Genomic DNA, 51,095 nt, shown 5'->3' on the forward strand with positions numbered 1-51,095 from the left:
GAGCGCGGCATGGAACCATCAACCCGAGTCATCCGGGCCACGATCCGCCAGCCCACACTCGCCGAAGCCGAAGTCCTGGGAATCGACACCTCCCAGCCGGTGTTCGACCTGCGCCGGGTCAGATTCCTGGACGGGTCACCACTCAGCGTCGACCACTCCTGCCTCGACACCACACGAGTCCCCGGCATCGAAACCATCAACTTCACCGGCCAATCGCTCTACGACGTCCTACGCGACCGGTACGACATCGCCGCCAGCCGGTGCGACTACGAACTCGCAGCGGAAGCAGTCGAGGCGAGAGAAGCCAAACTCCTCGGACTCGCCCCCGGCGACCCAGTCCTCGTCGGCTACCAGAAGACCTTCGACCAGCACGACCAATGCTTCGACGTCGGCCGCCAACTCTATCGCGGAGACGCCTACCGATTCCAAGCATCACTGTTCCGGTTCTAAGACGGCGCCGTCGACCGTCAGCCCTTCATCGCACCCGATGCCATTCCCTGCATCAGCCTCTTTTGCACGAGGAGGAAGAAGATCACCACGGGGATAGTGAAGATCACGCTCGCTGCCATCACTCCTCCCCAGTCCGTGTAGTAGCTGGAGAAGTACTGCTGCAGGGCGACGGGGAGCGTTTCGATCTCGGGCCGCTGCATATACGTCGCCGAGAACATGAGTTCGTTCCACGATGTGATGAATGCGTAGACGGAGCTCGCGGCCAACCCCGGCCAGGCCAGCGGAAACACGATCGACCATACGGCCCGCAGCCGACTCGCCCCGTCAACCAGGGCGGCCTCTTCGAGTTCGAACGGGATCTCAACGACAAACGATCGCAGCATGAACGTGCACAGGCCCACGGTCAGGGCCAGGTGGCTCAAGGTCAGCCCTTGATATGTGTTGAGCAGGCCGGCGTTGCGGAACAGCGTGAACAACGGGATGACCAGGATGGTCTGCGGGAGCAACTGCGTGACGAGGATGACGACCGTGAGGATGTGCCGGGTCCGCAGCCGGTAGCGGGCCAAGGCATAGCCCGCCAACAGGGCAATGAAGCCGGTCAGGACCGTAGTCGCCACGGCAACGATGAGGGAGTTCCGGAACTGGGTGGGGATGTTGCCGTCGAGCAGGTGCGTGTATCGCTCCACGGTCGGTGACGTGACGATGAAACGAGGGGTGCGGGTGAACAGCTCACTGTCGGGCTTGACCGACGTGACCAGCATCCAGAAGAACGGAAATAGGCTGCTCAGCACGATCACGACGACAAGAAGGTACAGCGCACCACGGCGCAACAGTGACGTCATCGAACGTCCTCCCGGTTCAGCCGGACGTACAGCACGCTCACCGCGGACAGCATGAGGAACAGGACCACGGCCATGGCCGCGGCGGAGCCCTGGTCGAGCTGTGCGAAGGCCTCGAGCCAGGTCAGCAGGGACAGCACCTCAGTCGAGTGGCTCGGGCCGCCAGGCGGTGTGGTCATCACAAGGAAATGGTCGAAGGACTGATACGCCCAAATGGTCGAGATGGTGGTCATCACGACGAGCAGGGGACGGATCATGGGCAGCCGGATGCGTCGCAGGATCTGCCAGCCGTTGGCGCCGTCGACCCGTGCCGCCTCCACCACTTCACCGTGGGTGCCGCGTAGCCCGGCGAACAAAGAAACCGCCACGAAGGGAACCGAGTGCCAGACGACGGCGACCGTGATGGCCACCATGGCCGGTGTACCCGTGCGGAACCAGGAGTAGCCGTTGAAGGAGTCGATTCCGAACCAGTGGACCAGCAGCCAGTTGACCACGCCGTACTGGTCGTCGAACATCCACTTCCAAACGATGCCCGACGCGACCCGCGGCATGGCCCATGGGAGCAGAACGATGACGCTGAGCACCTTGGCCGCGCGGGGTGCGGCATCGAGGACCAGGGCGATCGCCAGGCTCAACAGGATCGTGGTGGCGACCACCGCGGCCGCGAACACTGTCGTGCGCAGGAGGGCGGCGGTGTAGTACGGGTTGGCAAAGATGTCGCGGTAGTTCTGCAGCCCGACGAACGGTCCGTTCTGCAGGTACTCACCGTCGTGGAACGACAGCCAGATCGTACGCACCACCGGATATCCGACAACACCGACGACCACGAGGAGCAGCGGCGTCAGAAAGGCCCACGGCAGGAGTCTCTTCTCGAAGCCGTTTTGCCCGCGCAGCAAATGCCGCCGGCGGAGTGCCCCCGGGGTGGCCGAGGACACTGCGCGACGGATAGTGGTCTTCACGATCTCAACCAATGGCTTGGTTCACCTGGTCCGAGAGTTCCTTCATGGCAGCATCTGCAGTCTTCTGGCCGCTCATGATCGACTGCATGGCGTTCACGATGGCGTTGGCTCCCTCCACCTTCCCCCAACTGGCCACCGGGGGAATGGAACGGGTGTGATCAGCCTGCTCGGCGTAGGCCTTGAGCAGCGGGGTGGAGAAGGAGCCGGTGGACTTCTCCTGTGCCAGCGCGTCGTTCGTCGCCGGGAGCAGACCCAGGTTTGAGGTGACCGGCACGAGGTTTTCCTTGCTCATCATGAACTTCACGAAGTCGTTCGCCACCGCCTTGTTCTTGCACTCGCGGAACACGGCGAGGTTGCTGCCGCCGGCGAACGTGTCGTTGTTCCCACCCGGGCCCTTGGGAAGGACGGCCGTGGCCAGTTTGCCCTCCAGATCAGGACTCTGCTTGAGGATGGTCCGCAGATCCCACGACCCGCCGACCATCATCGCCGTCTGGCCCAAGCCGACCGACTTGTCGACGTCGGCTGCGGTCCAGGCGGAGGCGCCCGCGGGTGACAGGTGATCCTTCGTCAGCAGATCGGCGTAGAACTGGAACGCCTGGACGGACTGCGGTGACCCGGCCTCGGAAACCCACTTGTCACCACTCTGCTTGGCGATCTCCCCGCCCCAGTTCCAGATCAGCGGCAGGTAGTACCAGTGGGCGCCACCGATGATTCCGAACCCGTTGACACCTTTGTTCTGCGCCTGAATGGCCAGGGCATCCGTGCGCAGTTCCTCCCAGGTGGTGGGGGCCGTGGACTTGCCGATCGACTCGAGCAGGTCCTTGCGGTAGATCAGGGCGCGGACACCGGTGTCGTAGGGAACTGCGTACGACTTGCCCTTGAAGATGGTCGAGTCGATCATGCCGGGCACATAGGTGCCCTGGAGCGTCTTGGGGTCGTCGGCGTACACGTTGAGGGCGTTGAGTGCCGCGAATTCGGGGGTCCAGGTGTTGCCGATGAGTGCGACACAGGGAACGCTGCCGCCGGCGATCGAGGTCAGGTACGTCTGGTGTGCGTCCTTTCCGAGGAATCGGAGGTTCACCGTGGTCCCTGGGTGTGCTGCGGCGTAGTCGTTCGCCAGCTTCTGCATGATCGGCTGCTGGGCGTCCCCAATGGGGTCGCCCATCCAGAAGTCGATCGTTCCCTTGATCTCGCCCGAGTCGGTTCCGCTCGAGTCATTCGCCCCACCGCAGGCCGCGAGGGCGAGGGCCCCCGTCAGCCCAATGGCAACGGCGACCCGGCCGCGCCAATTGTTCCTTGCACGCATCCCTGCTCTCCTCTGCTGGGGACCGAAGACCTGCTAAGCGCGGGGTACGCGGTGCCTCCGGACGACTTGTCAACCTGCCCGGCTGTCAGACAGCCCGATAGGTTGCCCCTTAGGGTGCACCGTGGTGGGGTGGATCGCAAGAGCCTCCGCTCTGTTCGTTACGAAGTTCCTTGCTCCCGAGTTCCGCAGTTGGTAGACACACGGGAGCGGTCGGGTGTGGATTGCTGCCGCCCAGGGGGTCCTCAGCGGGTCGTGGAGCGGCCCGCCGGACTGAAAGTGTAGTAACACGACCGAGTATCTTGTCCTTGTGCTAGCAGGTCAAGGATGGTTGAGTCGTAGTCATGTTCCTGCGGTTCACGTCGCGGACCAACGCCGACGGCACGATGGTGCGCTACGTAGCACTGGCGCACAACCGGCGGCTAGACGGGCGGATCAAGCCGGATGTGCTGATGAACCTGGGCCGGGTCGACCAGGTCGACGTGGCCGGACTGCGCCGGCTGGCCGCGTCGATCAACAAGCACTTCGGCGACAGTGACGGGCTGACCGACGCCGTGGAGGCGGGTGCGGTCGCCGGTGCCGCGCCGCTGGAGGTCGTCGACGCTCGCACGATCGGGGCCACCTGGCTGCTGGACGGGTTGTGGCACCGCCTCGACGTGGGCACGGCAGTACGAGCGGCAACCGACGCGCGGCGGTTCACCACCAACATGGAACGGGTGCTGTTCGCGCTGGTCGCCAACCGGGCGGTCGCGCCGATGAGCAAGCTGTCCGCAGCCGAATGGGTGCGTGAGGACGCCGCCGTCCCGGGACTGTCCACGATGGACGAAGACCACGCCTACCGGGCGATGGACCTCCTCGTCGACACCGACACCCAGGACCGGGTGCAGGAGTCGGTGTTCTTCGCCGTGGCCAACCTGCTCAACCTGGAAGTCGACCTGCTGTTCTTCGACATCACCTACTTCGAACGCGACGATGAAGGCGGGGCCGACGACGCCTTCCGCCGGTTCGGCCACGCCAACGATCACCGCGGCGACCTACCGCAGACCGTCATAGGCCTGGCCGTGACCAAGGAAGGCATCCCGGTGCGCTGCTGGTGCTGGCCGGGCAACGCCGGTGACCAGTCCGTCCTGGCCGAGGTCCGCCACGACCTGCGGGACTGGAAGCTGGGCCGGGTCGTCACCGTGGCCGACCGCGGCTTCTCCTCCGCGGACAACCTGGCCTACCTGCGCCGCGCCGGCGGGCACTACATCGCCGGGATGCGCATGCGCGACGGCAACCCCCTCGTCGAGGCCGTGCTGTCCCGCCAGGGCCGCTACCAGCACGTCCGCGACAACCTGCGGGTCAGGGAAGTCCGCCTCGATGGTCAGGACGCCCGGTTCGTCATCTGCCACAACCCCGACCAGGCGCAGCGCGACCAGCAGCACCGCGACGAGGCGATCGCCCGCATCCAGGCCGAACTGGCCCGTATCGGCGAGCAGCGCGCCCGCGACGCCAGCCGTCCCCGCGGCGACAGGACCCGGGCCCGCAACGAGGCCGCCCACGTGCGAGCCGAGTGCGCGCTGCGCGACCATCCCACGCTAGGACGCTGGCTGGTCCAGCAGCCCAACGGACGCTTGAAGGTCAACACGGCGAAGGCCAAGGCCGAGGCCCGATTGGACGGCAAGTACCTCATCGCCACCTCCGACCCGAACATCAGCGCCGAAGACGTCGCCCTGGGCTACAAGAACCTCCTGGAAGCCGAACGCGGCTTCCGTGACCTCACGACACAGCTGCCGCTCCGCCCGGTCTTCCACCGCCTTGAACACCGCATCCGCGCGCACGTGCTGATCTGCTGGCTGGCCCTGCTGCTGACCCGCGTCGCCGAACGCTCCAGCGGTCAAACCTGGCGAAACATCAACCGGCAACTCGGGCGAGTCACCCAGCTCACCCTCGCCGGCCCGGCCGGCACGGTCACCCAGACCACCCCGCTCACGCCCGAGCAGATGGCCATCTACCAGACGCTTTCCATCCAGCCGCCAGCCCGGGTCACGGCCTTCGACCCCGCCTGATCAAGATCAAGAAGGGCCGGGGCGGCGTAGACACACGCCACCTCCTGCCCCCGGCCCATGTGTGACTACGAACTGCGGAACCCGGGTTGCCGCACCGCGTTCAAACGATCGTCAGTCGACGGTCCTGCGGCCACCGAGGAGTTCCCGGGCGTTCGCGCTGAGCACTGCGGAACGGTGCGTGTCGCCGAGGAATTCGCGCAAGAGGGCGAAACGCTCAGCCACCTCGTCGGCCGATGAGAACGGGAAATCCGTGCCGAGAACCACCCGCGAGTCGTCGATGAAGGACAGCAGTGCGCCGAGGTCAGCAGCGGTGTGGGACAGGGCTGTGTCATAGCTGAACGCGGCCAGAGCGCGCAGGACACCTTGCGGAGCGACGGTCGCGAGCTCCGGCATACCTTCGGCCAGAACCATTCGTGGAGCGACGGCAGGCATCGCGCCGCCGCAGTGCGAGAAGATCCACCGGACGCGCGGAAATCTCCGCGGCACCTCAGTGAGGAGAAGATTCGTAATGAGGCGCGTCGAGTCGAAGAGGTACTCCAGTACCGACGGCCGAATGGGGATCTCGCCCTCGGGCCACCATGCGGGCAGCACCGGGTGCACATGGACAAGAGCACCGCGGTCGTTCAGAGCCTCCAGAAGGCCGTCAAATCGGGGGTGGCCGACGTATGACCCGGCATAGCTGGTGAGCAAGCCGACGCCGACGAACTCCGGTCGGTCGAACACCCGCTCGACCTCGGCGAGCGCGGCGTCGACCGAGGGTAGGGGCAGGCATGCGACTGCTGCGAACCGCCCATTGCCGTCGCGCACCACTTCGGTCAACTCGTCATTGGTGTCTTGGCACAGGGATGTGGTGAAAGCCTGATCGCCGAAGTAGAACCCAGGCGAAGCGACGGACAGGACGGCCAGGTCGATGCCTAACCGGTCCATCACCCGGACTGAGTCCGCAGGTTCCCACGTCGGAAATGGGGCGCCGGGTTGCGCTTGGATTCCCAGGGCGGTCAACCGGCTGACATAGGACGCCAGTGGTGCGTGGTGGTGAAAGTCGACGATGGTCATTGCACCAACTCTCGGACGGCTCGAATGGTTCGCAAGATGTCTTCGGGCCCTCCCGCCTCGTGGCCGTTGAACTGCCACACGGTCATCTCTTTGGGCCCGGCGTAAGCATTGTATGCAGCAAAAACGGTGGAGGGTGGGCTCACGACGTCGTGCAGGGCGACGCAGAACCCGCCGCGGCAGGTGGCTCGCCGGGCGAAGGATACGGCGTCGAAATAGGCAAGAGTCTCGAAGGCGCGCTCTGCAGAACCGCGGTGGGCGGCCAGCCATTTGACAATCTCCCCGTGGGGACTGTGGTCCGTCACCTCCACTGCGCGCCGGAAGGCAGACAGGAACGGCACATGCGGCATCGCCAGCCGCACATCGTCGCGCAAGCCGGCTGCCACGAGCGCCAAGGCGCCGCCCTGGCTGCGTCCCGTCACCGTGATCCGGTCGCGCGCCACGGCCTCGTGGGTTGCCACCGCATCGACGAATCGGTACGCGTCGGTGAACAGGCGGCGGTAGTAGTAGCGCTCGGGGTCGAGGATGTCTCGGGTCATGAACCCCGGCGCGGAGGGTCCCGCCCCATGCGGGTCAGCGGTGTGGCCGGCACGCAGAGCACTGCCCTGTCCGCGGGAGTCCATGATGGCGTGGGCGAACCCGGCACTGGCGTAGGCGAGGGACTCGACCGGGTGCCCGCGTCCGCTGCCGTATCCCAGGTACTCCACCACGAGCGGCAGGGGACCGGTGCGTTCGTGCGGAAGGAGCAGCCACCCCCTGACCTCGTCCCCGGCGTACCCGCCGAAGGTGACGTCGTACACGTCAACGGTCCGCACCAGTGCGTCCACCGGGTCGAAACGCGGATCCAGGGGATGGGCGCGCTGTTCGTGCAGTGTCCGGCTCCAGAAGGAGTCGAAGTCGTCCGGCTCGGGGTACGGGTACTCGTACTGCACGAGCCGATCGAGGGGAAGGTCCACCCGCATCAAGCAACTCCTGTCTGACAGCCAGACAAGAGTGTAGCAACGATGGCGTTGCCGACAAGGACAACCTGTCATACAACCTGATAGCCTGCTAGGCAGGCGGAACTAGGAGCTACAGTGGAGGTGCGGGAATGGCGCGGACAGTCGCCTCCGGGTACGACATCGTGACCGTCACGGGCGACCCGGAAGAGCGCGGATACCAGTACGGGCTCGCCGCGAGGACCCGGATAGAGCTCGCGTTGCGGACCTATGCCGACGTGTTCATGCACTACGCGTCGTGGGACTGGCCAACCGTGCGACGACACGCACTCCGGTTCGCCGATCCCATCGAGGACTTCTCACCGGCGTCCGCGCGCGAGATCCGGGCGATCGCCCGCGGGGCCGGCGTCGAGGTGGCCGACATCCTGGCCCTGAACACCCGCAGCGAGATCATGTTCGCAGCTCCGGGACGTGCCAGGGCCGTAGCCGCCACCGAGTGCACGTCGTTCGCGCTGACACCCGAACGCACAGCTTCCGGTACCACGCTGATGGGTCAGAACTGGGACTGGATCGAGGGGGCCCGGGAAAGCGCGATCGTGCTCCAAGTGCTCCGTGACGACGGCCCAGACTTCGTCACGGTGGTCGAGGCCGGGATGCTGGCGAAGGTCGGGATCAACTCCAGCGGTGTCGGCCTGTGCACCAACACCCTCATCTCGGACGGGGACGAGGGCCGGTTCGGCGTTCCCTACCACGTGCTGCTGCGATCAGTTCTCGACAGTGACAGCGGTGCGGAGGCCGCACAGCGGATCAAGTCGACATCACGAGCCAACTCCGCAAACTATCTCATCGCCGACGCGGGCGGGTTCTGTGTGGACGTGGAGACCGGACCAGGCGATGGTGCGTGTGGCGCCATCACGCCCGTCGACGGTGCGGTCACGCACGCCAACCACTTCCTGGTCGACGGTCTCACCGGGGTGGACCGCTACCTCGAGCGAAAGGCGCACACGCGCAACCGACTGCAGCACCTGACAGCGCGCATTCAGCAACACCGCACGCACACGATCGAGAGCTTGCAGGAGGCGCTCACCGACCACGCAGACGCGCCGTACAGCGTGTGCCAACACCCAGACGCAACCCAACCCGCTGCCGAGCGCACCTGCACAGTCGCGGGGATAGTGATGGATCTGTCGGCTCGCTCGCTGGTGTACACCTCAGGCAGCCCGTGCGAGTCGACCTGGTCAGTGCCGGTGCGGATCAATGCCTCGTTCTGACCGGTCGTCAGCTGCCCGGCAGCCTGTTAACCTGGCAGCCGTGAAGGTGGTCCCCGTCGCGCAACGAACAGCCGCGGAACACGTGCGATCGCAACTCGTTGAACTGATCGAGTCCGGTGAGTTCGCAGTGGGCCAGCGGCTGCCCTCCGAAGCCGAGCTGGCCAAGTCATTTGCGGTCAGCCGTTCAGTGATCCGTGAAGCGCTCCACAGTGTGAGCGCGCTTGGTCTCACCCGCTCGTATGCTGGCAAGGGCACCTTCGTCGACGCACAGTTCGCGCCGTCCCAACTACTGACCGGCAAGTACCTTCCCCGCGACCTGCACGAGGTGCGCAGGACGCTGGAGGTGCCATCGGCCGCCCTCGCGGCGGAGCGCCGTTCCCGGGCGGACCTCAAGGCGATGACCGCGCTGCTCGCAAGGTTCCGTGAGGAGGAGGATCCCTCCATACGGGTCGGCATCGATGCCGACTTCCACGTAGCCATCGCCACGGCGACCGCCAACCCTCTGTTCCCCCGGCTGGTCTCAGAACTCCGCACGGTTCTGCAGGAGCAAGCTATAGCCGCGGCAATCGTTCCGGGCCGGGCGGCTCAGGCGGCCGACGAGCACGACGCAATCCTTGCGGCCATCTCGCAGCGCGACGCTCATGCGGCGGCTGAAGCGATGAAGCTTCACCTGGCTGCTGTGGAGGACACCGTGACCCCGCTTGGACGCCGGAAATAGTCGACCGCGAAAGCCGATGCCCACTTCCACATAGTTTTCCGGCTCTGCCTCACATCCCGTGGTGACGGACGGTGCTGGTTAGCCGAGCGTGCAAGGCCAACAGGCGGTTGAGCTGCGAAACGCAGATCAACCGCCTGTTGCTCTCTGTCCACAGTGGACCTGATGTGTTCCAATGATCCACCACGCGGACAGCCCTTGACGAAGGGCCGAGGCCTAGCGACTACCCCTTCATCGCGCCTGATGTGATCCCGTGGGCGAACGACCGCTGCAGCACGAGGTACACGGCAATGACGGGGATGGCGGTCAGGATGGCGGCGGCGGACAGGTAGGTGTAGTCCGTCGTGTACTGGCCCTGGAAGGTGGCCAATGTCATCGGTGCCGTCAGCTCGCGGCCGCCGGAGAGCATGACGAGCGGCACCAGAAGATCGTTCCAGGTCCAGACGAATGACAGGACGGTCAGCGCCAACAGTTGCGGTACTGCCATCGGCAGCAGCAGGCGTACCAGGATGACGAAGCTGTTGGCCCCGTCGACCCGTCCGGCGTCGGTGATTTCGTATGGTGCGTCCTGGAAGAACGTCCGCATCCAGAAGCATCCGAAGGGGAGGCCGAGCGCCGTCTCCACCAGGATGACGCCGAGCAGGTTGTCGGCCAGCCCCACCTCGCGGAAGTCGAAGAAGAGCGGGATGATCAGCGACTCGTTCGGCAGCATCAGTCCGGCCAGGAGGATGAGGAACAGCATGTTCCGCATCGGGAGCCGGAACCGGGCGAGGGCGTAGCCGGCGGGCACCGAGAGCAGCAGCGTCAGCAGCGTCGCGGTGATGCTCACCTTGAGGCTTGTCGCCAGGGCTGTTCCCATGTCGGCGAGGTCCCAGACGGCCTTGAAGTTGCCGATGTGGAAGGAGCTGCTCAGCCTGATGGTGCTGTCCTGGGTGTCGGGCTCCCCCAACGCCATGATCACGACGCCGATGAGGGGGACCACCGCGATCGCGGCCGCGCAGGTGACGATCACCTGGCCGGTGAGGGCGTGTGCCCGGGTCGTTCTCATCCTTTTCTCCAGGGGCGGAGGATCAGCATGGTCAGCATGAGGATCACCAGGGTCAGCAGCACACCCATGGCTGAGGCGACGCCGAGGTCTCCGACGAAGAACGCCTTCTGATAGACGAGGAAGGATGGCACCTCGGTGGAACTTCCCGGTCCGCCCTGGGTGGTCACGTAGATCAGGTCGAAGTTGCGCAGCGCGGCGGTGACCGCGAGCACCATGACGACCGTGATCTCGTTGCGAATGCTGGGCAGCGTCACCGCGAAGAACTCGCGGACGGGGCCCGCACCGTCCATCCGGGCCGCCTCGTACAGTTCCACGGGTATGCGCTGCACACCGGAGATGAGCAGCACGAGGGCCAGGCCGAGGAGCATCCAGGTGCCGATCAGCCCGACCGAGGGCAGCGCCCAGGTGAAGTCACCCAGCCAGCCGCGGGTCCAGCTGCCGAGGCCGACCGCCCGCAGCAGCGAGTTGATCGGACCGTCCGGGGCCAGCAGCCAGCGCCAGGCGACACCGGTTACGACCGGGGCGATGACGTACGGCAGGAACAGCGCCGCCCGGAAAATGGTCAGCCCTCGGATCCGTGTGCTGCCGATGACGCCCACCAGCACCAGGGCCAAGGCCGTGGTGAGCAGCGCGTAGAAGCCGATCAGCACGAACGCGTGCCCGAACGCCACGCGGTTCTGCGAGCTCTCCAGGATGGCTCGGTAGTTGTCCAGACCGACCCAGCGCGACGGGCTGATGCCGTCCCATGCGCAGAACGACAGGTAGATGCTGTGCAGGAAAGGCAGGATCAGGAACAGGCCGTAGAAGATCAACGCGGGTGCGAGGTAGCCGAAGCCGACAAGGGCGTTGGACCTGTGCTGCTTGCGAGCGGCGACACCCGCCCCGTTCAGTTGAACGGGGCGGGACGCTACCGTCAAGACCCTGCCGCTTTCGCGAGCGGGTGGAACATGCCGGTCAGCCCTTCTCCAGCGATTCCACGAACGGGCCGTAGGACTTCTGCAGTTCCCCGAGCAGGCCGTCGACGCTGAGGGCGCCGGACATGAGCTGGTCGAAGGTGCGGGAGATGGTCGGGTACAGCTCCGGTGCGCCCCAGTCGACGTACGGCACGGGGGTGCCCTCGCCCACCAGCTTGAGACCGTTGCGCAGCGCGTCCTGTGACGGGACCGGCAGGTTCGCCGCGGTGATCGCGGAATCGGCGTCCGCCGGCGGCTTCGACGGGATGGCGCCACCGGCCAGGAACTGCTCGGCCGCCTTCTGGCTGGTGACGAAGTCGATGTACTTGGCCGAGAGGTCCTTCTTCTTCGCCTTCACCGGGATGGTCCACGGAATGTCGCCGGCACCGACGGCCGCGATTCCCTGCCCGGACACCGACGGGAAGAACACCATCCGGAGCTTCTTGGTCTGCTCCGGCGTGCCCTTGAGCGGAGTGAAGCGGGAGCTGGTCAGGGAGAACAGGCCCTTGCCGGAGATGAAGTTGGCGAGCACCTGGTCGGTCTTGTACGCCGTCCAGTCCGGCGCGTAGTAACCCTTCTCGCCCCAGGACTTCATGGTCTTGGCGGCCCAGGCCGCGGTCTCGGACGTGAAGGTCGCGTTCGAGTGGTGGAAGACCAGGTCCTGCACGGCCTGCGGACCGCCCTTGGCCAGCAGCAGCTCGCTGAGCAGCCATGCGGCCAGTTCACCGTTGGCCGATCCGAACTGCATCGGAATCTCCCCGGCCGCCTTGGCGCGCTGCATCTGATCTTCGAGTTCCGCAATGGTCTTCGGCGCCTCGGTGATGCCCAGCTTCTCGGCGATCTCCGTGTTCATGAGCAGGCCGATCCATGCCGTGGTGGCCGACATGCCCCACAGCGGGCCCTCGCCCATCAGCTTGCCGTCGGTGCTGAATCGGTTGAGCTGAAGCTGGGAGGCCGTCTGGCGGGTGTCCCATCCGAGCTTCTTGGCGTAGTCGTCCATGTTGGTCAGCAGGCCGCCCTTGACGAAGGCGCCCATGGCCTGGTAGCCCCGGTTGACCTGCGTAACATCCGGCGGGTTGGTGCCGGAGAGCTGAAGCTTGGCGACGGAGGCCAGGTCGTCGAAGCTCTTCGCGACGAAGTCGATCTTCACGCCCGGGTTTTCGTCCTCGAACTGCTTGTTCAGCTTCTGGTAGACGGCCAGGATGCCCGGCGAATTGGCCAGGCCGCTCTGCACGACCAGAGTGCCGCCGTCGGATTTCTCGCCATCCGGCGAGGACGAGCAGGCGGAGGCGGTGACAGCGACTGCGGCGACGGTGGCTAGTAAGGCGGTAGTGAACCGGGCACGGCGCCCTTTGGGGTGTCTATTGGGCATTTGCGGGTTCCTTCTCTACTCGGCGCGGCCGGCTGGCCGTGCTCGCTGGTGCTGCACCCCGCGGAGCGAGGGTCGGAATCGCAGGGACGAGGTGGGCTGGGACGGGACGTCAGAGCGCGGGCGGAACCTTCGGGCGGCGGACATCAACGGCACGGTGAAGACGTGAACCGATCCTTCGCCGCCTCGGGTCTCCACTTCGAAGCAGTAACTGGTCCGTCAAGAAGACCAGATTGGGGTTCCATGATCGGGCTGTCAAGACTCGCTGGCGATCTTGCGGCCTTCGTTACCCACCCGTGATGCAGGTCATACGGGTCGTCACGTCGTGCGCGACGTGACGGAGACAAATCGTCGTGAAGGCCCTCGACTACGCCGACTTCCTGCCCGGCTCGAGATTTCCCGGCGAACGCGCACTCGCCGCCCAGCGTCGCGCGACCCTGCGGCTGGTACTCAAGGCGTCGGCGGACCTGACCGACGCGCAGTGGGCGGTCCTTGCCCCGTCGATGCCTGCCGCGCCGGCGAAGGGTTGTCCCGCCGAAGTGGAGCAGGCGACAGCTGATCGATGGGAATCCGGTGGCGGATCCGGGTCGGTGCGCCGTGGCGTGACGTGCCCGCCGAGTACGCGCCCTGGCAGACGCTGCACGGGCTGTTTCGCAGTTGGCACGGGACGGGACGTGGCAGTTGGTGCTGACCACGTTGCAGGCTCACGGCGACGCGGCCGGGTGGATCGGCTGCAACCTCAGCGTGAACTCCACCAGTGTCCGCGCCCACCAGCACGCTGCCGGGACCTGCCGGGACGGCGCGGCGCAGAAGGAACCGTCTGGCGGGGTGGGTGGACACCACGAAGGTCTATCTTGCGTGCGAGCAGAGGCGTAAGCCGCTGGTGCTGCTGCTGACCGGTGGGCAGCGGGGTGGCAACCCGCAGTTCGTGCCGGTCCTGCGACGGATCCGGGTTCCTCGGCTTGGCGGTGGCCGGCCCAGGACCCGTCCGGATCGGGTCCCGGCCGACAAGGCGTACGCGGCCAAGGCCAACCGGGTCTACCTCGCCATCCCCGGGGCATTCGGCGGCGGGGGCGCTCCGTGGCGGGCCGCGGTCCAGGTGTCGCGGATCATCGCCCGGGCCGACACCTCGATCGCGCACATTCTCGCCTACCACTACGGATGGCTGAGAATTGTCGAGCGTTCTCCACCGATGCTGCCCGCGACGAACTGCGGCAGACCGCCGCCCAGCGGTGGCTGTGGGCCAGCCGGGCACCTCCGGCTCGGTCTGCCGAAGCTCGTCCCGGTCGACGACGGCTACGTGGTTACCGGTGAGTCCGGATTCGCCACCGGCGGACGGTCTGCGACCGCCTGTTCACGAGGGCCCTGCACCGCGACACCGGGGCCCTGCACATCGCTACTCTCGACCCCAGCGCCCCCGAGATCGAGTTCACCGGGGCCTGGGACGTGCTCGGCCAGCGCCTCACCGCCAGTCGTGCGGTCATGCTCAACGACGTGCCCGTCCATTCCCATCTCGCCGCGTTCGGCCCGCTCGATGAGCCGCCGGCCCCGATCTGGTCGCTGGCCGTCCTCAACTTCCAGCTGATGTTCAGCGTGCTCCACCTCGGCACCGCCGAAGGGGCCTTGCTGGAAGCGGCCGACTACACCCGCCAGCACACCCGCCCCTGGTTCCACTCCCTGGTCGAGCACGGCCACGACGAGCCGTTCATCTCCAGACCTACGGCGGATATCTTGCCCGCGTACAGGCCGTGGCTGCCCTCACCGAGCGCGCGGATGCCGCGCTGACCCGGCTGTACAGCCTCGGCGACCAGGTGACTGCCGACCAACGCGCGCAGGTCGCCGAACTGATCGCCACCGCCCGCATCAATGCGATCGATGCCGGCCTGGCCGTCACCGCCGGCATCTTCGATCTGACTGGTGCCCGCTCGACCGCGACCGCGTACGGCCTCGATCGATTCTGGCGCAACCAGCGCTGCTACCGGTAACGCAGCTCCGGCCGGCTTGTGCTGCAGGCCGATGCGGCATCGCTCCTCACTCGCTGGTTGAGCGTCTGCGGTGCCTGGCTCTCCTCAACCGCGCTTGGCAACGGCGGTGCGAGCGGAGTGCCAGAGGGTGCGAGGGTTGTCCCGGTCGCTGTGGAGCTCCAGCATCGCAGCCACGATCTCCTCCACGCCGCCGCCTTCATTGACGATGCGGCTGAAGTCGCGAAGGTACTGCTGGCTGGCACCGATGCTTTCCGGCCCGTCAGGGGCACCGACGCTCTTGTGTCCGGCCACGACGATCTTCGGGTTCAGAGCGGCGACAGCGTCGAGGCTGGCGATCCACGCATCACGAGTCTTCTCGTCGGTCTCGGCGGTCATCATGTGCACGCCGTTGTACACGACGTCGCCTCCGATCACCGCTGCGGCAGACGGTATGTGCAGGACGGTGGAGTGCTCCGTGTCTCCCCAGCCCACGGACACCGCCCGGAGTACGTGGCCCTCCAGCTCGAACTCGGCGGCCGTCAACGGTTCGGGTAGCACGGGTGTCTGCGGCAGCTCGCCGGGGAAGCTGGCCCTCCAGTAGCCGGACAGTCCTGGGTTGGTGGCCTCGAAGCGGGCGCGTTCGACCACCTCGGGTGTGGCGATTCCGCGGGCATCGGGGAAATGCTCCTGCAGACGGGCCAGACCGATCCAATGGTCCTGGTGGCCGTGAGTGATGTAGACGCCGGTGATGCGCTTGCCGAACCTCCGCACCCACTCGGCGAGCCCGTCGACCTGATCGATGGTGATGAGCGTGTCCACGAGGATGCCCTCTTCGGCCCCGGCGATGAGGGCGCTGCTCATGGGCGACCACATCGGCTCGTCGCCCGGGCCCTGCGCGGGAGCGCCGGCGAACGGCCGCATCGGCGCAACATACACCTCTACGTTGAGGCCGGTGGGACTCATGATCGTTCCTTTCCGGGTGTCGGTGATCGGGTGCCCGATCCGCGTTATGCTATGTAACATAGCATAACGCTGCGCGAGGGTCGATGATCGCCGCAGGGTTGAGTCGGGGAGAATGACTGGCGTGTCTGAAAGCGTGCGCAGTGCGATGGTCGAGGCGGCGTGGCTGCTGATCGCCGAGCGAGGGCTTGAGGGCATGTCGACCCGGGAGGTTCTGGCACGTACCGGGGCCCCACGCGGATCCGTCTACCACTACTTTCCACGGGGCCGCACGGAGCTCATCGAGCACGCGATCGACCATTCCCGGGGATGGATGCAGGACCAGATCGGGGCGCTCCGTGCCGAGACGCCGGACGACGTGGTCACCGGGTATATCGACATCTGGCGTCGGGTGGTCGAGGGCACCGGATTCCGTGCCGGCTGTGCAGCGACCGGGGTCGTCATCGGGGGATACGACCCCGACCTTCTCGACCGTGCGGCCGCTGCGTTCCAAGCCGCCATCGACGCCCTCGCTGACCGATTTCAGCAACTCGGACTGACGGCGAACCAGGCCGCGCGACGCGCCACAATGCTGGTGACCGCCGCCGAAGGTGCCGTCGTCCTCGCACGCGCACACCGGAGCGTGGAGCCGCTCGCACTCGTCGCTGAACAGCTGAGTGAGAACGGCACGTGAAGCACCATCAGACAATCGTGCGTCCGGCCGCGTGAGCGGTCAGTACACCTGATCGTCAGGCCGTGTCGTCGCCGGGTGTCCGGTCTGCTTGCTTCACCCACGGGCCGGGTAGCAGGGGCACGATGTCGGCGCCGTCGTTGCCGGACGGGTCCAGGCCCAGCAGGTCCTCGAACAGCGCGCCGAGCACCTGGGCGGTCGGCTGGCCATCTGCCCGAGTCTGCACCAGTGCCCAGGCCGGCAGGTCGTCGCAATTGTCGCGGCCGTCGTCCTCGAGGTAGTACAGCATCGAGAACACGGTGTCGTAGGCGACCGCCCGCGCGAACTGGATCAGCTCCTCGTGGTTCGCCCCGGCCGCCAGCAGGCGGCGGGCGATCCGGTTCCGTTCGGTGTCGTGCCGCCACGTATCGATCATCTTCGGCCACAGGGCGCTGAGGAATCGGTACCGGGCCAGCTGCGGGGTGCCCTCCTCCGCTTCGCCCGCGGCCCAGACCCCCACCTCTCCCTCGTCGAGTCCCAGCCGCCGGAACGCGTCGCGTAGGGCGGCGCGTTCCATCGAACCCCCACCGGCGGTGTCGTCCATCGAGTGATGGTCGCACGGCGTCGGCGCCCAGTCCGCGCGCCCTTGGTGCCTCACCCGGCAGGACCCGGCGCCGTCGACGCTCGGCTTCACTCAGGAGGGCCCCGGCTCTACCTCCGCGCAGAGCAGCAGTGACCGACCGGCCACCTCGAACACACCATGCTCGTCAACAACGCGCAGTCAGGGATGCCCCCGGCCGCCGCGGGCCACTCACCGGGCGTGACGGACATTGGCCCGCTACCCGTGCACGACTGGCGGCATGGTCGGGACGGTTCAGGCACCGGCGAGTGCGAGCCTCCGCTCGGCCTCGTCCGGTGCCAGCCACGATTGTCCGTCCAGGCCGGCCTTCTTCGTGTTGAACGCGTACACCCATAGGCCCGCGGCCCAGCTCGCTTCGATCTCATCCGCCGACCAGGCACGGCAAGCAGCGCGCTGGTACTCGTCCAGGAACGCTGCCGACTCGGGAACGGTCGCGGCCCTGCGCACCATTCCGCACGGCCACACCGAGGCGGCCAGCCCGACGACTACGGCCTCCGGGGCGGCCATGACGCTGTCCCAGTCGTGCACCACCAGCGGCTCGTCGCCATCCCAGCGGATGTTCTGCGCTTCCCAGTCGCCGTGCCCGATCACGACTCGGCGACCGGCCGGGGTGCGCACGAAGCGGCTCAGTCGGCGGCGGACGCGCGCCCCGGTGTCGTCGAGCCACGGCGTCACGTGTTCGGGCGCGTTGAGATCGTCGTCGCGGTCGTCCGCGGCCGGCCAGACGCCGGGCAGACGGTGATTCCACGCCGTCCACGGCAGATCCGGTTCGAGGGTGCCGACCATCTCTGGCCGGGGCGCGAGAGCGACGAATCGCGCCAGCAGACCAGCGAACCGGCGGGCGTGGTCGGTCCCGGGCGTCAGCGATCCCCCGGGGATGTACGCCTCAGCGCTCACCGCCAGGCCGTCCTCGACGATCGGATCGGTCAGTGGCTCAGGGGCGGGGAAGCCGGCACGCCACAGCGCCCGCTCCACCGTGGTACACGCGGCGAGGCGGGGCGAGTCCGGCCGTACCTTGACGATCACCTCGCGCCCGTCGGTCAGCCGCACGCCGAAGACGCGCGACAGGTGGCCAGAGGTGAACAGCACATCCTCGATCGGGGAGCCGAGATGGCGCTTGCACCACTGATCGATGTCGAACGTCATACGCCCAACCTACGCTGGTGACCGACAACCAACCCGCCGTTCCCGGCTCGGCAGGGACCATGCCGGTGCCGAGGGTGAAGGTCAACAGATCCCGCAGCGTCATCGCGTGTTTGGCCGCAACGGTGTCTTCCAGTGGCCCGTTGGGATCGGCGAGCACGGTCATGTCCGCCAGCTCCGGGAGCAGGTCGTCGACAGGGTCATCGAGGCGGAGGGTGCAGTCTTCGACAAGCGTCATCGCACACGCCGCGACGATCGGCTTCGTCATCGAGCCCATTGCGACAGATCGTGTCGCCTGCCATCGGCGTCCTCGACCCTGCGCCCTCGAACGTCCACCTCACGCCGACAGCGGCCATCCGTGCATCCGGACCGACGCTGCAGGCGTTCGTACCCCGTGGCCGCCGCTGGCCGGGGTCCGGGAGACTGTGCTGGTGATCGTTGCCGGTTCCTACCGTCGCTGGGCGCGGGTGACGGCCGTCGCGACGCTGCTGTCGTTGGCGGGATGCACGCTGCGCCCAACGGGCGTGGTGTCGACGGATCGCTCGGCCCCGCCCCCGCGGTCGGCGGCGTCACCCGGCTTGCCGGGTCTGGCTGGTTCGAGGCGTCCGCAGTCGGCCGGACAGGAGCAGACACTCGTCGTTGGTGATCACCACGGTGCGGTGTCGAGCGTCGGCTTCAACGTCGAAAATGACCTGCTGTTGAGCGGCGGGTCGCAGGACGGCGCGATTCGGATCTGGGATGTGGCTACGTGCACGCAGCATGGACCGGTGCTCCGGCACCCGGACGTCACTACGCTTGCCCGGGCCGTGTTCAGCGAGGACGGCAGCCTCATCGCCGGGATCGACGTCGACCGCTCGCAGATTCAGGTGTGGGACGCGGTGCACGGCGGGCCGGCCGCCACCGTCCAGGTGCCCGAGGCGGGCGGTGGTCTCGCGTTCGGCAACCTCTCCCAGTTGGCCATCGGTACCCGCGACCACATCGTGTTTCGTGACGTCGAGACCGGCGCGGAGGTGGCGCCGCCGCTGGATCATCCCGGGAAGATCCGGGCACTGGCCTACAACGGCAACCGCAGCTGGCTGGTCAGCGGCAGCGACAACGGCACGGTGGTGGTGTGGGACCTCACCCACCAGCCGGCCCGACGGCTGGCCACGCTCACCGTGCCGGGCGGCGGCAGCGTCGTGGAGGTGGCGACGACGGGCGACGGGCGGCTCGTGGCGGCGGCCGGCCTCGACAACCGGGCGATCTCGCTCTGGCAGCTGCCGTACGGCACATCAATCGGCGAACCCGTGACCCTGCATGGCCGCGCCTCGGCGGTCGCGTTCAGCCCGGACGGCATGCACCTGGCAGCCGGCGGCAACGAGGGCCTCCTGCTCATCGACACCGCCACGGGCACGCCGCTCTGCCCGCCCAGTCCGTACAGCAGCCAGTCGATCGCCTACCACCGCACCGGCCGGCTCGCCAGTGCCGGCACCGACGGCAAGGTACGCCTCTGGGAGAACGACGATGCGCTCGCTCATTGTGACACCGACACGCTGACCGCTGTCTGAACGTCCCGGGCACGTCCGCGCGCGCTGAGCGCGGCAGACGTGGGCGCGTGATCATGGTCTCGCTTCGTGCCGGAGAGGCTGCCGCTCTTCAGGGCACCACGGAAGTCCGGTGAGAGTCGGTGGGGTTGATTCCTGCGGTCTCGAAGCGTTGTTCGAGGGCCTCCAGGCCGTGGGTGTGCCGGAATGTCTTTTCGGCCTCGGTAATCGGTAACAGCCAAAGGACCCGGATGTGTCCGCTCGGCACGGCGCAGGTCTCCAGCTTCGGACCCCATGGATACGGCAGGCTGACGAGCAGGTGGTCGCAGGCCGACCCGGGAATCCACGGCTGCCCGATCGGCACGGTGTGGCCAAGGTCGAGCGCGTGATCGTGGCCGGCGGCGTGGTAGTACGCGATCATCGTCAGGGTCTCGACGTGTACTTCATCGGCGGCGATCGGGGCGTAGAGCACGAATTCCAGGCCATGGCCGTGCATCTGCGTGGCGTCCCAGAGGCCGGCGGTCGCGTAGAGCTGGCCGCCCTCTTGCGGGGCGAGGCTAAAGATGTGCAGGGTTGGCACCCGGTCGCGGATCGGACCGGGGGCAGCCGCCAGAACGGCAACGTCCCGGCCCGGGAAACGGCCGTGGAGGTGCTGCAGCAGAGCCTGGGACGCCGGCGTCAGGTCATGATCCACGTTTGCAGTTTCGCACGCCGCTCCAACGCCACACCGGGCCCTCTGCGGCCGGAGCATTTACCCGACTCCGCCGGTGCATCGACGAGCTGCCCACGGTGGCCCTCCCGTCCGACGGCCGTTATGCCCATCATGACCGTGCGACGGCTGAGCAATCAGAGCGTCCGGCTCGGCACGGAAGTGCTGATGGTGCTCGGCGCCGCTCGGCTCGATGTACGACGACCCCGGCGTGGCCAAGGGCGAGGTCATCACGGTGTACGTGGACCGCGACGACCCCGAAAGCGTCGTGGCCGGCACCGGCCTGGTCAGCGACTACGCCGCGGGTTCCTGCCGCCGGTCCTGGTGGCCATCGGCGGCGTCGTGCTGGGCATCGCGGGGCCTCGGCTGCGCCGGCGTCTACCCGCCCCGGTCCCTGTCCTTGCCGGCGTCGTCATCGCGTTCGCGTCCTGAGTGCCGTGATCGTGCCGGTCGGCGTCACCGGGGCGATGCGGCGGGTCTGGCGTCAGTTCACGCGTCCCCACAGGTCGTATAGGTGCCTGCCTGGCCGGAAGCCGTGCGCCTCGGCCATGTGCGCCGCCTCCACGAACCCGTGACCGACGAATGAGGGCGTGTGGGCGTCGCTGCCGAATGTGATCGCGTCGCCCCCTTCCTCGTGCCACCAGGTCAGGATGATGCCCTGCAGGGGCAGGCGTGTGTTGACCTCCAGCGCTCGGCCGGTTTGTGCGGTCGCTCGCAATGCGTCGCGAAATTCCTCCTCGAACTCGGCTGGGTCGAACGGGCCGGCCCGCTCCGTCGGCCAGGAGCGGACCGGGTAGTCGATATGAGCCAGCACCTCGAAGAGGTCACTCTCCGCGACCAGGGCGGACACGCCGGCCAGGTAGTCGCGGACCACCTCATGCGCGTCGCGGTGCGGGTAGATGCCCCACGGTTCGGCGAAGCCGCCCCGATCGGGCAGGGTGTGCAGGGAGCCGAGCACCCGGTCGAACTGGCCCGATCGCAGGACGTTCGTGCAGGCGGACTCGTGCCGATGCGGTTCGCCCAGCTCCAAGCCGCTCAGGATCCGCAGATCCGGGAATCGTTCGCGGCAGCGTGCGATCGACTCGAGATACCGGGATGCGTCGAACGCCGGCGGCGTCAGGATCCCGTCCGGGTCGGCGATAGCCGTGAGATGGTCCATGGCGTACGGGCCCTCGATCTCGACCCGCCAAGTGGTGTGATCCAGATGTTCGGTGAAGGCGATAGCCGGCAGCCCGATCTCCACCGCCCGCGCGCACGACCGAACCATCGAGCCCACATTCCGCGCATCCCAAGACCACTCACTGTGCACGTGACTGTCCGCAGGCAACGGCACCCCGGCAACCTCCAGCGATCGATCCCCCAGCCAAGCTACCCAACTCCGGACAGTGCCTCAGCTCAATCCATCCGTCCCACGGCCCGAGCATCCTCAGCGGCGCCGATGTTCCGAATGCCACAGGCTGTGCTGCGGCATGCCTTCCGCTCCTCGCGTCACCACCCATGTACCGCCAGCAGGTCCCCCCGTGCGATGGCCGCCAACGCCGCCCCGACGTAGTCGACGAGGTCGGACGGCAAGGCCGACGCCTCGACCCAGCACAACTCGGTGCACTTGCCGGGCTCGGCGATGTGCGGCTCGCCGCTCCAGCGCTCCACCGAGAAGAACAGGTGAAAATACTCGTGATCGTCAGAGTCCTCCGGCGCGGTGTGCATGAGCAGCGCGAGTCGGCAGCCGCGCGGGTCGGCTTCGATGCCGAGCTCCTCCCGCAGTTCGCGAATCAGTGCGGTGATCGCATCCTCTCCGCCGTCCAGATGTCCGGCCGGCAGGCTGAGCTGATCATCGCGGTAGCCGGTCGCAGCGCGCCGCATGAGCAGTATTCGCCCTCGGTCACGCAGGATGCCGTAGACGGCGGCGGCGACATGAAAGCGCTCGGCAGGCATCGCCTGACTCTATGCCCGGCCGCACGCTCATCGGCCCATCCCTATTTTCACACCCGCCAGGTCCATGAAGGAGGGGAGATGACTACTTGTTTCACTTGATGTACGAGCGCAGCCCGGCCAGGCTGGGTCGAGGTGACCGGCGGGTGGCTCTCCGGCCGGTGTACAAGTCAGAGAGTTCGACGTCCGCCGGCTCGAGCACGCTTGGGCGGCCGCTCGGCGACGCCTACGATTCTGAATGTGTCCTCTCCCTTCACGACCAAGCCTGTGCTGACGGGTGAACGAACCACGCTTCGACCATTCCGCGACGAGGACCTGCCGGCGATGGCGGCGGCAATCGCAGACGCCGAGGTGCTCCGATTGACGGGCAGCGCGCACTCCACCGCAGAGACAGTGCAACGTCGCCCGATTGTCGATGACCGCCTGCGTAGCTGGTACGGATCGCGGAACGCCCAGGACGATCGGCTCGATCTGGCGATCGTGGACAACGACTCCGCGATGTGCGTGGGAGAGGTCGTGCTCAACAATTGGGAACCTGCGAACGAAAGCTGCCAGTTCCGCATCCTCATCGGCCAGGATGGCCGCGGTCGTGGCCTGGGTACCGAGGCGACCTGCCTCATCCTGCGGTACGCCTTCACCGTGGTGTCCCTGCACCGTGTCAGCCTGGAGGTCTATGCCTTCAACCCGCGGGCGCGGAGGGTGTACGAGAAGGCTGGTTTCAAAGTAGAGGGTGTGAAGCGTGATGCCCTCAAGTTCGACGATCATCGAGTGGACTCGATCGTGATGTCGGTGTTAGCGCCGGAATGGATCGAAGCGCAATCTCGACAGGCGTCGTGAGCGGTCGGCGGAACCGCTTCCCGGCATGCAAAGGCGCGCCCGGACATCCTTTGAGGACACTGCCTAGCGGACTACCGCGCTCAGGGCGTCGGGGTCATAGCTGTCCTCGTCCGCCGGTTCGGTGGCGAACAGGGTGACGGTCGCGCCCGGCCGCAGCGACTCGCGCAGCGCCGCCAGGTCCGCGCCTGGCTCCACGCGGTGCCAGCGGCGCTCCTCGCCCGACCGCTCCAGCAGCGGCAGCGCGGAGCCGGCCGCCGCCACCCGGTCGGCCACCTCCGACCACCACGCGTCGCCGGCGACGGGCAGCGGCGGCACGACCAGGGCGGCGCGTTTGGATATCTCGAGCAGCGTCATCCGCTCCGGCGGCCGGCTCGGCAGCGGTGCCACGCCGGAGCGCAGCATCGCGGCGTACACCCGCCGGCGCAGTCCGAGCACGGCCACGCCGAGCAGCGCCGCCAGCGCCAGCCGGGCCGCGAGAATGGGGATCATCCACCGCAGGCGCACGCCGAACGCATGTGCGGCCATGAAGTCCGCGTGGGGCAGCGTCGCCCCGGCCACGAGGGTGGCCGCGGCGCCGACCTGAAACAGCGTCATCGGGGTCGTGCGCAGGACCGCGGCGGGATCCTCGCCGAGCCCGCGCACCGCGGCGACGTTGAGCAGGTACCACGCGAAAGTGGCGGCGAGCAGCGCGAAGAACAGCACCATCTCGCTCGTGCCGAGACCCAGCCCGGCCTGCAGGACGTCGAGGTCCGGCGACGGCAGCGCGGCCCGGACCCGCAGCAGATAGGCCAGGTCGAACGCGGCGACGACGGCGAAGACGCCCGCCACCGCGAGCAGGCCCCACGTGGCCCACTCCACACGGGCGCCCGCCCCACCGGCGGCGAGCCGGAACGGCGGCCCAGCGGTCGCGCTCGCGGTCATACCCGCCACCCGCCCGCCACCGCGTGGAGCCGCTCGGCCGCGGGGACATCGCCGGTCTCCACCGCCCAGCGGTCACCGGCGACCAGCGCGGCCGGAATGCCCGCGAAGCCGGAGCTGACCACGATGACCCTCTCGTCGTTCACCCAGGCATCGCGTTGTGCGTTGTCATCGAACGTCATCACCGTAACGTCGAAGCCGCCCTCCTTACAGGCGACGGTCTCCCGCGCCCCGGAATAGGGCCGCGGTTGGGCCGCCGAGCAGCCGAGGAAAGCGGCCAGCGCAGCCGCCGAGGGCGCATCGGCTGCAGCGGAGTCTCGGCTCGCCGCGATGCCGTTGGCCGCGATGACCGCGACCGCGACCAGCATCCACAGGAGGCGTTGGAGGGACACGCCAGGTACTGTACCGGCGAATGGTTCGTCGTGGAGTCCGGGTTTTCCCAGTGAAGTGCCACCGTCACCATGGCTACCTGTGTGCATCCGATCTTGGTGGCATTCGACTTGGTGCAACTCTTCAAGCAACGGCCGCTGGCAATAGGCCCTGACGTCAGTAATGAGCGAGTATCTGAGCGACGGGATGACCAAGGAGTACAGCTACCTCGGCGAGCTCCTCGGCGTCGAGTTCGTATTTGGCGCGGGTCGGGTTCATGGCGCACACCTCAAATCGGGCGAACCCGACCGGCCAGTCGTAACGAAGCGAAGCCAGGGAAACGGCCGCGCCGCAGCAGGGCGCGGAGACGTCGAGGCTGTCAAAGCTTTCGCCGCTCTCGTCGATCAGGTCGTTGAACCACTCCATGTCGATGTCCCGGTCGCAGGTCGAGCACGAGATTCGAGCGGTGTTCTCGCCGGCATCGATCAGGGTGACCCGGTCGTAGAACTCATGCTGAACCTCCTCGACATCCTCCTCGGGGCCGGAGAACAGCCGGGCTACGTAGGCCGTTGCCGCGGCGGCGCCCTCGGGCGAGGGCTGCCACTCGCGGTCAGTCGGGATCAAACGAATGTACCCATCGCTCACGGTACCCAGCATGCCCGATCGGCGGTCGGCATTGATCAACCGGACAGCGCATGTGTGGCTCGCCCTCGACCTGGCGTGGCCAGGACGAGCCGGAATCATGCAGGACCTGCGCACCTGCTCGTCCTGCGGCTGGACACACCGTGACGTCGTGCCACCGCAACTCACGGCACGCGTCGACGCGCGAGGCGTACGGCTCGCCGATAACCGATCCTGAATGCGTGGTTGCGTCGCCGACCACGAGACGGAACCTATCGGCCTCGTTGGTGATCATTGGTGAGTTGTGCGGCCGTGACCGCTCGGATGCAGCGACCACGCGGACTGCGGGCGGCGCATATCCGGCGGACTGGGGTTGTGCCGTCTCCGCCTACGGTGCAGGTTCCAGTACGACGACTGGGATCTGGCGGGTGGTCTTCCGCTCGTAGTCGGCAAGGCCTGGATACGCGGCCTTCTGCGCGCTCCAGATCCGTTCCCGCTCGTCTCCTACGGCGACTCTGGCGACCAGTTCGACTTTGCCCGTACCGATCTCCGCTTGGACCTGCGGATGGGCGAGCAGGTTGTAGTACCAGTCGGGGTTGGTGGGCGCACCGGCCTTGGACGCGAACACGGCGTAGCCGTCGTCCACCTTCTGGTACATCACCGGATTGACGCGAGGCTGGCCGCTCTTGGCGCCGACCGTGTGCAACAGCAGCAGCGGCGCGCCGGCGAACTGACCGCCTACCTGCCCAGCGTTGGCGCGAAACTCAACGATAATCTTGTCGTTCCAGTCGTTCATGACGTCTTCTCACCCCCTGGGTTCCGGCTCCTCAATCACAATTCTGGCAGTCCGGCCCCGGCGTGACATTGCGATGAGACCAAGCGCCAACGAGCCGGACGGCGGTGACAGTGCGTAGCTACCGGATCGCGCCATGACAGTTCATGCGATCTTGACGTGCTCGCGCGTGGCGGGGGGACTCGCTTCCTTCGTGGGTGGTCCTTGGCGTGGACAGGCTCATCCGCAGAGCTGTCCTGCTCCGCGCCGGTTGCCGACGCCGACCACGTGTACCTGCGCAATAGGTTCGGCCCGTCTCTGGTGGCATGCCCGCGGAAGTACGCCATGAAGTTCAAACAGTTCGTCGCCGGCATCGCGCCGGCGCTGGTGGCCGCTGGGTTTGAGGAGGTGCGGCCACATCCTTCGTACGCGCCGCACACGCACGTGGTGTTCGTCAGCATCGAGGCGGGCGATGTGCTGTGCATCGAGTTCCAGCCCATGCCCACCCCGCCAGGGCGCCTGGACTTCATGGTCCGGCTGTGGGCCGCCACCGCGAACTGGATATGGGCCGTCAGCGCGGACGACGACGTCGCCCCGCTCCAGGCGGCGCTGGCCTACGAACTGCTCGCCGTGACGATCCCGGGTATGCGTGCCGAGCTGCGCATCACCATGCGATCGAGGACGCCATCCAGCGGAGCGACGATGCTACCGCCCGCCAGCTCATCGCCCCAGCGATCACCAGGACCCGCCGCCTGAGCGCCAGCGACCGTGTGCGCTCAGGCGGCTGCAGAGTGACCAGCGTGACCAACCCACGGCCGTTGACGGTCCGCCTGGTTACTGACGCATGCGGTTCATTTCATTATGCGGGCGTCAGATGCAGGGCTTCGATGGCATCGCGTAGACGCTGCTCCGCGTCCACGCTCAGAGAACTGCGCAGCAGTTGGCCGCCGAACTGGTACTTCGCCATCTCCGCCATGACCTTGTCGACGGTGACCTGGTCGACGAGCAGGAACAGTGCCGCCGAGCCGGGCTGCAGCGCCGCGCCGACGTCTTTCATGAATTTGTCGTCCACACCGACGTCGGTGAGCTTCCCAGCGACCGCACCGCTGGCCGCACCGACCGCCATACCGACGAACGGCGCGAAGAACAGCAGCCCGATGAGGCCACCCCACAGGGCCCCACCGGCGGCTCCGACAGCGGTGGCGCTTGTCGCCTGATGCAGCCGGACCTTGCCGTCGGGGCCCACGTCCACCACGGCGGCGTCGCGTACGGTGATGAGCCCCTGCCGCTGGAGTTCGATGATCTTTTCCCGGGCGGCGTTTGCGGTGGTCACGTCGCGGTATCCGATTGCAATCAGATCGCTCATGATGCTTCCTCTCAGATCGCCGGTCGGCGGCACCGCCCTTCGGTGCCGATCAGCTGAGAATCTTGCCCTTGCCTCGTTCGAATTCGGCGGCGCTGATGACGCTGCGTTGTCGTAGTTCGGCGAGTTTGGACAGCTCCTCGGCGGTTCCTTCGCCGCCCGCGGTACTTGGGTACTTGCCGTCCAGCCTGCCTACGCCCACCCGCTGAGGTCGCGACTACGGAAGACGTCGACGAGAACCGTGATGACCACGAATATCCAGGGACATCTGTCTCTCTCCCCCCGCCTGCTGTCCGTTCGGGCGTCTCTGCTCAGCTGCAACGATCGTCACTTTGTTGCCGAACCGCCTCGCCCGGAAGGAATGACGATCGTCGTGTCGGCGATCCCCACCGGATACCCGCGCTGGATGAGGCCGTCTCGTCGTGCAGGGAGAAGCGTCTTACGCAGAGCCTGCTTGTAACGGAGCGGTTCGGTCTGTTCGCCAAGGGGAGCACGCGAGTGTGGCTGCTGGTGCTCGGTGCGGCCTCCGTCGTCGTCGGTCTGCTGTTCGTCGGTTGGCCGGGCATCTCACCTCGCATCCTGGTGCTGCTCACCGGCATCACCGCTCTGATCCTCGGTACCGGCGAGATCAGCTTCGCCTTGCAACGGCGCCACCGACCCCGTCAGCCATGAGCGCTGACCGGCCTGGTGCCGGTGCGGCCTCGGTCCGCGGGTGCCTCCGATTCCAGTGTCGCCTTGGCGCTGAGCAGTTCCCGGCGCGCCGACTGGTCGACCGTGGGGAACTGCGGGTTGATCTCGATGAGGGCGTTGGCGATCACCGCCGCCGCGGCGAGCCGGGCGAACCATTTGTGGTCGGCCGGAATGACGTACCAGGGGGCCCAGTCCGTGCTCGTGTTCGACAGCATTTCGGAGTATGCCGTTTGGTAGGCGTCCCAGCTCTGCCGTTCGCGGAGGTCGGCGGGGGAGAATTTCCAGTTCTTCTCGGGCCGCTCGATTCTCTTCAGCAGGCGCTTGCGCTGCTCCTCCTTGGACAGGTTGAGGAACAGCTTCACGATGTGGAAGCCGTTGTCGGACAGGTGGCGTTCCCAGTCGGTGATGGCGCGGTACCGCCGTTTCCAGATGTCACCGGCCTTCGCCGCGGCCGGCAGTTTCTGGTGTTCCAGGTGCTCGGGGTGGACCCGGACGACCAGGACCTCCTCGTAGTGCGAGCGGTTGAAGATGGCGATCTCGCCGCGGCCGGGCAGCCGTTGCACGAAGCGCCACAGATAGTCGTGGTCGAGTTCCTCGGCGGACGGCACCTTGAAGCTGTGCACGTGGACGCCCTGGGGATTGACGCCGCTCATGACGTGGCGGATCGTGCCGTCCTTCCCGGCGGCGTCGAGTCCCTGGAGCACCACGAGGACGCCGTGGCTGTCCTGCGCGGCCAGCCTCGCCTGGTATTCGGTCAGCAGGCCGCCCCGTTGGAGCAGTTCGGCGCCGTCACGCTTGCCGGCCAGCTGCGCCGTGTAGCCCGGGTCGTACCGGCCCGGCAACCGGACCTTGGCGCCGGGCGGCACCCGCAACCGCGCGATCAACCCCGCAATCCGCTCGGCTGTCCGGCCGGTTTTCTGATCGGTCATGGTGTGCGTTCCGTTCGTCGCATTCATCCCGGGGCCAAGGCGCCGGCCGTCGCGGCACGGTGACGCAGCACCAGCTTGCGCAGCTCGGTGACCACGATGACCGTTGCGCCGGCGGCCAGGCACACGAGCCACTGCGTGAGGTTGAGGCTGACGGTGTGCAGGATGCGCTGGAGCACGCCGAGTTCGGTGGCGAGGACGATCGCGATGGCCGACATGCCGCTGGTGACGAGGAACCGGTGGTCGTCGAAGGTGTCCAGGTTGAACATCGAGCGTAGGTCACTGCGGACGGTGAACGACAGGAGCAGGTTGAGGATCGAGAACGTCGTCAGCCCCATGGTGCGGGCCACGTCGGTTCCGTAGCCGCGGTCGGCCCAGGCGATCACAGCCAGGGTGGTTGCGCCCAGCACCAGGCCGACGACGGCGAGCCAGAGCAGGGTACGGGTGGTCAGCAGCGGTTCGTCGGCACGGCGGGGCGGTCGTCGCATGATGTCCTGCTCCGGTTTGCCGTAGCCGAGGCCGATGGCCTGGAAGACCTGGGTCGTGAAGTTCACCCAGAGTGTCTGCAGCGGCAGGAACGGCACGCCGGAGGCGATGTTGAAGATGCTGGCGCCCAGGAACGTGGCGATGAACCCGATGAGGACGCCCATCTGGAAGAAGACGTACCGCTTGAGGTTGTCGTACAGCGCCCGGCCGATCTCCACGGCCTTGACGATGGTCGCGAAGTCGTCGTCGGTGAGGATCATCGCGGCGGCCTCCTTCGAGACCTCCGTGCCGGTGATCCCCATCGCGATGCCGATGTCGGCGCGTTTCAGGGCCGGTGCGTCGTTCACACCGTCGCCGGTCATCGCGACGATGTGGCCCTTGCGCTGCAGGGTTTCCACCAGGCGTACCTTGTGCTCGGGCGTCACCCGCGCGATGACCCCGATGTGGTCGATCTCGCGGGCCAGCTGCTCGTCGCCCATCGCGGCGAACTCGGCGCCGCTGATGGCCCGGCCGTCGATGCCAAGCTGTTGCGCGATCGCCGCCGCGGTGACGGCGTGATCGCCGGTGATCATCCGGACCCGCATCCCGGCCGCCTTCGCCGTGGCGATCGCGGCCTTCGCCTGGGGCCGTGGCGGGTCGACGATGCCGACGAGGGCGAGCAGGGTCAGCCGGTCGAGGGTGTCGAGGAGGTCCGCCTGCGGGTCGAACGCCGCCGGGTCGAAGTCCTTGCGCGCCGTGGCCATGACCCGCAGCCCCTGCTCGGCGAGCCGCTCGTTCTCAGCCATGTAGCGTGCGCGAAGCTCGTCGTCCAGCGGGGCCGGCGCCACGCCAGGCGTGACCACCGACGCCGCGCGCGCGAGCAACTGGTCCGGTGCGCCCTTGACGAAGCAGCGCACGACGTCGGTGCCCGACTCGTCGGTCATCCGGTGGAACGTCGCCATCAGCTTGTACGCGGCGTCGAAGGGCACCTCCGCGACGCGCGGGTACCGCTGCCGCGTCGACGCCACGTCGAGGTGGCCCTTCTCGGCGAGCACGACCAATGCGCCCTCGGTGGGATCGCCGATCAGCTCGCCGTCCCTCACTGCCGCGTCGGAGGCCAGAGCCATAGGCAGCAGGAACGGCTCCAACGGCACCTCCGGCTGACCGGCGGCGTGCCGGATGTCGCCGTCGGTGCGGTATCCGCTGCCCGACACCACGTACCGTCGGCCCGGGATGGTCAGCTCGACGGCGGTCATCTGGTTGAGCGTCAACGTTCCGGTCTTGTCCGAGTTGACGGCCGAGGTCGATCCCAGCGTCTCGGTCGACCGCAGCCGCTTGACGATCGCGTTCGCCCTGGCGAGCAGCTGGGTTCCGAGCGACAGAATCGTGGTCACGACCGCCGGGAGACCGGTCGGGACGGCCGAGATCGCGAACGCGATCGCCGCGAGGAACACCACGTTGAACGGGTTGCCGCGGGCCAGGTTGAGCGCGATCGACAGCACCAGCGCGACGCCGGCGACGACGAGGATCTGGTTGGTGAGCCGCGACAGCTGCCGGGTCAGCGGCGTCTCGGCGGTCGGCTCCGCCTGCAGCATCCCGGAGATGTGCCCGACCTCAGTCGCCATCCCGGTCGCCGTGACCACGAGCTCACCCGTACCCCGCGTCACGTTGGTGTTCATGTACACCATGTCCACCCGGTCGCCGAGCGCCGCACCGGCCCCGGGCACCGTGTCCGCGTCCTTGACGACGGGAACGCTCTCCCCGGTCAGTGCCGACTCGTCGACCTCGAGCCCAGCGGTCCTCACCAGCCGCCCGTCGGCCGGTACCAGATCACCGGCCTCGACCTGCACGACATCACCCGGTACGAGCTCCTCGGCCGCGAGCTCGGTCAGCTGCCCGTCGCGGCGTACCCGTGCCTTGACGATCATCATCTTCTGCAGCGCGCTGACGGCGGCCGCGGCCTTGCCCTCCTGGCGCAGCCCGAGCACCGCGTTGAACAACGTCAGCGCCAGCAACAGGATCCCCGTGCCGAACTGCTTGAGCGGGTAGAGGCTGCCGATCCCGGCACACAGCAGGACGATTTGCATCGGATCCGCGTACTGTCGCACGAACGCCCGCCACCACGGTTCCTTGCGTGACTCGGCCAACCGGTTCGGGCCATACGTGGCACGCCGCGACAACGCGTCGGCGGCTGACAGGCCGGTCAGCAGTTCGACGTGCTCGACGGCGAGTGCGTCATCGACCGACAGTGCGTGGAAGGGTGTGGTTTCGGCCTCGCTGGTCGACAACGTGGCCATGAGCTGATCGCCTCCTGAATCCGAAGCATGGAGTCGGACTCAGCTACCCACTCTTTGGCGGTTGACCCCACGCCTCCGCATGCCCTCAACGACCTCGTCCTGGCACGTACCGGGGCACGAACGGCGTACAGCGGTCTCGAGGCCGTTTCGCCCACCACGGACTGGAACACCGGCACTCCTGCGATCGCGGTCCTCGACCCCCTCGCTGCAGGCACAATGACCTCCGTATGGGCAGCCGACTACCACGTAACGACCTCTTACGAATGATCAGAAGCCTTGGCACGACTGAAGGTACGGCAATGGCATTCCCTAGACGTCGCCGGCATTCGATCGCAAGACGTGTCCACCTGACCGGCTCCACCGAGGAGAGTACGGCGGCCGGAATCTACGGCGTCATCGTTAGCGCGGCTGTCATGGCCTCCTCCCACGTCGGCTCGGCGACGGCCCTCGTCGTAGCAGTAGCGGTCACACTCATCGTCTATTGGGGTGCCGAACGCTACGCCCGGCTGGTGGCGAAGCGCATCCATGAAGGCCATCGGCCGGCATGGCGCCAAGTGCGGCCACAGTTGACCACCGGATGGGAAATCGTGACCGCCTCCGCTCTGCCCGTGGTCGTCCTCGTCGTTCTGCGCCTGATAGGCATCGACCTGTACCTTGCGGTGATCTGGGCGTTGGTGTGCAGCACGGCGTTGCTGTGCCTGGCCGGCTGGGAAGTGGGTCGACATGGTCAACTCACCGGCCCTGAGCGACTGGCGTCGGCAGCGGTCACCGGCATGTTCGGCGTCGTGATGATCTTGCTCAAGATCGCACTGCACTGAAGCCGTTCACATCTTCGAGTGACCGCCGCCGCTACACCACTCCTCACTACTGGTTTCGGGTTTCAGACATGTTGAGTGAGGGAAGAAGGGCGCGTTCACGTTGCAGGCGGGACGGTGACGGGCTTTCGCCTGCTCGGCGATGGAGCGTTGCATGGAGATCAAGCCCGCGGCGATGGTGATCCCGAAGGACACCAGCCACCTGCAGCAGGGCAAGTATGGTCCGGTTTTCCCGCGCACGCCGGCCTGCTACGGCTTCACGATCATCGCGACGGTGAAGCCCGGCGGGGCGGACGTGATGCGCGCGTACGGCAGCACCCTGGCCGCGGCCCTGGAGGCCGACCCGTACCTGCTGGCGCCGCTGAAGCTGCACTACCTGCGGTGGGTGTTGTTCGACGACGACACCAGGTTCATGTACCAGGGCATCTTCGACACCGACTTCGACAAGTACACCGAGGACGCTGTCGCGCTGTTCACGAAGTCGGGGGTGAGCACGGCGTTCGAGAATCTCGAGGGGTTCCCGGAGGACTGGAGGACCAACCCGGAGGCGTTCGTCCGGTTCGTGCGTGAGCACCAGTGCCCGAGCTTCATCGAATACGGCGAGTACCCGTACGTCACCGCCGACGAGATCAAGAAGGCGCTGCGGATCAAGCACGCTCTGTCCGAGATGCTCGACCAGCTCCAGTGAGGACCCGATGACCGATCAGCCCACCGCGCGGGTCTACAACACCAGGCACCAACCGCGACCGTACACGCCCGGCCGGCGCCGCGTGAGCATCTACATAACGTGGAGCTATCCCGCCGAAGCCGGTCACGACCCCCAGGAGCTGGACAATCGGTTCTCCACGATGACCGAGGTGCGCCGGGTGACCTGGCCCGCCTACGAGGATCCGAAGTTCGCTGATCCGATGCGGTTCCAGCAGGGCATCGCCGGGTCCCTCGAACTGTTCTTCTGGGCGTGGGCGCCGTTCCAGGACTTCGCCGCCGAGACCACCGGGCACCCGGTGGCGGTATACCAGCGCGTCGACCAGGCCGGGTTCGTCACGCCGCTGGACGAGCGGGTGCTCGCTGACACCGACACGCTGTTCGTGTTCGGCCTGGACCACATGATCACCGGACAGGAGGCCACCGCCGAGGAAGTCGACGCGGTACGCGGGTGGGTCAACCGGGAAGGCACCCGCCTGGTGCTGGGCCCGCACCACGACGTCGGCGCCGGCGACGACCTCACCGTACGTGACATGGAATATCACCACCACGGCGATGCGCTCGTACCGCGCCAGCAGCGGTTCGGCCGCTACACCCGTTCGCTGATGGAGGGCCTCGGCGTGCCGGTGCAGAACCGGTACGGGCTGCGCCCGGCTGTGGCCGCGCCGGGGAGGATCGCCCCGCTGTCGATCAACCGGGATCTCGACACCCTCGGCTGGCTGACCGGAGTGACCAGCTTCAACTTCCACATGCACCTGCCGCACTACGCGATCACCACCGACGACGAACAGGCGGTACGGGTGCTGGGCCGCCAACGGATCGACCTGTCCCAGCCGCACCCGTTCACCGAGGCCGGCAACACCGAGTTCAACATGTTTCTGTGGCTCCCTGCGGCGGGCCCGCGTGCCGGCGACATCCTCATGGCCGACTCGACGATCTTCAGCACGCTGTTCGGCGCCGACGAGAGCCTGCGCAACTTCTGGCGCAACGTCGTCACCAGGTAACGCGGAGCCCAGACCGTGGACCTGCACGACATCCAACGCGGCGTGCTCAGCCCACGCCCCTCGCCGTACGCCGCGACGCACCTCTTGTTCCGGATCGACAGCCGTGCCGACGGCCGCGAGCTGATGCGCCGCGCCGCGGCCGTGGTGACCTCCGCCGCCGACGGCGTCAGTCCGCTCGGCGAGACCTGGGTCAGCGTCGCCGTCACCTGCCAGGGTCTGAAGGCGCTGGGGGTACCGCAGGAGTCGCTGGACTCGATGGCGTGGGAGTTCCGCCAGGGCATGGCCGCTCGCGCCACCGCGTTGGGCGACACCGGGTCCAGCGGCCCCGAGCACTGGGAACCGCCGCTGGGCTCGCCGGACGTGCACGTCGTCCTGGTCGCCGTGGCGCCGGACACGGCGCTGCTGGAGGCGGCGATCGACCGGGCCCGTCCCGCGTACGAACAGCTGGCCGGGATCACCGCGATCTGGCGGCAGGACTGTCACGCCCTGCCGACTGAGACCGAGCCGTTCGGCTACCGCGACGGCATCAGCCACCCCGCCGTCGAGGGCAGCGGCATCCCCGGTTCGAACCCACTCGAGCCGCCCCTCAAGGCCGGCGAGTTCGTCCTCGGTTACCCCGACGAGCTCGGGGGCGTACAGACCACCAGGCCCGATGTCCTCGGCCGCAACGGCAGCTACGTCGCCTTGCGCAAGCTGCGCCAGGATGTCGCCGCGTTCCGCCGGTTCCTGCGGGACAACTCCACCGGCCGCGACGACGAGGAGCTGCTTGCTGCCAAGGTCATGGGCCGGTGGCGCAGCGGCGCCCCGCTCGCGCTGGCACCCGAGCGCGACGACCCGGCGTTGGGCGCCGACCGCAGCCGCAACAACGCCTTCCTCTTCGGCAGCGATGATCCGGACGGGTTCACCACCCCTGGCGGTTGCCACATCCGCCGCGCCAACCCGCGCGACTCGGCCGTCGCCGGCGAGCCACGCCTGCACCGCATGATCCGCCGCGGCGCCGCGTACGGGCCGCTGCTGCCCGACGGCGTCCTCGACGACGACGGCGCCGACCGCGGCCTGATGTTCACGTTCGTCGGCGCCCACCTTGGCCGCCAGTTCGAGTTCGCCCAGACCCAGTGGCTCAACGACGGCGTCTTCTTCGGTGCCGGTGACGCTCGCGACCCGATCGCCGCCACCGGCGACGGCCCGGGCGACTACACCATCCCCCGCCGTCCCGTCCGCCGCAGGCTGCAGGGCGTGCCGAGGTTCGTCACCACCCGCGGCGGCGAGTACGCCTTCCTGCCCAGCCTCAGCGCGCTGCGCTGGCTCGGCGAACAGACCGACCGGGCTGAACCTACCGGCATGGACGTGTGAATGAACGTGCACGCCCGCCCCTGGCAGGGCAGCATGGACCGTGACGCGCGGCTACCCCGGTCGTGCGGGAGGGAGGCACAGAATGTTCGCGAAGACGAAGGCGTTCAGCGGCTTCGCCGTGCCCGACGTCGCCGCCGCCAAGCTGTTCTATGGCGACACGCTCGGCCTCGACGTGACCGAGCAGTCCGGCATACTCACGTTGCACCTGGCGACCGGCGGTACGGTGATCGTCTACCCGAAGCCGGACCACACCCCAGCGACGTACACGATCCTGAACTTCCCGGTCGACGATATCGACGCGGCCGTCGATGAACTGGTCGCGAAGGGCGTGACGATGACCCGGTACGAAGGATTCGAGCAGGACGAGCGCGGCGTGTTCCGAGGTGGTGGGCCGTACATCGCCTGGTTCGCCGACCCGGCCGGCAACATCCTCTCGGTGCTGCAGGAGCGCTGAGGTCTGCAATGCCAGTGGGGGGGGGGGGGGGGGGGGGGGGGGGGGGGGCCCCCCCCCCGCCCCCCAAACCCCCGGGGGGGCGGGCGGGGGGGGTGTGGCCCACTGGCGGGGGGGGCCCCCCGGGGGGGGCCGGCCGGCCCCCCCCCACTCGCGCGTCAAGATCCCGACGACGCCGGGACTACGCTCGGGTGAGGTGTCCGGTCAGCCCAGCGATGCGCTCGCCGCGCGCAGCTCGTCCAGGGCCGCCAGGGTGTACCCGGCCAGCTCGTCCTTGGCGTCACGGTCGCCCTCGGACCATTCGGCGTACCCCCGTTTGAAGGCGAGAACGCCCAGCTCGCCCGCGAGGGCCGCGGTCGGATCGGGTACGCCGCGGGCGACCAGAGCGGCTGTCATCGCGGCCGCGAGGCTGACGCTCTTCAGGGCGTCACGTTCTTGAAGTTCGGCGCTGGCGGCGACGGCCGCCTTCAGGCGTGGGGCGAGCTCGCGATTCATGGGGCCCATCGCGCTCGAGGCGCGCTCGAGACCGGCAGCGACCGCCTCGAGCGGGCTGGCGCTACCGGGCGCCTCGGCGATCCCCTCGGCCAGCAGCCGGCTCAGCGTCTCCTGTCCGGCCACCAGCAGCTCGCGCTTATCGGGGAAGTGCCGGAAGAAGGTGCTTTTGGTGACCCCGGCGCGCTCGGCGATCTGCGCGACCGTCGTGGCGTCGTACCCCTGCTCGGTGAACAGGTCGACGGCAGCCACGACGAGGCGTTCGCGCGCCCCTGGTTCCCACCGACCCATGATTGCCATCATAGGCGATGGGACTTTTGTCCCGTCGTCCTGGTAGCGTGTGACGGGACAAGAGTCCCATCACTTCGGGAGAGTTCCATGCGCGTCTTCATCACCGGTGGCACCGGCCTGATCGGTTCCGCCGTCGTCGGCGAACTACTCGGCAACGGCCACACCGTCCTCGCCCTCGCCCGCTCCGCCGCGTCCGCGCTGGCCGCCGAGGCGGCCGGCGCCGAACCGCTGCGGGGAGGTCTCGCCGACCTGGACATCCTTCGCACCGGCGTTGCTCAGGCCGACGGCGTGATCCACCTGGCATTCAGCAACGACTTCAGCAGCCCCGACGCCCTCGCGAAGGCGGTCGCCGAAGAGAGTGCCGCCCTCGCGACCCTGGGTGAGGAACTCGTCGGCAGCGACCGCCCCTTCGTCACGGTCTCGGGTACGCCCTATGTGCCAGGCCGTGCCTCCACCGAGGCCGACCCGCTGCCGACCGACGGGCCGGTCGGTGGTCGTGGTCGCGCGGTCACGGCCGTCCTGGGCTTGGCCTCGCGCGGGGTCCGGAGCACGGCCGTACGCCTGCCGCGCACGGTTCACAACCAGGGCACAGGTGGGTTCGCCGGTTTGCTGACCGACATCGCACGCCGGACCGGAGTGTCCGGCTACCCGGGCGACGGCGCACACCGTTGGCCGGCCGTGCACGCTCTCGACGCGGCAGTCCTCTTCCGGCTGGCCCTGGAGCTGGCGCCGGCCGGTAGCTCCTGGCACGCCGTGGCCGACGAGGGCGACGAGGTGCGTGACATCGCCGCAGTCATCGGCCGACGGCTGGGCCTGCCGGTCGAGTCGGTACCATCGGACACCTACGGCCCTCTCGGCCCGATCTTCGCGACCGACCAGCCCTCGTCCAGCACCCACACCCGGCAGACGCTCGGCTGGGAGCCGAGGCACCCGCGCCTTCTGGAGGACCTGGAGAACATCCAGCCCTGACCGGCGAGACAGGCCGATGCCCGTGACCTGTCACCTGTCGGCGTGCGTTTCTTGCCACTCAATCTGGATTTGCGGCGGGTCAGGGTTGCCGCCATGACGCGGCATCCGGGCTGTCGTTCGGGCCGGGGATCCTGGCATGCTTGGTCGATGTTTTCGTCACGGACAAGCCCGTCGATCGCCTCGATCATGGCGGTTATGCCTGGCCGGGGAACGATGACCAAGTCCGTCGACCAGAAGTACCTCCCACCGGCGGCTTCGCCGGTATGCGCCCAGCGGCGTAGCACCGCATCGATCGCGTCCATGTGAGCCTCGTTCGGAGTGTCGACGTGATCATGATCCGGTGCCGGTGCGGTGGCCGTCCCGAGGTCTGGAAACTCGGCCGCGATCCTCGAACCGCCTGGGCGATGGGGGACGGCGCGCACTCCAACGGCACATCCCAGCACCGCGTCAACGGCGCGCTCGGCGGCAGTTGGATAGCGTTGCGCGGGAGTGGCCCACGGGCGTTGATTTCGGTTGATGTACGACCGGTCTCTGCCTACCGTGCGTGCGTGGGGGATCGTTCGGGTGCGACCCGCATGCGGCTGCGCATGCGGGTGCACTACGTCTCCGGCACTGCCCGGCTGCAACGTGTCGTCATGACGGCGGCGCCGCTGCGCCGTACCCACATCACCAAGGTGCTGTGGCGGCACTCCGGCGCCTTGACCAGTTCCCGGGCGGATTTGCTGCGCCTGGGTGCGCTGTTCCGGTTGGCCGCCGCCAGTCCACATAGCGCCGTGTTCTTGCCTCTGCGAGCGAACCCGGTCGGTGAGTGCGTAGCTGACTGGGCCGACAGCCATGGGCTGGCGGACCTGGTCATCGTGCGCCGAGACGTGCACCTGCGGCCGTCGGCCTGGCCGTCGATCCGGGCACGCTTGGGGCGGCGCGGTGCCGGCCCGGGAACGTTGTCGACCATGCTGACTCCGGCCCCTCGACCCGCCGTGGACAACCGGGACTGGGACTGGATGCGGCAGCGACTGTCCGTTGCCGAGCATGGCGACACGATGGTGCTGTCGGGTTGGCCCGAGGCCCTGTATTACGCCGGTGACGAACTGACGCGGTGCGGCAACGAGGTGGCAGTCAACAGCGAGATCCGCCGCTACGGTGGGCCGGCGTTGCTCGGCCAGTTCAACGGTCCCGGACACCGTTCGGGGCGCCGCGACGCGAGCTGGGAATGCATGGTCCTTGCCGTGGATGAGATCTTCCACCGCAACCGCTGGCAGCCGACCGCATCCGGGTCGGATCCCAAGTAGATGGCGAAACGGCTTCGGTCCGCTCGCTGGAGTGTGATCGGACGGTCAGGCGGCGAAAGCGAGCTCCCGCGGCGGGGCGGTGAAGTCGCGGGGCGGCAACGGGGCCAGGCCGTCGTGCTCGACCCCGGCGACCGCCCGGATCGCGCCCTCCGGCACGCCGGAGTCAATCTGGACCGCGTCGCCGTTCACCCCCGGCGCGGTCGCGATCATGCCCCCGGTGACCAGTTGAGGCCCGGCGACCACCACGGAGAAGGTGCGGCGGTTGCCGGTCTGGCCGGACTGGCCGGACACCGGGCGGCCCACGGTGTCACGCACGGTCGTGGTCGGGACATCGCCGGCGCCGCAGCGGTCGCCGAACGCGGAGTGGTCGCCGATCGGGCAGCGGCCTGCGTCGATCGCAGCGCGGGCCACCTCGGGGCGGAGCACCGGCTCGCAGTGCGGCCCGACGCCGGGAGCGGGCCGACCGCCGGCGTCGACGACGCGGGCGACGGGGAGCGGGTCGCAGCGAGTGCCGTCGGCGGCCAGGGTGGCGTACGCGTTGGCCAGGTCCAGGGCGGTGGCCTGAGACCGCGGCCGGGCGGGTGCTCGTCGTCGGCGCCGGGGCGATCGGCGGGCTCATCGCGGCCAAGCTCGCGGATGCGCCCAGCGTCGCGGTGCTGATCGCCGCCCAGCGGCCGATCGGCAGCTTCACCTTCACCCCGCTCGGCGGCGCGCCGGCCGAGCCGGACGTGACGGTAGTGCGCGACCCGAGCGAGCTGTCCGGGCTGCCAGGGCTGTCGTGGGTGGTCGTGGCGACCAAGACCTACGACGTCGGCGGCGTCGGGCGATGGCTCGAGGCGCCGGCGGTGGCCGGCGCGACGGTCGTGGTGGCCCAGAACGGGGTCGGCCACCACGAGCGGCTGGCCCCGTTCGTCGACCCGGGCCGGGTCGTCCCGGCGCTGGTCACCTACGGAGCCCGCCGCACCGGGCCGGGCCGGGTGGTGCACACCCTCGACGGCGTGGTCCGGGTGCCGTCCGGCCCCGGTGGCGAAGGGTTCGCCGCGCTGGCCGCGCCCACCTCGCTCAAGGTCGAGGTCGTCGCCGACTTCGTCACCGCGCAGTGGACCAAGCTCGCCTACAACCTGGTGGGCAACTCGATCTCCACGATCACCGACCTGCCGGTCCGGGAGATCGGCCGGCGCCCGGAACTGCGGCGCATCGCCACCGCCCTGGTGGGCGAGGCCCGCACCGTCGCAGCCACGCAACTGGCCGCGCTGCCGGCCGACCTCGCCGAGCGGATGCTGGACGAGTTCGCCGCCTACCCGGACACGGTCCGGTCCTCGATGTGGCAGGACCGACAGGCCGGGCGACCGCTCGAACACGATGCGATCAGCGGTGCGCTGGTTCGGGTCGCGCGGTCCCATAATATAGACACGCCCTTTTCGCAAATGGCCACCGACCTGCTGGAGACGCTGTCTCCGATGCGGGCGCCGGCATCGCCGGTTTCCCGCGTTCCACCCACATAGGAGATCAGATGCCCGGTCCCACCGAGGTTCAGCAGGCACGTCGCGACAACGGTCCGCTCACCGACCGTGGTGCGACGCGCAAGCGGGCGCTCCTGGACGCGGCCCGTCGGGTCTTCGAGCGCAAGGGATTCATCGAGACCCGCGTGACCGACGTGGTCAAGGAGGCGCAGGTCTCGCACGGCACCTTCTACACCTACTTCGACACCAAGGAAGCCATCTTCTCGGCGGTCGCGCACGACATGGTCGACGCGATGCTGGCGTCGATGTCGACGCCGATCCCCACGACCGGCTTCGACGAACGCATCCACGACCTGGTGCGCCGCTTCGTGCAGGCGTATCGGCCCCACGCCAAGATGATCGGCCTGATCGAGCAGGTGGGCACCTTCTCGCCGGAGATGCGGGAGCTGCGCCTCGACATCAGGGACACGTTCGTCAGGCGCACGAAGCGGGGCATCCAGCGGCTGCGCGCCGGCGGCGTGCTCACCGATCCTGACATGGATGTCGAATACATCGCCGAGGTGCTCGGCGCGATGCTCGAATACACCTGCTACCTGTGGTTCTGCCTGGACAAGGACTTCGACGAGGACCGGCTTGTCGACACGCTGGCCCTCGTCTGGCGCAAGACCCTGCGCGCCGCTCGCTGATCCCGGAGCAAGACCCCGACACCCCCTCCGCGTCGGCCATGGCCGTACGTGAATCCCTTGGCGCGTAAGCGTCAATCAGATGTCCACAATGGACAATCCCGGCCTGTGGTGAAGCCGGATCGAGCCTGTCCTCGTCGACAAGAGCGCCCTTGACAGGTCCCGGGGCGGCGGTCACGCTTGACATGCATGTCAACAACTGATTGCGCTGCCGTTTCGGGGGACAGCTGGTCGTGCCGCGCGAGGAGTACGGCACCATGGCCGGCTACACCCAGATGGGCGGCGAAGGCGCGCAATGGGTCGGCATGGCCCCGTTCACCTCGACCAGACCGTGCATGCGCCAGCCCCCAACCGAAGACAGAGGTTCGCCGTCAGGTATCGGCGGATCCTGAGTGTTCCAGCTACTTGACACAAGTATCAAGTAGCTGCTGGGCGCGATCCGGGCAGCCGGGCCCCGCGTCACCGGCGCGCGGCGCCGTGCACCCGCCATCCGTGACGAGGAGTCCGGTCGGCACCGGCGTACTGTGCCCGTCGCCGCCCCGCCTAAACCCTGCCGACCGCGACGGCCCATCCTGCGACGTCAGCTCGCTCGATAATCCGGATCCGGCGGTGGCCGCCGTGGTACGCAAGACCCTACAAGGCGTACAGAACGGATCAATCGTGAGTCTCTATTTAGCCGAGCCGGTCGGCTGATGGCGCCCGGACACCTTCGCTCCGGTGCGCTCGCCGCACTCACCGCCGCCGCCCTGCTGCTGGGTGCGTGTTCTTCCAAGCCCGCACCGAAGAGCGCAGGCCCCGCCGACCACCACACGCCGGAGGCCATGCCCGGAATGAGCATGCCCGGCATGGCCACGTCCCGGCCGCCCGGGAGTTCGGGCGGAACCACCGCGCCGGGCGCCGCGCTGCCCGGCATGCCGCCGCTGCTCGACCCGCACGACGTCTACGCCGCCGACCGGCCCGGCGCGCTCGCCGCCGCGGTCAGAAACGACCCCGTCCGGGTGTACGTGCCGAACCTCGACAGCGACACCGTCTCCGTCATCGACCCGGCGACGTACCAGGTCATCCAGACGGTCAAGGTCGGCAACGCACCTCAGCACGTCGTGCCGGCCTGGGACCTGCGCACGCTGTGGGTCAACAACAACGACGGCAACACGCTGACCCCGATCAACCCGGCGACCGGCGCGTTCGGCACGCCCGTCCCGGTCGAAAACCCGTACAACCTGTACTTCACCCCCGACGGCAAGTTCGCGATGGTCATGGCGGAGCTGCTGCACCGCATCGACTTCCGGGACCCGCACACGATGGCGCTCGCGCGATCGGTGCCGGTCGACTGCTCCGGGGTGAACCACGCCGACTTCTCGGCCGACGGCCGCTACTTCATCGCGACCTGCGAGTTCTCCGGCGATCTGATCAAGGTGGACGTCCAGCGTCAGGAGGTGGTCGGCCAGCTGCACCTGCCACGCGACGGGGCGATGCCGCAGGACGTCAAGATCACCCCGGACGGACGCACCTGGTACGTCGCCGACATGCACACCTCCGGCGTGTGGATCCTCGACGGGGACGCGTTCACCGTGCGGATGTTCCTGCCGACCGGTGCCGGCGCGCACGGGCTGTACGTCAGCCGCGACTCGAAGCGCCTCTACATCGCCAACCGGGGCGAGGGTTCGGTGTCGATCCTGGACTTCGCCACCGGCACCCTCGTCGCCAAGTGGCAGATCCCCGGCGGCGGCAGCCCGGACATGGGCGGGGTCTCGGCGGATGGCAAGGTCCTGTGGCTCTCCGGCCGGTACAACGGCGAGGTCTACGCCATCTCCACGGACGACGGGCACCTGCTCGCCCGGATCAAGGTCGGCAACCAGCCACACGGGCTGTGCTTCTGGCCGCAACCCGGCCGGTACTCCCTCGGCCACACCGGCATCCTGCGCTGACCACGTTCGACCTCGACGCGAGCTTGACATGCATCGATGACGAGATTAGTTTAGGACTCTAACTAACCTGCCTGGATGACGCGTTCGTTCGGTTTCGGCGGCCGTGGCGCGAGTCGACCGGCAGGAGGCACAACCGCTAGTGCGTTGATCCGCCGATCCCAAGGAGTGCTCGCCATGGCGAGTCCGTCCATGCCGCGTCGCGCCGTGCTCGCGATGCTCACGGCCATCTGCTCCGCCCTCGGCCTGCTCGGCGCCGCCACGCCGGGCCACGCCGCGTCCTACGCGTCGTTCAAGGTGCTCGTCTTCTCCAAGACAACCGGGTTCCGGCACGACTCGATCCCGGCCGGCATCCAGGCCATCAAGAATCTCGGCGCCGCGAACAACTTCACCGTCGACGCGACCGAGGACGACACCCTGTTCACCGATACCAACCTCGCGCAGTACAAGACGGTGGTCTTCCTGTCCGCGACCGGCGATCCGGTCGGCACGCAGGCCGAGAAGGACGCCTTCCAGCGCTACATCCAGCGCGGCGGCGGCTATGTCGGCGTGCACGCCGCGGCCGACAGCGGCTACGCCTGGGCCTGGTACGGCAAGCTCGTCGGCGCCTACTTCAAGCAGCACCCGGCGATCCAGCCGGCCCGCCTGGTCGTCGAGGACACCGCACACCCGGCCACCAGCGGGCTGCCGTCGTCCTTCACCCGTACCGACGAATGGTACGACTTCCAGACCAACCCCCGCAGCACCGTGCACGTGCTGACGTCGGTGGACAACTCGTCGTACACCGGCTCGACCATGGGCACCGACCACCCCAACACCTGGTGCCAGAACTACGACGGCGGACGGGCCTTCTACACCGCGCTGGGCCACACCACCGAGAGCTACAGCGAGGCCAACTTCCTGCACATCCTGCTGGGCGGCATCCTGACCACGGCCGGCGCGGTGGCCGGCAACTGTTCGGTGTCCACCCCGCCCCCGCCGACGAACACGGTGATCAGCCTGCGCGCCCGGGCCAACAGCAAGTACGTCACCGCGGACAACGCCGGCGCGTCCCCGCTCATCGCCAACCGCACCGCGATCGGCCCCTGGGAGCAGTTCGACCAGATCGACGCCGGCGGCGGGTACATCGCGCTGCGGGCACACGCGAACAACCAGTACGTGTGCGCCGAGAACGCCGGCGCCGCGTCCCTGATCGCGAACCGGGGCGCGTTCGGCTCGTGGGAGAAGTTCCAGCTGATCCGCAACGGCGACGGCAGCGTGTCGCTCAAGGCCAACGCCAACGGCAAGTACGTGACGGCCGAGAACGGCGGCAACTCCGCGCTGATCGCCAACCGCACCGCGATCGGCCTCTGGGAGTCGTTCGACCTGATCACCTCGTGACACCTGGCCGGGTCCGCCACGAACCGGTGGCGGGCCCGGCGCGCCGGGTTGCCCCTTCGAGTAATCCGGGTCGACCTACAGCCGCAGCCGGGCCGGTCGCGGAGAGTACGCCGATGTCTACGGTGTCTCGCCCGTGAACTTGACATTGTCACTGTGACAAGGCCTTGACTGGCGGTTGGAGGTGGTCCCCATCAACTCGGAACACAGGTATGTACAGGACACGCGACTGCTCGACGCGTTGGCCGCTGGGAACTCGTCGACGCGGCTGAAGGCGGCCCTGGCAATCGGTACGCATCCCGAGCCCCGTTTCGTCGATGTGCTCATCGCACGGTGCGCGATCGAGCCGGACTTTTTCGTGCGCGACATGCTCACGTGGGCGCTGACCCGTCTCCCGCCGGAGATCACGGTTCCGAAGCTGCGCGCGGAGCTCCGTTCCGGACGCGCACAGGCCCGTAGCCAGGCGTTGCATACCCTGTCCAAGGTCGGCGACAGAAACGCGTGGCCCGCGATCACGCGGTCATTGCTGCACGACGCCGACGACGAGGTCGCGCGGAGTGCATGGCGTGCTGCGGTCGTTCTCGTGCCCGACGGGGAGAAGGAAGCGCTGGCCGCGGAACTGGCCGCGCAATTCGGCCGCGGCGACCGGGAGGTACGGCTGAGTCTGAGCCGTGCCCTCGTCGCGCTCGGTGACGTGGTCGAGCCGGTCCTGCGAACGGCGATGACACGTCACGACCCGACGGTGCGTGCGCATGCGAGCGCCACGGAGCGGCTCCTGCGCGACCCGGATGCCGGGTTCGACCTCGCCGTCGATGCGGCGAGACGGGTCGTCGCGCTCGGTCCGCAGCGGGAGGAGACAACTGCGTGCTGATCGGTGAGGTGGCGCGCCGCTCAGGGGTGAGCGCCCGGATGCTCAGGCACTACGACTCCCTCGGGCTGGTACGACCGACAGGCCGCACCGTGGGTGGCTACCGGGAGTACACCCCCGAAGACATCCGGCGGATTCTTTACGTGGAGGGTCTACGGTCCCTGGGACTGTCGCTGCGTCAGATCGCACGCACTCTCGACGATCCCGGATTCACCCCGTCCGCGCTGGTCGGCGACCTCATCCGAAAGACTGAAGAACGACTGAACCGGGAGCACGAGCTCCTCGAGCGGCTCCATACGGTCGATGCGGCCGAGCCCGCCGGCTGGCAGGACGTCGCGCGCATCGTCGAGCTCCTGCACGGACTCGGTTCGCAGAGTGCCGCGCGGCGACAGCAGGCCGTCCTGGCCCCGGCCGAGCACGCGTCGGTTCCCGCCGAGCTGCTGGCCAGGGCGGTCCTCACCGAATCCGATCCGAACGTCGCCGGGGCCCTACGGTGGGCCCTCGCGCGGGCCGGCGATGACGGTGGTGCGGCGATCCTGGCATCCGGCATGGCCTCCGACGACGTTGTCATCCGGCGGCGCGCGGTCCTGGCGCTCGCCGAGCTACCCGACGACGAGGCGACCGCGATGCTCACGGACGCGCTCGGGGACACGGACACGACGATCCGCAGACATGCCGCTCTCGCACTGGGTGCACGGGGTGTGACCCGAGCCGTGCCGACGCTCCTCGGCATGGTGGTCGAGGGCCCGAACGATGTCGAGGCGGGCGAGCTCTTGGGAACGTTGGCGCGGGACGCGAAATGGGCAGACCGGATCATGAGTGCGCTGGTCGATGAACTCGCCGCGCACACCGCGGACTCGGCGGTACGGATCCGACTGACCCAGGCACTCGCCGAGATGCCGGGAACCATCGCGCTGAATATCCTGCGGCAACTGGCCCACGACGATGATCGGCCCGTGGCCCTCATCGCCTCGGCCCTCGTGAAAATGCTCGAAGAACGGCCGGACGACGAACCCCGAGACGCCGCAGATCAGTAACCATCGTATCGGTCCGCTCTCGGTCGGCCCTGACAGCTGGCAACGGGCCGGTATGGTCATCGCCGTGGTGGCGAGGCCTGAGGCCGTGTATTGCGACGGGTGGAACGGCGGTGCTGGGCGCCCGAAACGACGAGGCCGTACGGCGCGCGGCCGTGGTCGGCGCCGCTGTCATCCGGGCTCGTCTCCAAGCCGGCGCTGTCGGCGGCGAACAGCACGTATCATCTGCTGCAGGCATCCTCGGACGAAAAAGGCCCCATGTCGCGGACGCGGCCGAGTGTTCTTCGGCGGAGTCATATCCCCAAAGCGGTATGGCACGACGTGCCTCACGTGCCAGGTCTCGACAGGCGCACTCAGTACGAGATAAGCCAGATCGAACTTCGGACAGCGAACGACTGGGCCCGGTACGGCCTTTGGCCGGGGGCAGTCGCAGAAGCGTTGACCGCTTGGCGTCGCATCGCAAAGCTTCCGCGCACACGGATCTCGTTACCGTGCGGCTGCTGCGGCCGTCATCCCCGCGCTCTGCTCCAGGAGGCGATAGACAGATTGTCCGCGCCGGCAGCGGCAGCGGTTAGGCGGCAACTGGCGCCACTCGATGATGAGTTCCACCGGCGAACAGTGTCGGATCCGCATCTGCCGGAAGCGTGGCCGTGGTGGGATCGGCGGTTCATGCTTTGAGTGCACAGTTATCGGAAGCCGGTCCTGATCGATGTAACAGCGAGTGACGAGCGTTATGTGGTAGATGAGGATGCTCATTCCGGGTAGCCGGACAGCGGATCTATCACCATGGTCTTGTTCTGGGGATCGGGTGTCAGCCAACCCGTTTTTCGCGCGCCGGGAAGCAGCGCCGGCCAGTCGATCTCATCCCGCGACCGCGTACCAGGATCGACGAGCAACACGAAGGTCCAAGATTCCTGCCCGCCGGGTCCACACCAGGCCTGGCCACGGACGCACGGCTCCGCACCGAGCAGGTCGTACTCCTCAGCAACGAGGCCGTCACATCCGTACCAGCGGAGGTGCTTGTCTTCGAAGCCTTCGAACTCTGTGCAGATGCGGAACTCCAGCCGTACCCAGAAATCCTTCTCATCCATGAAGGTCCCATCATCACGGCTCTTCGAACTTCACCTGGATTCGAGTGCGGGGGAGTGGGCTCGGGTGAGCACGTGACCCGGTGGTGAGGGCCTGCGGCTCATCGTTGATCATCTCTGTTGTCGAAGCAGGATCATCACAATAGAAGAGCCACGGGCATGGTCAACGATACGACCCGGTGGCCTACCCAACTCTGAGATACGCACCGGCACGGCAACGGGTCACCCCCGCCGGTGTGGATACGAGCGGCTGGTACGGGTAGCCGCACGAGGCGTGAGGTCCGTGTTGGTGGTCGCGCTCCTGCTGACCGGAATGCTCGGGCTGGTCGCCTTGCGCATGCCTGTCGAGGCGGACCCACAGGAGAAGCCGGGCACCGGTATCCAGGTCCGCGATGGTCGGCTCGTCGAGGCCAACGGCAGCGACCTTGTGCTGCGCGGCGTCAATTACGACGTCATATGGTACCCGGACAAGAGCGACTCGTTCGCCGCGATCAAGGCCGCCGGCGCGAACGCGGTACGGGTACCGCTCGGCTTCGGGTACCAGTTCCGGGAGGCCATGCCCGACGAGGTGGCGAACGTGGTCGAGGACTGCCGGCAGAACCGCCTGATCTGCATCCTCGACGCGCAAGACACCGCGGGATTCGGCGAGGAAAAGAAGGCCGCGACGATCGACCAGGCGGTCAAGTTCTGGCTGAGCATGCGTGACGTGCTGGTGGGCCAGGAAGACCACATCATCATCAACGTTGCCGGCGAGCCGTTCGGCAACGGCCCCACGTGGCCCTGGGTGGAGCAGACCGCAGGCGCGATCCGCGAGCTGCGCGCCGCCGGGTTCAAGCACGCGCTGATGGTCGACGCCCCCGGCTGGGGCCAGGACGAGTCGTTCATCATGCGGGACAACGCCGAGAAGGTGGTCGCCGCCGACCCCACCGGCAACACCGTCTTCGACATCCACATGTACGGCAGGTTCGGCACCGCAGCCAAGGTCAACAGCTATCTGAGTTCGTTCGTCACGCGCCGCCTGCCGATCGTCATCGGCGAGTTCGCCCTCGAGCACGAGTTTGGTGACCCGGACGCGGACGCGATCATGGCCTATGCGCAGGCGCGCGAGCTGGGCTACCTCGGGTGGTCGTGGAGCGGCAACGACGGCAGGAACAGAAATCTGGACATGGTGAACAACTTCGACGCCAACAGCCGCACGGCGTGGGGCAGACGGTTCATCAACGGGCCTAACGGTCTGACGACAGACACGCGAGAAGCCACAATCTTCCGCAACGCGGTACGGCCGGTGTCACTCACGACCGACCCCAAGAACCGCACACCGCAGCAGCTGTCCGTGGCCAACGTGACCGCAAACAGCGTCCGCCTGACGTGGCAGCGCCGACCCGGCGGGCTCGGCGGCACGACGTACCAGGTGGTGGCCGTCAACGGCACGGCGGAGACCCGCGTCGTCTCGACCTACGGCCCCGACGTGACGCTGACCGGGCTCAAGGGCTCGACGGAGTACACATACGCCGTCTACGCCCGGGACCTGTTCGGCAAACGCTCGTCGCGCTCGACACTGGTCACCGCGATCACTCCTCCAGCCCGGTAGCGGCCCGGGCCTTGCGGACCACGGCCACGGTGAGAAACCAGCGGCTCGGTCACCAACGTCACCGTGATGCCCTCGCCGGTCACCTCGATCCGCTGCACCGGCACATCCTACGCGGCGATACCCACCGGTCCCGTCCAAGCGCGAACCCGGAGATCGACCGCGGGCCTGAGTTCAGCGAGAGCAGCGCCGAGCGGGATGGTGTGAACGCCCGCCCACGAGCTAACGTGCCCATCGCTGACAGCCGTAGAAGCCGGCGACGCGATAGGCACGAACGGCGGCAGATCTGCGCATCCCCAATCCAAAGCAATGGTGTTGGATCATTTCGTGATCGATTGGGGATCGGTGCAGGACATCTCGGGTGGTTCTGGCGTAACGATTGGCAGGCTGCTCGACCGCATTGAACGCCGGCCGGCCGCCGCAGCGTGGGACGAGATCGAGCGGCGGCTCATCGTCGAGGCGGAGTGCTGGTGCTCAGCCGGTTTCGCTGCGCTGCCGAGACTCGCCGAGTTAGCCCTGTCCGCCGCCGCCGAGCATCAGGGCCGGGCAATGCAGCTGGCCGGGACGATCGTCCGATCCCTGCACCGGTGTCATCAGTACGATGACCTGGTACGCACCAGCGCGGAGGCCCTCACGGTGCTACACCGCATCGCCCAGCTCCGGCTGACCGCCGACTGCACCGGACGGGCCCTGGTGGCGCAGTTGCAGGACACGCTCGCGTTCGCCGGCTATACGTTCTGGGCCACGATCAGCCTGGACTTCACCGACGAGCACTACCATCTCAGCTGCCCGCACTGCGCCGCCCGCCTGGCGATCGTCATCGGCGACTACGGTCACTACTCGGCGATCCGCGACTACAACGACGGCGATATCCACCGCCTCCCGCTCCGTCCCGTCAACCCCCAGGATCTGACCGGGATTGGCCGGTGGATGCACGACACCGCCTCTGCCGACGGCGTGACCACGCTCGCCGAAGGCCTCACGTACCTGTTCGGCCGAGCCAGCTGCAGCATCTGCGGCAGCGTGTTCAACGTGGCCGAGTGGCTCGAGGCCGAGAACAGCCCGAGCCAACCCATCGACCCGATCGCGCCGCGTACCGACCGCTCGACCTGACAGGCCCTGTCCCAGGTCCTGAGGCCAGGTGAACGAAGACGCCGCCCAACACACACAGTCAACATGGATCGCGAGCGACTCGCGGCAGATCCGGATGGCCGCCGAGGTAACAATCACCCGAACTTCGTCCACTGCCCTTCAGAAACCACTTCGACGGAGCCGTCAACGACCTTGATGGCCGTCTGTTCGTCGATGGCGTAGGCCGGGACGCCGATGTCGGCCGCCCACCGCTCGGCGTCGGCCAGGGTGTTCGTGGGGAAGAGGTTCAGGTGCGGGAAGATCGAGAAGTCGACGACTCCCAAAGCTCGGTCGTCCGGCGCCGACGGCCATTCGACGAAGTACGCCCCGATCCGGGCGTCATCACCATGCTTCCCGCGCTCACCCCCACCCAGACCGTGTCGGGAAGCGAGGGCAGCAGATCGGCCAGCCCGGACTCTCGCATCCAGTGACACAGGTACGTCGCGTCGCCGCCGTCGACCAGCAGCACATCGGTCTCCCGGACCCAGGGAATCCATCGTTCTGCGTCGATGCTGGGCAGCGCCGTGAGCTCGAGGACACCGAGCGAAGCCCAGCCGAGGCCGGACAGGTACTGCCGATCGGGCGCGGGGTCGGCGGCCACGAAGCCCCGCACCGATGCCGGTCCGCACATCGGGTGACCCCACTGCGCTGTCGGGACGCAAAGGGCGCGGCACTCGGAGACCGGCTTACCGAGAAGCTGCAGGAGCGCCGAGCGGATGCTTGGGTTCGTTACACCGCCGGACGTAAGTAAGTGAGCGTCCGGGAACTCGGCAGGCGCATGGTCACAAGGCGATGAAGCACGGCGTGTAGTGGCTCGGCATGAAGCGAGCTCCTGGTAGATCGGC

General features: G+C 67.8%; 51 protein-coding genes and 4 pseudogenes. 28 read left to right on the forward strand and 27 right to left on the reverse strand.

Going from position 1 to position 51,095, the window contains the following annotated elements; all coding sequences use genetic code 11:
- The coding region (locus tag ACGFI8_RS44270; RefSeq protein ID WP_392814168.1) for a GntR family transcriptional regulator at positions 1-450 on the forward strand (450 nt) is incomplete at its 5' end.
- A 17-nt stretch (positions 451-467) separates the two neighbouring features.
- On the opposite strand, the gene ACGFI8_RS44275 is transcribed toward ACGFI8_RS44270, so the two are convergent.
- Genes ACGFI8_RS44275 through ACGFI8_RS44285 form a run of 3 tightly spaced genes read right to left on the reverse strand, consistent with a single transcriptional unit; the run spans position 468 to position 3,554 of the window.
- A complete protein-coding gene (locus tag ACGFI8_RS44275; RefSeq protein ID WP_392814169.1) occupies positions 468-1,292 on the reverse strand; it encodes a carbohydrate ABC transporter permease in 825 nt (274 codons plus the stop codon).
- Positions 1,289-2,248: a carbohydrate ABC transporter permease gene (locus ACGFI8_RS44280; RefSeq protein WP_392814172.1), complete on the reverse strand. Its 960-nt coding sequence runs from the start codon at positions 2,246-2,248 to the stop codon at positions 1,289-1,291. The genes ACGFI8_RS44275 and ACGFI8_RS44280 overlap by 4 nt, the downstream gene beginning before the upstream one ends.
- A gap of 4 nt (positions 2,249-2,252) precedes the next feature.
- Positions 2,253-3,554, reverse strand: a complete 1,302-nt coding sequence (locus ACGFI8_RS44285; protein WP_392814174.1) for an extracellular solute-binding protein — start codon at positions 3,552-3,554, stop codon at positions 2,253-2,255.
- 341 nt (positions 3,555-3,895) lie between these two features.
- Between ACGFI8_RS44285 and ACGFI8_RS44290 the strand changes: the two genes are divergently transcribed.
- Positions 3,896-5,599, forward strand: a complete 1,704-nt coding sequence (locus tag ACGFI8_RS44290; protein ID WP_392814175.1) for an IS1634 family transposase — start codon at positions 3,896-3,898, stop codon at positions 5,597-5,599.
- Positions 5,600-5,710: 111 nt separating this feature from the next.
- Here the strand turns inward: ACGFI8_RS44290 and ACGFI8_RS44295 are convergent, their stop codons facing one another.
- On the reverse strand, positions 5,711-6,655 hold the full coding sequence (locus ACGFI8_RS44295) for an amidohydrolase family protein (RefSeq protein ID WP_392814176.1): 945 nt from the start codon (positions 6,653-6,655) through the stop codon (positions 5,711-5,713).
- Positions 6,652-7,614: an acetylxylan esterase gene (locus ACGFI8_RS44300; protein WP_392814179.1), complete on the reverse strand. Its 963-nt coding sequence runs from the start codon at positions 7,612-7,614 to the stop codon at positions 6,652-6,654. Before ACGFI8_RS44300 ends, ACGFI8_RS44295 begins: the two co-directional genes overlap by 4 nt.
- 161 nt (positions 7,615-7,775) lie before the next feature.
- On the opposite strand from ACGFI8_RS44300, the gene ACGFI8_RS44305 reads away from it, so the two are divergent.
- Both ACGFI8_RS44305 and ACGFI8_RS44310 read left to right on the forward strand, forming a co-directional pair.
- Positions 7,776-8,861, forward strand: a complete 1,086-nt coding sequence (locus tag ACGFI8_RS44305; protein WP_392814181.1) for a C45 family autoproteolytic acyltransferase/hydolase — start codon at positions 7,776-7,778, stop codon at positions 8,859-8,861.
- 40 nt (positions 8,862-8,901) lie between these two features.
- On the forward strand, positions 8,902-9,579 hold the full coding sequence (locus tag ACGFI8_RS44310) for a FadR/GntR family transcriptional regulator (protein WP_392814183.1): 678 nt from the start codon (positions 8,902-8,904) through the stop codon (positions 9,577-9,579).
- A gap of 220 nt (positions 9,580-9,799) precedes the next feature.
- Here ACGFI8_RS44310 and ACGFI8_RS44315 read toward each other — a convergent pair whose 3' ends face one another.
- From ACGFI8_RS44315 to ACGFI8_RS44325, 3 genes are read right to left on the reverse strand one after another with little or no spacing between them, the layout of a single operon-like run.
- Entirely contained in the window at positions 9,800-10,624 is an 825-nt protein-coding gene (locus tag ACGFI8_RS44315; RefSeq protein ID WP_392814185.1) for a carbohydrate ABC transporter permease, read from the reverse strand.
- Positions 10,621-11,541 carry a carbohydrate ABC transporter permease gene (locus tag ACGFI8_RS44320; RefSeq protein WP_392814188.1) on the reverse strand — a complete coding sequence of 307 codons (921 nt, stop codon included), beginning with the start codon at positions 11,539-11,541 and terminating at the stop codon, positions 10,621-10,623. The genes ACGFI8_RS44315 and ACGFI8_RS44320 overlap by 4 nt, the downstream gene beginning before the upstream one ends.
- Positions 11,542-11,578: 37 nt before the next feature.
- Positions 11,579-12,949, reverse strand: a complete 1,371-nt coding sequence (locus tag ACGFI8_RS44325; RefSeq protein ID WP_392814190.1) for an extracellular solute-binding protein — start codon at positions 12,947-12,949, stop codon at positions 11,579-11,581.
- Positions 12,950-13,449: 500 nt separating this feature from the next.
- On the opposite strand from ACGFI8_RS44325, the pseudogene ACGFI8_RS44330 reads away from it, so the two are divergent.
- The 3 genes and pseudogenes from ACGFI8_RS44330 to ACGFI8_RS44340 form a co-directional block, all read left to right on the forward strand.
- Positions 13,450-13,991: pseudogene (locus ACGFI8_RS44330) on the forward strand (IS5 family transposase); the annotation flags it as partial.
- 437 nt (positions 13,992-14,428) lie between these two features.
- Positions 14,429-14,731, forward strand: coding sequence for a hypothetical protein (locus ACGFI8_RS44335; RefSeq protein WP_392814279.1), 303 nt, complete (start codon positions 14,429-14,431; stop codon positions 14,729-14,731).
- Positions 14,695-14,931, forward strand: a complete 237-nt coding sequence (locus ACGFI8_RS44340; protein WP_392814193.1) for a hypothetical protein — start codon at positions 14,695-14,697, stop codon at positions 14,929-14,931. The genes ACGFI8_RS44335 and ACGFI8_RS44340 overlap by 37 nt, the downstream gene beginning before the upstream one ends.
- Before the next feature lie 84 nt (positions 14,932-15,015).
- Here ACGFI8_RS44340 and ACGFI8_RS44345 read toward each other — a convergent pair whose 3' ends face one another.
- Complete coding sequence (locus tag ACGFI8_RS44345; RefSeq protein WP_392814194.1) at positions 15,016-15,771, reverse strand: MBL fold metallo-hydrolase; 756 nt, start codon at positions 15,769-15,771, stop codon at positions 15,016-15,018.
- A 223-nt stretch (positions 15,772-15,994) separates the two neighbouring features.
- Here ACGFI8_RS44345 and ACGFI8_RS44350 point away from each other — a divergent pair, with 223 nt between their 5' ends.
- The gene (locus ACGFI8_RS44350) at positions 15,995-16,543 is read left to right on the forward strand and encodes a TetR/AcrR family transcriptional regulator (protein ID WP_392814196.1); all 549 of its coding nucleotides are present in this window, start codon (positions 15,995-15,997) and stop codon (positions 16,541-16,543) included.
- Positions 16,544-16,598: 55 nt separating this feature from the next.
- Here ACGFI8_RS44350 and ACGFI8_RS44355 read toward each other — a convergent pair whose 3' ends face one another.
- The 3 genes and pseudogenes from ACGFI8_RS44355 to ACGFI8_RS44365 form a co-directional block, all read right to left on the reverse strand.
- Positions 16,599-17,123, reverse strand: coding sequence for a hypothetical protein (locus ACGFI8_RS44355; RefSeq protein WP_392814197.1), 525 nt, complete (start codon positions 17,121-17,123; stop codon positions 16,599-16,601).
- A 270-nt stretch (positions 17,124-17,393) separates the two neighbouring features.
- Positions 17,394-18,305, reverse strand: coding sequence for a phosphotransferase (locus ACGFI8_RS44360; RefSeq protein ID WP_392814199.1), 912 nt, complete (start codon positions 18,303-18,305; stop codon positions 17,394-17,396).
- Positions 18,306-18,429: 124 nt separating this feature from the next.
- Positions 18,430-18,579: pseudogene (locus ACGFI8_RS44365) on the reverse strand (serine hydrolase); the annotation flags it as partial.
- 250 nt (positions 18,580-18,829) lie between these two features.
- On the opposite strand from ACGFI8_RS44365, the pseudogene ACGFI8_RS44370 reads away from it, so the two are divergent.
- Positions 18,830-19,030: pseudogene (locus ACGFI8_RS44370) on the forward strand (hypothetical protein); the annotation flags it as partial.
- Positions 19,031-19,069: 39 nt separating this feature from the next.
- Positions 19,070-19,849, forward strand: a complete 780-nt coding sequence (locus ACGFI8_RS44375; RefSeq protein WP_392814277.1) for a WD40 repeat domain-containing protein — start codon at positions 19,070-19,072, stop codon at positions 19,847-19,849.
- Positions 19,850-19,937: 88 nt separating this feature from the next.
- On the opposite strand, the gene ACGFI8_RS44380 is transcribed toward ACGFI8_RS44375, so the two are convergent.
- The 3 genes from ACGFI8_RS44380 to ACGFI8_RS44390 form a co-directional block, all read right to left on the reverse strand.
- Positions 19,938-20,519 (reverse strand): suppressor of fused domain protein, encoded by a 582-nt coding sequence (locus tag ACGFI8_RS44380; protein ID WP_392814201.1) that lies wholly within the window; start codon positions 20,517-20,519, stop codon positions 19,938-19,940.
- A gap of 499 nt (positions 20,520-21,018) precedes the next feature.
- Positions 21,019-21,867, reverse strand: a complete 849-nt coding sequence (locus ACGFI8_RS44385) for a PHP domain-containing protein (protein ID WP_392814203.1) — start codon at positions 21,865-21,867, stop codon at positions 21,019-21,021.
- A 155-nt stretch (positions 21,868-22,022) separates the two neighbouring features.
- On the reverse strand, positions 22,023-22,469 hold the full coding sequence (locus ACGFI8_RS44390; RefSeq protein WP_392814205.1) for an NUDIX domain-containing protein: 447 nt from the start codon (positions 22,467-22,469) through the stop codon (positions 22,023-22,025).
- A 237-nt stretch (positions 22,470-22,706) separates the two neighbouring features.
- On the opposite strand from ACGFI8_RS44390, the gene ACGFI8_RS44395 reads away from it, so the two are divergent.
- Positions 22,707-23,303, forward strand: coding sequence for a GNAT family N-acetyltransferase (locus ACGFI8_RS44395; RefSeq protein WP_392814207.1), 597 nt, complete (start codon positions 22,707-22,709; stop codon positions 23,301-23,303).
- Positions 23,304-23,366: 63 nt separating this feature from the next.
- Here ACGFI8_RS44395 and ACGFI8_RS44400 read toward each other — a convergent pair whose 3' ends face one another.
- The 4 genes from ACGFI8_RS44400 to ACGFI8_RS44415 form a co-directional block, all read right to left on the reverse strand.
- The gene (locus ACGFI8_RS44400; RefSeq protein ID WP_392814210.1) at positions 23,367-24,224 is read right to left on the reverse strand and encodes a hypothetical protein; all 858 of its coding nucleotides are present in this window, start codon (positions 24,222-24,224) and stop codon (positions 23,367-23,369) included.
- Positions 24,221-24,589, reverse strand: a complete 369-nt coding sequence (locus tag ACGFI8_RS44405; protein ID WP_392814213.1) for a hypothetical protein — start codon at positions 24,587-24,589, stop codon at positions 24,221-24,223. The genes ACGFI8_RS44400 and ACGFI8_RS44405 overlap by 4 nt, the downstream gene beginning before the upstream one ends.
- Before the next feature lie 178 nt (positions 24,590-24,767).
- The gene (locus tag ACGFI8_RS44410) at positions 24,768-25,274 is read right to left on the reverse strand and encodes a hypothetical protein (protein ID WP_392814216.1); all 507 of its coding nucleotides are present in this window, start codon (positions 25,272-25,274) and stop codon (positions 24,768-24,770) included.
- Positions 25,275-25,599: 325 nt separating this feature from the next.
- The gene (locus tag ACGFI8_RS44415; RefSeq protein ID WP_392814219.1) at positions 25,600-26,007 is read right to left on the reverse strand and encodes a nitroreductase family deazaflavin-dependent oxidoreductase; all 408 of its coding nucleotides are present in this window, start codon (positions 26,005-26,007) and stop codon (positions 25,600-25,602) included.
- A 321-nt stretch (positions 26,008-26,328) separates the two neighbouring features.
- Here ACGFI8_RS44415 and ACGFI8_RS44420 point away from each other — a divergent pair, with 321 nt between their 5' ends.
- Positions 26,329-26,739 (forward strand): hypothetical protein, encoded by a 411-nt coding sequence (locus ACGFI8_RS44420; protein ID WP_392814222.1) that lies wholly within the window; start codon positions 26,329-26,331, stop codon positions 26,737-26,739.
- 103 nt (positions 26,740-26,842) lie between these two features.
- Here the strand turns inward: ACGFI8_RS44420 and ACGFI8_RS44425 are convergent, their stop codons facing one another.
- Together ACGFI8_RS44425 and ACGFI8_RS44430 are read right to left on the reverse strand one after the other, a co-directional pair.
- Entirely contained in the window at positions 26,843-27,382 is a 540-nt protein-coding gene (locus ACGFI8_RS44425) for a DUF1269 domain-containing protein (protein ID WP_392814224.1), read from the reverse strand.
- A gap of 16 nt (positions 27,383-27,398) precedes the next feature.
- Positions 27,399-27,548, reverse strand: coding sequence for an SHOCT domain-containing protein (locus ACGFI8_RS44430; protein ID WP_392814227.1), 150 nt, complete (start codon positions 27,546-27,548; stop codon positions 27,399-27,401).
- A 296-nt stretch (positions 27,549-27,844) separates the two neighbouring features.
- Here ACGFI8_RS44430 and ACGFI8_RS44435 point away from each other — a divergent pair, with 296 nt between their 5' ends.
- Entirely contained in the window at positions 27,845-28,018 is a 174-nt protein-coding gene (locus ACGFI8_RS44435; protein WP_392814229.1) for a DUF308 domain-containing protein, read from the forward strand.
- Here the strand turns inward: ACGFI8_RS44435 and ACGFI8_RS44440 are convergent.
- Positions 28,009-28,965, reverse strand: a complete 957-nt coding sequence (locus ACGFI8_RS44440; RefSeq protein ID WP_392814231.1) for a PPK2 family polyphosphate kinase — start codon at positions 28,963-28,965, stop codon at positions 28,009-28,011. The genes ACGFI8_RS44435 and ACGFI8_RS44440 overlap by 10 nt on opposite strands.
- 23 nt (positions 28,966-28,988) lie before the next feature.
- Positions 28,989-31,724 carry a cation-translocating P-type ATPase gene (locus tag ACGFI8_RS44445; RefSeq protein ID WP_392814233.1) on the reverse strand — a complete coding sequence of 912 codons (2,736 nt, stop codon included), beginning with the start codon at positions 31,722-31,724 and terminating at the stop codon, positions 28,989-28,991.
- A 299-nt stretch (positions 31,725-32,023) separates the two neighbouring features.
- Here ACGFI8_RS44445 and ACGFI8_RS44450 point away from each other — a divergent pair, with 299 nt between their 5' ends.
- From ACGFI8_RS44450 to ACGFI8_RS44470, 5 genes are all read left to right on the forward strand, one after another.
- Positions 32,024-32,542, forward strand: coding sequence for a hypothetical protein (locus ACGFI8_RS44450; protein WP_392814235.1), 519 nt, complete (start codon positions 32,024-32,026; stop codon positions 32,540-32,542).
- Positions 32,543-32,693: 151 nt separating this feature from the next.
- A complete protein-coding gene (locus ACGFI8_RS44455; protein ID WP_392814238.1) occupies positions 32,694-33,227 on the forward strand; it encodes a hypothetical protein in 534 nt (177 codons plus the stop codon).
- Positions 33,228-33,234: 7 nt separating this feature from the next.
- A complete protein-coding gene (locus ACGFI8_RS44460; RefSeq protein WP_392814240.1) occupies positions 33,235-34,248 on the forward strand; it encodes a hypothetical protein in 1,014 nt (337 codons plus the stop codon).
- A 15-nt stretch (positions 34,249-34,263) separates the two neighbouring features.
- Positions 34,264-35,601 carry a Dyp-type peroxidase gene (locus tag ACGFI8_RS44465; RefSeq protein WP_392814243.1) on the forward strand — a complete coding sequence of 446 codons (1,338 nt, stop codon included), beginning with the start codon at positions 34,264-34,266 and terminating at the stop codon, positions 35,599-35,601.
- Positions 35,602-35,683: 82 nt separating this feature from the next.
- Positions 35,684-36,055, forward strand: coding sequence for a VOC family protein (locus tag ACGFI8_RS44470; RefSeq protein ID WP_392814245.1), 372 nt, complete (start codon positions 35,684-35,686; stop codon positions 36,053-36,055).
- Between the two features lie 201 nt (positions 36,056-36,256).
- On the opposite strand, the gene ACGFI8_RS44475 is transcribed toward ACGFI8_RS44470, so the two are convergent.
- The gene (locus ACGFI8_RS44475; RefSeq protein WP_392814248.1) at positions 36,257-36,835 is read right to left on the reverse strand and encodes a TetR/AcrR family transcriptional regulator; all 579 of its coding nucleotides are present in this window, start codon (positions 36,833-36,835) and stop codon (positions 36,257-36,259) included.
- 87 nt (positions 36,836-36,922) lie between these two features.
- Here ACGFI8_RS44475 and ACGFI8_RS44480 point away from each other — a divergent pair, with 87 nt between their 5' ends.
- Together ACGFI8_RS44480 and ACGFI8_RS44485 are read left to right on the forward strand one after the other, a co-directional pair.
- Entirely contained in the window at positions 36,923-37,804 is an 882-nt protein-coding gene (locus ACGFI8_RS44480) for an SDR family oxidoreductase (protein WP_392814250.1), read from the forward strand.
- Between the two features lie 575 nt (positions 37,805-38,379).
- Complete coding sequence (locus ACGFI8_RS44485; RefSeq protein ID WP_392814252.1) at positions 38,380-39,093, forward strand: hypothetical protein; 714 nt, start codon at positions 38,380-38,382, stop codon at positions 39,091-39,093.
- Positions 39,094-39,138: 45 nt separating this feature from the next.
- Here ACGFI8_RS44485 and ACGFI8_RS44490 read toward each other — a convergent pair whose 3' ends face one another.
- Positions 39,139-39,519, reverse strand: a complete 381-nt coding sequence (locus tag ACGFI8_RS44490) for a hypothetical protein (RefSeq protein ID WP_392814255.1) — start codon at positions 39,517-39,519, stop codon at positions 39,139-39,141.
- 155 nt (positions 39,520-39,674) lie between these two features.
- On the opposite strand from ACGFI8_RS44490, the gene ACGFI8_RS44495 reads away from it, so the two are divergent.
- The 6 genes from ACGFI8_RS44495 (at position 39,675) to ACGFI8_RS44520 (ending at position 46,446) form a co-directional block, all read left to right on the forward strand.
- Positions 39,675-40,598, forward strand: a complete 924-nt coding sequence (locus ACGFI8_RS44495) for a ketopantoate reductase family protein (RefSeq protein ID WP_392814257.1) — start codon at positions 39,675-39,677, stop codon at positions 40,596-40,598.
- 8 nt (positions 40,599-40,606) lie between these two features.
- Positions 40,607-41,242, forward strand: coding sequence for a TetR/AcrR family transcriptional regulator (locus ACGFI8_RS44500; protein WP_392814258.1), 636 nt, complete (start codon positions 40,607-40,609; stop codon positions 41,240-41,242).
- Between the two features lie 689 nt (positions 41,243-41,931).
- A complete protein-coding gene (locus ACGFI8_RS44505) occupies positions 41,932-43,167 on the forward strand; it encodes a hypothetical protein (RefSeq protein WP_392814260.1) in 1,236 nt (411 codons plus the stop codon).
- Between the two features lie 174 nt (positions 43,168-43,341).
- Positions 43,342-44,544: a ThuA domain-containing protein gene (locus ACGFI8_RS44510; RefSeq protein WP_392814263.1), complete on the forward strand. Its 1,203-nt coding sequence runs from the start codon at positions 43,342-43,344 to the stop codon at positions 44,542-44,544.
- 181 nt (positions 44,545-44,725) lie between these two features.
- Complete coding sequence (locus tag ACGFI8_RS44515) at positions 44,726-45,412, forward strand: HEAT repeat domain-containing protein (RefSeq protein ID WP_392814265.1); 687 nt, start codon at positions 44,726-44,728, stop codon at positions 45,410-45,412.
- The gene (locus ACGFI8_RS44520) at positions 45,406-46,446 is read left to right on the forward strand and encodes a HEAT repeat domain-containing protein (protein ID WP_392814268.1); all 1,041 of its coding nucleotides are present in this window, start codon (positions 45,406-45,408) and stop codon (positions 46,444-46,446) included. Before ACGFI8_RS44515 ends, ACGFI8_RS44520 begins: the two co-directional genes overlap by 7 nt.
- Before the next feature lie 749 nt (positions 46,447-47,195).
- On the opposite strand, the gene ACGFI8_RS44525 is transcribed toward ACGFI8_RS44520, so the two are convergent.
- A complete protein-coding gene (locus tag ACGFI8_RS44525; protein WP_392814270.1) occupies positions 47,196-47,534 on the reverse strand; it encodes a hypothetical protein in 339 nt (112 codons plus the stop codon).
- 271 nt (positions 47,535-47,805) lie between these two features.
- Between ACGFI8_RS44525 and ACGFI8_RS44530 the strand changes: the two genes are divergently transcribed.
- The gene (locus ACGFI8_RS44530) at positions 47,806-49,122 is read left to right on the forward strand and encodes a cellulase family glycosylhydrolase (RefSeq protein ID WP_392814272.1); all 1,317 of its coding nucleotides are present in this window, start codon (positions 47,806-47,808) and stop codon (positions 49,120-49,122) included.
- A 312-nt stretch (positions 49,123-49,434) separates the two neighbouring features.
- Positions 49,435-50,232, forward strand: a complete 798-nt coding sequence (locus ACGFI8_RS44535) for a hypothetical protein (RefSeq protein ID WP_392814274.1) — start codon at positions 49,435-49,437, stop codon at positions 50,230-50,232.
- Positions 50,233-50,345: 113 nt separating this feature from the next.
- On the opposite strand, the pseudogene ACGFI8_RS44540 reads toward ACGFI8_RS44535, so the two are convergent.
- Positions 50,346-50,953, reverse strand: a pseudogene (locus ACGFI8_RS44540) (Type 1 glutamine amidotransferase-like domain-containing protein).
- Positions 50,954-51,095 lie beyond the last annotated feature (142 nt).

The organism is Dactylosporangium sp. NPDC048998 (assembly GCF_043197855.1).
GTDB lineage: Bacteria > Actinomycetota > Actinomycetes > Mycobacteriales > Micromonosporaceae > Dactylosporangium.

Bases quoted from the DNA above. Each gene is read 5' to 3' on its own strand.
- ACGFI8_RS44400 (WP_392814210.1), bottom strand. From the start codon at position 24,224: ATGACCGCGAGCGCGACCGCTGGGCCGCCGTTCCGGCTCGCCGCCGGT.
- ACGFI8_RS44445 (WP_392814233.1), bottom strand. From the start codon at position 31,724: ATGGCCACGTTGTCGACCAGCGAGGCCGAAACCACACCCTTCCACGCA.
- ACGFI8_RS44440 (WP_392814231.1), bottom strand. From the start codon at position 28,965: ATGACCGATCAGAAAACCGGCCGGACAGCCGAGCGGATTGCGGGGTTG.
- ACGFI8_RS44300 (WP_392814179.1), bottom strand. From the start codon at position 7,614: ATGCGGGTGGACCTTCCCCTCGATCGGCTCGTGCAGTACGAGTACCCG.
- ACGFI8_RS44450 (WP_392814235.1), top strand. From the start codon at position 32,024: ATGGCATTCCCTAGACGTCGCCGGCATTCGATCGCAAGACGTGTCCAC.
- ACGFI8_RS44505 (WP_392814260.1), top strand. From the start codon at position 41,932: ATGGCGCCCGGACACCTTCGCTCCGGTGCGCTCGCCGCACTCACCGCC.
- ACGFI8_RS44460 (WP_392814240.1), top strand. From the start codon at position 33,235: ATGACCGATCAGCCCACCGCGCGGGTCTACAACACCAGGCACCAACCG.
- ACGFI8_RS44420 (WP_392814222.1), top strand. From the start codon at position 26,329: ATGAAGTTCAAACAGTTCGTCGCCGGCATCGCGCCGGCGCTGGTGGCC.
- ACGFI8_RS44325 (WP_392814190.1), bottom strand. From the start codon at position 12,949: ATGCCCAATAGACACCCCAAAGGGCGCCGTGCCCGGTTCACTACCGCC.
- ACGFI8_RS44485 (WP_392814252.1), top strand. From the start codon at position 38,380: ATGCGGCTGCGCATGCGGGTGCACTACGTCTCCGGCACTGCCCGGCTG.
- ACGFI8_RS44455 (WP_392814238.1), top strand. From the start codon at position 32,694: ATGGAGATCAAGCCCGCGGCGATGGTGATCCCGAAGGACACCAGCCAC.
- ACGFI8_RS44405 (WP_392814213.1), bottom strand. From the start codon at position 24,589: ATGCTGGTCGCGGTCGCGGTCATCGCGGCCAACGGCATCGCGGCGAGC.
- ACGFI8_RS44525 (WP_392814270.1), bottom strand. From the start codon at position 47,534: ATGGATGAGAAGGATTTCTGGGTACGGCTGGAGTTCCGCATCTGCACA.
- ACGFI8_RS44315 (WP_392814185.1), bottom strand. From the start codon at position 10,624: ATGAGAACGACCCGGGCACACGCCCTCACCGGCCAGGTGATCGTCACC.
- ACGFI8_RS44295 (WP_392814176.1), bottom strand. From the start codon at position 6,655: ATGACCATCGTCGACTTTCACCACCACGCACCACTGGCGTCCTATGTC.
- ACGFI8_RS44470 (WP_392814245.1), top strand. From the start codon at position 35,684: ATGTTCGCGAAGACGAAGGCGTTCAGCGGCTTCGCCGTGCCCGACGTC.
- ACGFI8_RS44275 (WP_392814169.1), bottom strand. From the start codon at position 1,292: ATGACGTCACTGTTGCGCCGTGGTGCGCTGTACCTTCTTGTCGTCGTG.
- ACGFI8_RS44390 (WP_392814205.1), bottom strand. From the start codon at position 22,469: ATGCCTGCCGAGCGCTTTCATGTCGCCGCCGCCGTCTACGGCATCCTG.
- ACGFI8_RS44510 (WP_392814263.1), top strand. From the start codon at position 43,342: ATGGCGAGTCCGTCCATGCCGCGTCGCGCCGTGCTCGCGATGCTCACG.
- ACGFI8_RS44475 (WP_392814248.1), bottom strand. From the start codon at position 36,835: ATGGGTCGGTGGGAACCAGGGGCGCGCGAACGCCTCGTCGTGGCTGCC.
- ACGFI8_RS44500 (WP_392814258.1), top strand. From the start codon at position 40,607: ATGCCCGGTCCCACCGAGGTTCAGCAGGCACGTCGCGACAACGGTCCG.
- ACGFI8_RS44415 (WP_392814219.1), bottom strand. From the start codon at position 26,007: ATGAACGACTGGAACGACAAGATTATCGTTGAGTTTCGCGCCAACGCT.
- ACGFI8_RS44285 (WP_392814174.1), bottom strand. From the start codon at position 3,554: ATGCGTGCAAGGAACAATTGGCGCGGCCGGGTCGCCGTTGCCATTGGG.
- ACGFI8_RS44480 (WP_392814250.1), top strand. From the start codon at position 36,923: ATGCGCGTCTTCATCACCGGTGGCACCGGCCTGATCGGTTCCGCCGTC.
- ACGFI8_RS44345 (WP_392814194.1), bottom strand. From the start codon at position 15,771: ATGAGCAGCGCCCTCATCGCCGGGGCCGAAGAGGGCATCCTCGTGGAC.
- ACGFI8_RS44335 (WP_392814279.1), top strand. From the start codon at position 14,429: ATGCTCAACGACGTGCCCGTCCATTCCCATCTCGCCGCGTTCGGCCCG.
- ACGFI8_RS44290 (WP_392814175.1), top strand. From the start codon at position 3,896: ATGTTCCTGCGGTTCACGTCGCGGACCAACGCCGACGGCACGATGGTG.
- ACGFI8_RS44360 (WP_392814199.1), bottom strand. From the start codon at position 18,305: ATGACGTTCGACATCGATCAGTGGTGCAAGCGCCATCTCGGCTCCCCG.
- ACGFI8_RS44355 (WP_392814197.1), bottom strand. From the start codon at position 17,123: ATGGACGACACCGCCGGTGGGGGTTCGATGGAACGCGCCGCCCTACGC.